The sequence below is a fragment of the Anaeroglomus insulsum genome, assembly GCF_050689095.1.
GTDB classification, from domain to species: domain Bacteria; phylum Planctomycetota; class Phycisphaerae; order Sedimentisphaerales; family Anaerohalosphaeraceae; genus Anaeroglomus; species Anaeroglomus insulsum.
On the sequence record NZ_JBOGCL010000008.1, the window covers coordinates 1 to 57,671 of the forward strand.

Below are 57,671 nucleotides of genomic sequence, written 5' to 3' on the forward strand. Positions count from 1 at the left end.
CTGTCCGTCGATAACACTGATAGAAGGGCTGTCCGGACCCTGCCAGCCCACAGCGATATGGTCGCCGCCGGCGTGTTCCTTTTGCAGGGCGCGGATGTAATACTTCTGCCCGGCAACGAGCGTTTTGGCGGATGATTTCTGAGAGGCATATTTGGTCCATTCCCGAACCCCGGTGTAAGCGGTGGAGTAAGCAATTCTGGAACTGCTGGATGGGCTGCTGTTGGGGCTAAACCACAGCTCAATGCCGTCATCTCCGGAGATGTAGAAGTAATAGGTACCGCTGGTTTTGGGTGTCAAATAGCCTTCCAGACGCGTACCATAATAATCCATGACATTGGTCGGGCCTTCAAAACTGTTAATGTATTCATATATATCCGGGCTGTTGGGATATTTGGCTGCACTGGTCAGATTGCTGACCGCTTCGCCGCTGATGCCGGTATAGACCTGTCGGGTCAGTGAGCCGGCTGCCGTAAAGTCCCAGACCGGGCCGGTCAGGAGTGACCCATCCGAAGTAATCGTATCGACACGCCAGAAATAGCGTTCTCCGAGTGTCAGTTCGCCGGGATTGAATTGGGGTATTGTGCGATACCCCATGTATTCGGCACTGGCCGGTGTTGCCCCGGTAACTGCGGTCCGGTCGGTTCCCATATAAATCTGATAACCGACTGCGTTTTCACCGCCGCTCCATTGGAGCATCGTCTGCTGGGAAGCGCTGCTATGTTCAGCGGGCTTTGGAGCATAAGCTTCGGTCAAGCCGACCATCAGGTTCTGAATCTGCTGTTGGGTCAGGACCGTATTGAAGATGCGGATGTCGTCCATGCTGCCCTGGTAATACGCATCCGATGACCAGTTGCTGCGGCCAATATAGCACTGCGTGCGGTTGACTTTGGTCGGAGCGGCAGAGGTTCCGCTTTTGACCAGAACACCGTTTTTGTAAAGCTTGACATTGCCCGAGGCGTCCAGTGTGGCAGCGAAAAACTGCCATTGATTCAATTCGATGGCATTGGTGGCCCGCACTATACCGCCGCTGGAAGAACCGTTGTATGATTCAAATACCAGATCATTGGTGGATGAATAGCGTGCCAGGAGCAGGTTATTGGCGCTCGAACCGTTGCCAAAATCAATAAAGCGTGCCCAGCTCTTGACCGCAGTCGGATAGGCCCACAGGCATACGGAAAAACCCGGGCCTGGGGTGATGACGGACTTGTTGAGCTTGATGTGATCACCCATGCCGTCAAACATCAGGGCTGAGCCCAGTGTACCGGCTGTTGAATTCAGGTCAAAGGACATGGCGTTGTCTGTGTCGTTATCCACAGTGGAATCAGGGTCTAATGAGGTGTCGTCGATATCGGTATCGGAGAGGGTGCCGGAATTCGATAAAGGGCCGCTGTCTGAGGCAAGGGAACCGGTGATATCGTCGAATCTCCAGTGTCCGATCAGGGTTGTCGTAACGTCCAATTGCACGGCACGAGTATAAGCAATGTTGTTGGTTGTGTCGGTGAATAGGATGCTGCCTGAATTCAAGCCCGCCGGCAGAGTGTCGGCTGCAGCGGCGTTGATGCTGACAGTGACCGTTGCGGACCCGCCGGCGGCAAGGGTGCCGCTGGTGGGGGACAGATCAAACCAGTCTGTGGTTTCTGTGGCAGTCCAGGTCAGGGCTGAAGACGTATTATTCTTGATCGTATAAGTCCGACTCACTGCCGAGGGAGTCTGGCCCATGGTTTTCATTGCATAAAAGGCATCCGTGGGGGCAACTGTGAAATTGGTCATATCGTAGAACAGACGAACAGAGGGGTCGCCATAAATGACATAGCGGGTAAAGTTGCTCCACAGACCCGGCGTCAGAGTCTGGCGTACGGTTCCGAGTGCCACCCCGCAGGTATCACCCCGCAGAATGCGGTCGGCAAATTTATAGGCAAAGCCGCCGTTGCTGGTGGTGTTGGTAAAGCTTTTTTCGCCGACATAGTACCACGAGTTGCGCGTGGCGGCGTGGGTCACAACGGCTCCCTGCCGCAGCAGACGGTAGGCCAGATTGTTGCTGTTTTCAGGATATGCATTCAGGCACGACCCCTGCCAGGTTACAGCAGGATAGGTATTGTTGAGGGTACTGGCATCGCTGCTGCTGATTACACTGGCGGCGAAATCCTGGTTGCCATGGGTCTGCCAGGATACCAGGCCGTATCGTTCGCTGGCCCAGGCCTTCGCAGGGGAAGTGCCTGCCAGAAGTGCTTCCGGCGGGGGAAGCGCATCATAGTTGTCTTCATAGATGCGGTACGACGGAATAACGCGGGGTTCCAGCAGATTTTTTTTAATCTCTTCGCCGAGCTGATAGCAGGGCGTGGAACTGTCCAGCGGAACCATCGGCAGCAGAACGTTCCGGCGCCAGTTGGTGTCGGTGGAGTTCTCATAGTCCATGGTTTTCTGAAGGATACTGTCCAGGTACGTTACCGACGAATCATAGTTCGGAATACGACCGACAATGACTTCCCAGTAACGGTCGCTTTCTGAATCGCTGTCCAGAAACCAGAAATTGTAATCCGTCGGAGCCCAGTCATCTTCCGAGGTGGCGTAACTGTTCTTGAACATTGCGACGTTGCCGCTGTCAGGATTGGGATTGCCAATCAGCAGCACGTACAGCAGGTCTTTGCTCAGGTAGTTGTTCTTCAGCCATGTCCGAATATTGACCGCACTGGTGCTGCCGGTGCCGCCGCCCCAGCCGTCACTGGTTACGCCGGTGTTGGTACAGGTACACAGTGTTTCGGTGACCACGTAAACCGTGAAGCCGCGATTTTGTTTATGGGTGATAAACGAGGCCAGTTTGGTGCTGTTGTTTTTGAGGGTATTGGTAGTGATAATCGCATAACCGGTCGAGTTCACACCTGCTTGAGCGGCATCCAATGAGGATTCAGAGGTGGCATAGGTGGTTAATCCAGACGAGTCGGTACCCGCTGCGGCTGCCTCATATTCAGCTAAAGCGTCCGAAAAGTTTACAGCCAGGTGCCCCACGCGATCCCGACCGCGGCGGTCGTGTTTAAGCCGCCCGATCCTGGCCGGCTGTACTTTCCGCTTGTAATCAATGTTCACCTCAGACGATTGGAGTTTGAGCAGTTCCCCGGTAACCGGATTATATCGCACCAGAGGAACTGCAATTTCGGCCAGCTGCCATTGGCGAAGCTGGCTGGACTGGACGACTCGGCATTCTTCATAGGGCCAGAACGTATTGGATTGATAGATTTCAATATCTTTTCCATCTACAATAGTTTTGTCGGCAGGCCAGACAACAATCTCGTTATTCTGCTCGTCACGTGTTGCCGCAGGGGGCATGGGGGGCACGGTCCAGCCGTTTCCCAGAGACTCATACTGAATGGAAAGAACCTGACCTGTGACAGAGGATAAATCTGCGTTCGGCGGCAGCAGTACAGTGAATAGTGTCCAGGGTATTTGAGGCTGGCCGGTCTGGCTGAGATACTGGACGTGATCGTCCTGGAAACTCGAGAACACAGGCTCACCCGCGTCATTGGCGGTTACCGTGAAGTCTGGTTGAATTTGGGCGGCTTGATGTTTATTTTGTCCGGTTCTAATAAAAATAGAGGCTGAAAAGCTTGTATTTGAGAAAAATAAAATCCCAATGAATGCCAGCTTGCACCCGATGCGAATTAAGCTCATTTTTCCTCCATAAAGTATTGCTTCCAATGGCTATGTTTTATTTGAAATAATGGAAGATAATTCATTTAAGTCTCTTTGAATACGTCTATTTCGGCTTTTTTTTACCTATAAAAAACGAACCATTTTATTCCAAAAGAAGAAATTTTCAGGCTGCCCCTGGTCGCTGCGCAGAATTGTCCAATACCATGGTAGATTTGTCCTATTATACACCAAAATAAAAACAGGAAATGGCAAGATAAAGAGAAGTTGAAGAAATTTCACGAAATCGTTTTTTTTCTTATCCCCATTTTGGGTTTCTCAGGCGGCTTTATAGTACGGGCCTGGAGAGAATTTGGTCGAATGCAAAACCAGAGTTCATCCCTTACAGGTATGCAAAGTGATTTCACGGAGTTCGACCAGAGTGGATTTCGCTGCGGGAGCAAACTCAATAAGTAGATAACCTATTAAATTGATTTTTATGAAATGATTTACTATGATTGGGACAGGTAATCTAATGTTCTGTCAATCCGAGAGAATGGGATATAACAGCAGGTGTCATCGAAAGATACAGGCCGGACAGATGATGTCTATAAACAGGTTGAAGCGGCGCACAAGCTTATTGCTGAGCACGGGGCGTTTATTCGGTCTGTTATACGATATGCGTTATCGGACTCTCACGATGTGGATGATTTTTTCAACGATTTGTTCTTGTTTTTTGTGTCCAGGCCCCTTCCCGATGATATTCAAAATTTGAAAGGTTATTTGTATAAAATTATCATCGATAAGGCAAAAGATTACAGGAGAAGAAATCTCCGATATCGGCAGGTCATTAAGGGTTACGCCCAGGATCGATCGGATATCGATAAGGCCAATATGATGGATGTTACATTAGATGATGAAAGGATTGAGCGGATTTTGAATGTGCTGGACAGACATTTATCTCAAAAAGAAGCTCAGGCGATTCGGTTGCGGTATCGTGAACAGCATACGATTGGGCAGGTAGCTGAATTGATGAATGTTAAACCACAGTCTGTTAAAAAATATGTTTCGGTGGGACTTAAAAAAATTCGAACCCTGTTAGGGGTCCAGGAAAGGGCTGGTTATGATGAGGGAGAATAGTCCATTATGTGTAGAGGCGTCGACCTATTATTATGACACCCTGTCCGGCCATCATTCAGATATTCCGGCTGCGATACAAGCCCATATTGCCGGATGTTCGGTGTGTCAGTCGGAAATCCGCAGGCTTGATGACTGTCTGCAAACGCAGGGGGATTCGAAACCAACCCGGTTGGATGTGCAGTATTTGGCAGTGCATCATCGCCTGCTGAATCAATGGGTCTGCTGTGATAAGGTCAAACCCTTTCTGCCGCTGTTGAGTGTTTCAGGGCAGGCATTGGAGATGCTGACCCCCGTGACGGCCCATCTGGAGCATTGTGATGTCTGTCGACATCAGCGTGATCGGCTTGCAGACTTGCGATTATCCGCAGAGCAGACTGAACAGGCGGTTCTTTATCTGGCTGGACAGCCGCTTGAGGCAGCGTTGCCTCAGGAGATTCAGGATGTGCTTGAAGCAATCCGAGATTCTGAAAACTCCGGCATAGCTACCCGGGTGGCATTGGATTCAGATGGACAGATTCAGGTCGAGGTTCAACAACAACCCGTCCTCAGGAAACCCCAGTACGCTTCACAGCAGGGCGGACGGAGTTCCGTTCGGCTCTGGATTCGAGCCGGTCTTGCAGCCAGCATTCTGATGGCCATTTCGATCTGTTTTCTGTCGATTCCTTCGGCCCAGGGGATTGCATTGCGACAGGTCTATCAGGCGGTCGAACAGCTTGTCAATTGCCGCATCCAGATTTTTGTGCCGGAACAGACGAAGCCTTATCAAACCATTTTGTTCTCGCGAGAGCTCCAGATTCAAATGTATCAAAATCCCGACAAAACTACGCTTTGGGATTTAGATCATAAAACCATGTTGAATTCCGGTTCCGGGGTGCAGGAGCCTGTCAAGCAGACTTCACTTCCTGCCTTGCAGGCTGGCCAAAGGGGATTTGGCTTGATGCCGTTCAACAGCCTCCAGGAACTGCCCGCATCCTATTCCTGGGTCCGGGTGGAAGGACTTGACGATATCCGCCCGGGTCAGCAGGTCTATGATCTGCAATGGGGACAGGCGGATCGGTCGACGGGGCAGGTTGTTCGTCGGTGGCGTGGATTTCTCAATGCATCTACGCTTCTGCCGGAGCGGATTGAATGGTGGGAACAACTTCCGGGCCAGCAACAACCGCAGCTCATCATGCGGATGGAGATCGATTATCCCGATACTGCGGTCCTTGCCGACGAGATTCATAAAGTCTTTCCCGAGTATAAGACTCCGGAATAAGAATCGTTCAGATTCGAACTTATGGGGACCAGTATCGGTAAGTCGATTGGGTTTGGGTTTCAGGCAGCGGTTCGACTGCCAGCGACTGTGCATCCAATGCACTGGCGTGGCCGTCAAAGAATCCGATGTTTACGGTTGTGCCCGGATGACGTCCCAGGAGAGCATCGTCTTTGTTCTGGGCAGCTATGGCTTTTCGTTGGTTGACCGAGGTCAGCCCCGGCACATAAAACCAGGGATTTCGTTGAGGATTCTCAAACCCGTACGATGGGTCAGATAAGGTTGCTTTCCAGCTTATCAGGCTGTATCCGGCATCCATCACCAGGATCACTTCAGACGGACCGCGAATCTGGGTGGGTGTAAGCGGTTTCCCGGCGAACTCTGTTGTTCGGGATGAAAGGGGGGATGTTTTACAGACCGAGGAATTGACGCCATAATTCCCACACAAAATACCATCTGCGATATCGTCTTTTGAGCTGGGACAATTCATAATCGTCATCGGCGACAGTGGGTTATTTTGACCGATGAGCTCAAACCACCACTTGCCCGCCCAGTCTTTCATCTTATCACCCACGAATTTCTCGGAGGTACTAGATCGTATCCAAAACGAATCGAAAAATCCATAGGGATAGCTGGCATATTCATTTGCATACGCATTGAGCACCATGGAAAGCTGGTGAAGATTGGAGGTACAGGACAAAGACTGGACTTTTTGCTTACAATGCCGGATTGCTGGAAGGGTGATTCCCACTAACCCGGCAATCATTGCAATCACGATCAGCAGTTCAATCAGTGTAAAAGCTTTGCGACTCATTTTGTCCAGTTTGGTTTCTCAAAAAAAGGACCTGTTTCCGATACTATATCAGATACAGGTCGGAAAATTCAAGTCTGGACAAAAAATATTAAGGGTGGCTCTAACAATTGCTTTTGAGCGGTAAAGAGAAGATTTTTGTCCGCCAAAATGAATTTTTAGAGGAACCCATAAGACCAGGGGTTATTGACAGGCTCGAATATAGCGGCTGTACCAGTGTCCGGTTATATCGCAGATGTCAGGATTCATAGGATTGTTAATACAATGAGTATAATCATATCCAATATACGGGTATCCGTAACACTCTCCCCCATTGGGGTCTTCCTGGCATCCAAATCGCTCAAAGATAATATAATAAGCCCCGCCGCAAAGCACCCCAACCTTGGGCGGACACAAGATCCGGGTTCCGGTTTGAAGTAAATCCGTGCAGGAGTATCCAACCGGGTCGCCGCCGAGAATCCGCTGTTGTGTTATCAATGAGATGGGATTGACTCGCTGGGGCAGATTTTGGGGCTGGTCGGAGACCAGCAGGGCCGTGCCGACTGTCCATTGTTTTTTGAATTCACTGATGGGGGTACGGTAATAGAATTTACGATTGGTCAGGTCGATAGACCAGACGTACTGATCGTCGATATGATCCAGGATGATGTAATGGCTGGATACGGGCAGATGCAAGACGGCTTGGCAGCGATGAGCCTGCCGAAGGGTTTCCAGGTCGGTTTCCACGGCCAGGCAGGACAGGCCCGCCTCTTCGAGGGTTTGCTTGAGCTGGAACAGACTGGTCATCTGGTTTTCAGAGGAGGCTATCCGGCTTAACTGTTCTGCGGACACGGTACGGGCGAACTTTTTGGCCACATAAGAGGCCGCTACGGAGGCACAGTTGGGATGAGCCGTGGGGGATTGAGACAGCAAAGCGAGTTTTTCTGTCAGGAGTTCATTGATTTTTGCTTTGTCGGCAGCGTGATACTGGATGGAGCGAACAAGGGGTGAAGGCTGCATCTCCACCAGTGTTCCCGTCTCGAATTCAATGGTCAGAGAATTGCTGTCGGGGATCTGAGGTGTAATCACATTCAGCTTCCAGTCATCGTAGGAACTGAGCTGAAGACCGTAAGGCTGCTTTAAAAATCGCTCGATTGTGATAATCGTCGGGACCCACGTCTGGTTGATCTGGACATAATTCCGGTAAGTTTGTCGTATTTTGGAATATTGCGGATCTTCCATCTCAAAGGTCATGACGCTGTACTGCCGGGCCGGATCAAGCAAAAACGTCATCTGAAACTGACCTGTAGTTGCCGGCGGGGTAAGCTGAAGCCTGATGGTGGTCCGTCCGTCAAGGACCTGTTCTGTGGCACTGGCGGTACATCGGGAAAGATTGGTTTGTGTGTAGAAACCATACCCCCACGGAATGATTCCGGCACTGAAGGGGCTGCTGACGAACTCGGGCGAGCTGTGTTCAATCATCGCCTGTCCGGCGGATTTGTAGTAGCGGATGGACTTGCTGCCGTCCCAGCCAAAAATGCGATGCTGATTCGCCTGGACATCAATATCTCCGGAGAGTTGGTAGGTAGAACGGATAGACTCGGTTGTGTTGGGATCCGCATGTTTGAGCAGGATTTCCCAGCGGTACTGGGTTCCATTGCTGGCAATGGTTTCCGACGATTCGAGGAGGATTTTTTCGGCATCGTGATATTCCAGGTGGCTGGCCTGAATGGTCCCGGCCGCAAGCCAGGTCTGTCGCGGATTGTCAGTCAGGGTTTTAAGAATTGCGGCCGTTTCAGTGGACGACAAAGTCCGGTCGGCCCAGAGAATGCCGTTTAGGCAAAGCATTAGAATGGCTGTATATTTAATCATAATTCACCTTTTCTAAAAAAGTTATATCCGGGGTTATAATTGATTTGGATCCGCAGAGCTGATGACGGATTCAATAAACGAATTCCATTCCTCCGGGGCGATGCTGGATTGCAATTCTTCGCTGCTGTCATAAATGTCTTCCAGTAGTCCCACGGTTTCGGTAAGCGAAGCGGAGGACGCCGGCGGCAATACCTGATGAATGAGCAGCGATTCCAGTCTGGCCGGATAGTCGTTTTGGTTGATGACCGACAGAACCACATCGCCGGGCTGGTTTGCGGTATAGACAAAACTGGCCAGCGCACCATCGTCAATAGCTTCCCATAGGCTGACGCCCAGCAGATAAATGCCTTCCGGCTGTGTATAGCCCGGCCCGAAATAATCGAACCACGTATCTCGCGGAGTAAACAGGATTTTTGCTGTACCGATGTCCGGGTTATTGGGGTCCCGTTCGGTGTTATCGATGCTGCCGAGGTTGGGATCAGAGATATCCACTTCCAGCGAGAAGAGATTTACGCTTTCGCCGTTGGTTTGCTGGGTCAGGTAAAGAGTCCTGCTGGAACCCACGAGCATGGTGATTTCCGGCAGATCGTTGGCATCCCGGACGGCATATACGAGGTTGGGTTCCTCCGGCATAGTCTGTACGGCCCGCTGCCAGTTGGGGGTTCCCCACAGCCAGTATTCGGCAAACAGCACAACGTCATCGATCCCGACCTGTCCGTCCTGATCGATGTCGGCACCATTGCACCAGGATGGCTCGGTGCAGTCCTGGGCGAGCCACTGCCGGGAAAACAGATTAAAATCCTGAAAATTAACCACTTCGTTATGGTCTAAATCCCGATTGGCAATATTTTCAAAAATGATGGATTGATTCGGATCCGGTACGGTCCAGGACAAAGAGTGTTGAAAAAAATCCACCTTGCAGGTCCCCGGTTTGTCCGCCCGGTAGTCCACCACAAACCAGTGTCCGGCACTACGCTGGGCCACATCATTATAGAAGTCAAATCCTGACATGGCGGAATCTTTCCATTCCAGAACACGAGCCTCAGGGCCGGCCGCCTCCAGATGACTGCCCGTCCAGTCTCGGGAGTTGGGGTCTTTTTCCCGACCATGCAGAGAACCGTAGCTGCGGTATGCGTTTGTGATAAAGAGTCCGCCGCTCCATAAATCATTGGCGTCGGAGTAGATCAGAATGGGATATTCTTTACCGACCATAATGTCGCGAAATGTCAATGCGGACAGATCCGCGTTGCACGGACGCACAAAAACGGCGGCTGTACTCCACCCCCACAAACATCCCAATCCAAGCAATAACATGATTCGTCTCATATCAATCCTGTCTTCCAAAAAAGGTTAAAAAAAAGAAATGAATCTGCTTGCCGGGGAGACCTGGAACACAATGTATAATATGCAATTCCCGTCAGATTCATCACTCTCCTGAGTCCTTATCCTACATTTATATAGCCGATAAAGAGGCCTAAAAAGTGGATACAAAATTAAAAATTATTTCATAGGAAAACGATTAGGATGGAGTAGGTATTTTTACCGAATCCGACTTGTTTGATGAGGATAAGTCGCGGTCATTCCAAAGGTATCTGATACTCGTCCTGAAAAAAACACAGGCAGGGGCTGGCTTAAAGAATGGTGGTAACGGGAGTGCCATTTTCAGCAATTTTTTTCAAAACCAATCCGGGAGTTTCCGGAGGATAACCCATGCCGCACAGATAATGATCTGTAAATTCTCCAGTTAAAGCTTCCCGGACACCCAGCGGGCGAGGTTCACATCGCAGCCACCCCTCAGGATTAACCTCGAATACCTCAATTCCAGCCTCGGCTAAAATCTGGGCGACACGATAGATATTAGATGGTGTGGATTCAAGATCAGCTCTTCGCCACAGATAGCACGCATATTCAAACCCAAGCACAAATTCAGTCTTCATAGAAGCAGGATCCATCCTCTCGTTGTGGCCGTCATACGCATACGTTGCCCGGTCGAATAATCCCTGTTTTCCGGCCAGGGATTTGGCTCAAAACAGATCCCTCAGGGGACCGACCCTCATCTCCCCTGAGAGAAATTCTATGATGCCCTTCTGCCGCTTAGACATAAAAATGCCGTCGCACACGCTGAAAAAGTGGATAGGTTTTTTAAGATTTTTATCGATTTTCAAAAATATATCCAGATATACAAGATATTTATATGCGAAATAGGAAATGTTTACCTTTCATACAGATATTATTTCTCCTCAAATGCACACCCAGATCAACAGCGGAAATCGCGGGTTGTCCAGAAACGTTGTTAGGTGGCTCAATATAAACAAGTTATGAGTGTATTCAATACAATGCTGATCGACCTGGCATCAAAATTGCTACACCTAATATCGTCTATCATTTATAGGGAACATATTATGGCAGAAATGGCATTGAATTTAAGTCAGATTCTAAATCAGCCGGTACGGTCGGGCGGAGATACAGTGTCTACGGAGTCATTGCGTAAATCGGCCGTTGAGAAACCCACATCTTCTCCGGAAAAAGCGGTTGCGGAGCCTGAAGCCGACTCGGGTAGCGACAGTTCAGATGCCAAGGAAGTGTCGGATTTCAAGCGAATCTTAAAGAGACGCTTGCAGAATCCCAACAATATGGACTCAAAAAGTCCTGAAAATCCACAGCAATCCTCCGCAGTGGATCTGCAGGTAGTAACATCACGTGATGGACAGGCCGGAAAATCAAACCCAATATCCGATACTCCTACTCCGACTGCCCAAGCGTCTGTACTGAATCCTGCGTTGCAGATGCGGGGGGATTATCTTGTTGAGCAATCCCAGGCCGGATCGCCTTCTAATTCTAAACAGGATTATGTACATCCAGTTCATTACACCATGGCTCCAGCTCCGGCACAAACAACCAAAGTTCTGGATTCAAATATCCCCCAAACTCATTCAAATGCTCAGATTTTGAGCCCTTCTCCCGAAACAATTATGAGAAAAGCCGGAAATTCGGAGCTGCAAAATACATTAATTGATGAGAAAAAGGGGGGTGTTTCCGTAGTCAATAAAAATAATGAAAATATAGTTCCGCATATCAAAATCGCCAAAGATGCAGTTCCGACCATCCCGACAGGTCAGCCGGACAATCAGCTAAAAATCAGCGGGGTTGTGGTGGAAAACCAAACCTCAGACAATAAAACGCTATACAATCAAGCCTTACAAAACCAGGCAGCTCAAAATCAGATCGAACAGGTACCCTCTGTATCATCACACCCTCTGGAAGCCAATGGATTAAAGAAAAACACGATACAGAACTTGTATAAGCAGCAAAGCAGTCTCATTGAGAAGGCTGATTTTGCTGGCTCTGTATCTGCGAATGAAGGGGTTGAGTCTGGTCATAACAAGACGGCAATGTTGACTAAAAATGTCGCATACGAAATCGCTCAGCCCCATCCTGCACATCAGATTGCGACTCATAATGTCGTAAATATACATTTACACTCTGAAACAGGGGATGTTCCGAGCGCCCAAGTTACGGGAAGCCAGCCGGTGCAATCTTCATCCTCAACCCTGTTCCAAAAACCTATTGAGCAGGTATTGAATGCAATTCCAACGACGATTACGGGTTCCGCTCAGCAGATACGTGTGTCGCTCAGTCCTGAAGAATTGGGTTCGGTTCGCCTTACATTTAGGCAACAAGATGAGCAAGTAGAAGGACTTATAGAAATTCAGAACAGCGAGGTCCGTAAAGACATCGAAAAGAGCATTCCTCAGATTGTTGCTGCCCTGGCAGAAAGCGGCGTGACGGTTCGTCGGATTGAGATTATTCCGATGCAGAATACCCCTCAACAGCAAAATGAGTCCTTTTCACAGGGATTCAGTGCCGCCGACCAGCAGCATCTGGCAGGTCAGGCCAATTATCATGCTCCAAGGGGATCGGGTTTGTCTTTGGGTTCCGCTTCGGTGACATCGCCGCAATCTGCAATAACTCCATCCTCAGAGAAGGATTACGATCCTAATGCCCTGAATATGTACGCGTAAGACTCAAGGGATAAAAATATTTTAAAAAAAGCTAAAGTTCGGGCCCAACTCTGCGACAATAAATAATGAAAAGCGTAGTTTGCGCTTTCAGAGATAAAAAAATGCAGATTAATCCCGATACAAAGCAGATTCTCGGTCTTTCAGAGCCGCTGTATCAAAAGGCGGCTGGAAGTCCAAAAAAGATTGATCCTCTTGCGGCGGCCAGCGTAGAATCCGGCCTGGCACATTACCTCGAAAAAGCACAGGAAATCGCTGCGGAGGAATCGATTGATTTGGAGCACATCCGCAAAGAGCTTGAGTCTGGCCTATATGATAGGCCTGAAATGATTCGAGCCGCCGCACAACACATTGTCCAATTTGGCATCTAATTTCCATCTCCCGTTTCAGTCAGTCCGTTTTGGAAACCCGATCCCTGTTGCAAAATCGGGGCAGTCTGGCCATAATCCCGCAATTGTGAATTTAGCGAACAAAATGATAATAAATATGCTAAGAAATGTCCTGATAATTGATTGCTCTCTTCAGCATGCGGCTACCCGTAAACGGTGTCTGCGTTTTTACTGCGTCCGATCGAAATCCCAACATCCCGCGGCGGGGGTAATATGATTCTGCTTTTATCGTTTTTGAGTGCGATTCTGATGGCTGGTTTTTCCATGGGGATCAAGGTGATGTTGCGGTATCGCCTGTGTGATGCCGGCTATGTTATCTTTGGTATCAATATTGCCTCTGGTCTGCTCGCCGGGGTGGCACTATTGTTTGTTCAGGAGTTCATTCCGCCGGATGCATGGATGTCATTTGGGTTTATGACGGGATTTGTTTTTGTGGGGCACTGGTTATTCAGCAAGGCGCTTCAGGAGGGAGATGCCAGTATGGTTACCCCGCTGTTGGGTCTCAAGATTCCCATGGTGGCAGTCCTGGCGGGGATATGGCTGAAAGAGGCCTTTTCAGGCGGAATCTATGCAGCTATCGTCATGTCCAGTCTGGCGATTGTATTTTTTGGTCTGGGACGGCAGCAAAAAGCCCAGGGCGGTCACGGAAGTCATCCTGTGCTGGCAATCGGACTGGCGGTGCTGGCGGCCCTGAGTTATTCTGTAAGTGATCTATTTACCCGTAAAACGGTGGAATTGATGTCGCCGGTTACGGGGTTGTTATGGCTTCAGATGGGTATGGGAATCATCGGCATGATGGTGCTGGCCTTACCTCGCTACAGGCAGTACCAGATTCGAGGCGTCGATTATTTGCTGTTTGGTGCTGCCGGGGCCATGCTTTTGGGTGGCATTGGGTTGTATATGGCGGCAATCCGTCTGGCCGGGAATGTTACCATTCCCAATATCGTGTTGTCCTGGCGAGGATTATTTGTTTTTGTGATGGGGCTGATATGGAATGCCTTTGCGTTGATTCCGATGGAGCGTCAATCCTGGAAGATTTACCTGCTGCGGCTGGCGGGGACGGGTCTTTTGCTGGCAGGTCTGATCTTTTTGTACATTTCATAAGTCCTTATTGCCCGATAACTAAAGTCATCTCACATCGCATTTGAAGACGGTGATTTTCACGTCCGATATAAAGTCTGAGGCGGTATTACCGATAATAGCAATGGAAATGATGAGCTTTTTGGGTTTTTACTGAGACTAAAAATTACCAGACCCAAAAATGCTAAAGTTTCCAAAACATCTTCCGATAATGAGTGAAGATGGAATAAGAAGTAAAAGTTTTTATCGGAAATAGAGGCTGTCAGAAAAACCTATCATTGGTAAGGAGAATCAAACATGTTAGCCATCAAAAACAACATTATGGCTGAAAACGCCGCCCGGCAGTTAGGCAAAGCATATGATGCTTTGGGCAAGTCTGTCGAACGGCTGTCTTCCGGTCTTCGCATCAACAGCGCCAAAGATGACGCTGCGGGCCTGGCGGTTCGTGAATTGATGCGGGCCGATGTGGCCGTGATCAAACAGGGGTCACGCAATGCCCAGGATGCCATCAGTATGCTTCAGACGATGGAAGGTGCAATGGCCTCAATTGATGCGGTGCTGATTCGCATGAAAGAACTGGCTGAGCAGGCCGCAACAGGGTCCTACTCTCCGCAGCAGCGCAACATCATGAACAACGAATTCCAGCAAATGATTGCCGAAATTGACCGTATTGCAGAAACGACGCAGTTCAACAGCATTAATATGCTCAACAGCGCCACCGGTTCGCAGACGATCCATTTCGGTATTGGTTCTTATATCAATATCAGTTCGGTGGATGTTCGCTCCGTTGCCCTGGGGGTGGACAGCGCCTCGGTCTCGATTGCCGGCCCCGATGGCACGGCTGCCCAGGCTGCACTGGAGCTGATTTCTACCGCCATTGAACGCAAGGACAGCGCCCGTGCCAGCTTTGGTTATATGATGAACCGTCTGGAAAGCACCGACGAGGTGTTGAACATTCAGGCCGAAAACCTGATGTCTGCCGAATCGCGTATTTCCGACGTGGATGTGGCGACGGAAATGGCGGCGCTGACCCGTAACCAGGTCCTTGCCCAGGCCGGTATCTCGATGCTGGCCCAGGCCAACACAATGCCGCAGATGGCATTGAACCTCTTAAAAGGATAATTAGAACAAGACTTCTTACCATGATAGAGGGACGGCCGGGCGGTTCAATGGCCCGGTCGTCCTCATTGTGGAAGATCGCTGTGACTCGATATATCGTGTCAATCCTTTGGAGTAATCGTATGAATCCCGCAGCCATCTACAGGCAAAACGCCGTGACCACACAAAGCCCCCTGCAAATTGTTGTATCGCTCTATGACGGTGCACTGCGGTTTATGAAGCAGGCCCGGATGGACATTCATCGAAAGGACTACTCTGCCAGGAGGGTCTCCCTGAGTCGGGCGCAGGATATCGTCTTTGAATTAAATGCTTCCCTGAATATGCAGGCTGGAGCCGACATTGCCAAAAATCTTCGGGCCCTGTACACCTTTGTCTGGACCCGATTAAATGAAGTGAATACCAAAAATGATGCGGTTCTTCTGGAACGGCTGATCGGCATCTTTGAAGACCTGGCAGGGGCATGGAGACATATCTCCGCGTAACAGACACCAACAGCAAGAACCTCTGTGGGGAAATGCGTCCAATCTGATGCGTTTCCTTTTTTTATGCGCCAATCGAAAAAAATGAAGTGTTTCCATCTCTCGGCAGGGTTTGCGATCTCACACATACTATCTGCCCGATAAAATCCGTATCGATCATACTGGTCTGCTGAGAGCGTATTTGACACCGTTCAGATCAGACCGAGTGCAGCAAATACCGTGTTTATAACGTCTGGGCAAGCCTGTCCGGCGGATTTATACTATCCCCTAAAAAAAAGAAAAAAAATATTTTACGTCCAATCACTTCTTTCACCCGCATCAGGCAAAGCAATATCGGTCCTTGCCTGATTTCACAAAAAACCCGGTTTTTGAGGCCTTAAGAGCGGTTTTGTTTCTGCGATAATGGACTGTGTTGCGTGGGATTGAGCGCAACCCGTAAAAAAAAGAGCCTGACAGGGGCAAGTAAAAACCTTTTTCTATTAAAGGAGTCACAAACATGCTGGTAATTAAGAACAACATTATGGCGGAAAATTCCGCACGGCACCTCGGCGCGAGCTATGACAAGTTGTCCAAGTCAATCGAAAGATTGTCATCGGGCCTTCGCATCAACAGCGCCAAGGATGATGCTGCCGGGTTGGCGGTCCGTGAATTGATGCGGGCAGATATTGCCGTCATCAAGCAGGGCACACGCAACGCGATGGATGCCATCAGTATGCTTCAGACGATGGAAGGTGCGATGGCGGTTATCGACAGCGCCCTGATTCGTATGAAGGAACTGGCTGAACAGGCTGCAACGGGTTCCTATTCTGAGCAGCAGCGGCAGATTATGGACAACGAGTTCAAGCAGATGATCGCTGAAATCGATCGTATTGCTACAACCACGACCTTTAACAGCATCAATATGCTCAACAGCGCTGGTGCCTCCAATGTGATTCACTTTGGTGAAAATTCCAGCATTACGGTCCGGTCTGTGGACGTTCGTTCTACGGCCCTCGGCGTGGATAGTGCCAGTGTCTCCATCAGTGGCACCGACGGCTCCAATGCCCAGAGTGCTCTGGCCCTGGTTACCACCGCAATTGAGCGCAAGGACAGTGCCCGCGCCAGCCTCGGTTATATGATGAACCGTCTGGAAAGCACCAATGAAGTGCTCAATATTCAGGCCGAAAACATGATGGCGTCCGAATCCCGTATTTCCGACGTTGACGTGGCGACGGAAATGGCGGCCCTGACTCGAACCCAGGTGCTGGCTCAGGCCGGTGTGTCCATGCTGGCCCAGGCCAACAACATGCCCCAGATGGCTCTGAGCCTGCTGCGGTAAGCGGTTTGGTTTTAGGCAGTAATTCCAGGATGACTGCGGCAAAACCGCAGTCATCCTTTTCAATCATCGGCTCCTGTTGACCCAGTCAGCAGACGAACCCGCCGGTGATGCGAAGAATCAGCTACAGGTATCAGCGGAGTGATGCAATGAATGGATTCAATACCTATCAGGAAACAGCTATCACCACCCAGAGTCGCGGGCGACTGGTGGTCATGCTCTATGACGGCGCAATCAAATTTCTGCGTCAGGCGATTCAGGACTTGCAGCGGAATGATATGGCTGCCAAAGGCAAGCATATTGGCAAAGCGCAGGATATTTTGTTTGAACTGAATACTGTTTTGAATATGGAGCAGGGCGGTCAGATTGCTCAGAATCTCCGATCGCTTTATTGCTTTATGCATCGTCATTTGTCGGAAGCCAATCTGCAAAAGGATACGCGCAAGATCCAGGATGTGATTGGTATTCTTGAGGACCTGAATCAGGCATGGAGGACCATCGCGAATTAGTCGTGACATTGAGATTATTATTCTGTGGCCGCTGTGATGCGGCTTTTTTTATTTTTGGAGGGGGTTGGGTAAACAAATTCAATGCAAAAGCCGATAACGATTGTTAAGAGCTGTTTTACGATTTGTTAAGAACTCCCTTACGAGTGATATATGAACGCCAAAGTGTTGATCGTAGATGATCAGAAGGATTTGCTGGAATTGCTCACGATGAGCTTATCCGGCGAGGGCTATATTGTACGGACAGCGCAAAATGCGGCGGAGGCGAATGCTGCCATAAAGCTGGAAAAACCGGACATTGTATTGCTTGATATACTGTTGCCTGATGTGTCCGGCATTCGCCTGACAACACAATGGAAAAATGACGCCCAGACAGCACATATTCCGATTATTTTGCTGACGGCCAAGGATTCAGAGACGGATATTATCGTGGGGCTCAGTGTCGGGGCGGATGACTATATTACCAAACCCTTCAGCTCTAAAGTGCTGGTGGCACGGATGGAGGCGGTTTTACGCAGGGCCTATCCGGAAGGTCAGAATGTCAAACAGGTTCTTGCAGCCGGACCGATTCGCATTTTTCCCTCTGGACGACAGGCCTTTGTTGAAGGTCAGCCGGTGCAGTTGACAGGGGCGGAATTCAATATTCTCCAGGCGTTAATCCAGGCCGGCGGGGCAATTCTGTCGCGGTCTGAGTTGAGCAAATATCTGCAGGACCCGTCTGAAAACGGCAACAACGAACGAGTGGTGGATGTACACATTGCAGCACTTCGACGGAAATTAGGTAAGGCACGTAATTTTGTTAAGACCGTTCACGGCCAAGGGTACCGGGCGGCGATTTAACGCATAGCTTATTTTTTCTCGGTCTGAGCCGCACGGATTTGCTGTTTGGCGGTTTCCATTTCACCGGAAAATCGATTCTGTGCGTCCTGAGCCTGTTGGATGAGCAGGTCGGCACTGGCGGGCTGGTAGGGGGCTAAATCATACGTCCAGGTATATGAATCCACAATCCGTCCCGGCCAGAGACATTCGGCAAAAAAATCGAATGGAAAGACATCATGCAAGGGGCGTTTCATCGTATTGTGGGTGTTGATGATTTCATATCCCGGTTTTTCAATACGGACGCGATACTCCCCATACCAGTTAAAATTGACCGTGACCGGTGTTGAGCCGACTTCCTCGTCATTAAGCCATACGACCGCATCCGCCGGGTTGGTTACGATGGTCAATTTCCGTTCAACACAACCGCTTGCCAGCATGATGCCAACGCATAGTATCGCACTGATTATCCATAAAGACCGCATAGGGATATTGTCCTTTCCAGTTGGAATCCATGGACAGAGCATACCACGCATGGGCCTGAAAATCAACACTATGAAATACCGGAAATGAGGGTTATGGGATGAGGTTGAGTATTCAGGAACATTCTCCGAAAGATCCTGTTTCTCCTTGAAGTGTCCCGTTTTGTTGCGGCTAAGTACAGGAATTTCAACCACTTGCTGCCTTTGCTCGCGGAATAATCATACCCGCCGGGTATAACGACAAAACGCCGAGTCTGAGATGCGGTTTGAAGTCCCAGGCTCGGCTTGGAGGAGAAAAAGCATACATCCGACGAACCGTCGGCCATGTTTAGTGTCGGGCCTGTGTCCGAAGGACGCATCAGCCCGACTGGAGGAGGAGGAAAGAGCTTACTTGCTGGCCCTGCAATAGGGCCGACATAATCATTTTTAAAGAACTTCGGGGATGATACACCATTGCGGGCTGGTCCAAAATATACGGCTATACCCTTGTTGTGGCTTCTGCCTTGATCCGAACCTACAGATGATACGTTCATTGAAACACAATATACCTTTTTGTGGGCTGACAATCTAATTATTTTTTGAATTTTGCTTCGCATCCGTTTCAGGTTTTACTTTACTGCGTTTGGGGAAACGATAACCTGTTTCCAATGCTGGATTTACGAAAGTATCTGGCGGTGTCAGTCAAGCCTAAAATGAAGTGGTTATGTCAAAAAAACGGGTTACATCGGACAGCTCTTTTCACCCCATACAATCAATAGCTGCAGTGTTTTGAATGGCATCATCAAAAAAAGTCCAAATTTTTAGGCCTATAAAGACCCTTTTTAAGATATTATCTATGAGACATTTAAGGAGAAATTGATGGGATGGGATAGCATGGTGTATCGAAAGCCAGGATCGACAGGGATGATTGTCCTGTTGGCGATGCTGTCTATTACAGCGGCAGCAGGAACGATTGACCGCAAAGCACTCGTTACGCGGCATAATGTTGTGCTGGAGAAAGTCGATGCCCTGAGTCCTTTGTCTGTGGGCAATGGCCGATTTGTTTTTAATGCTGATATCACGGGATTGCAGACATTTCCGGATGCCTACAGCAAAGGCATTCCGCTGACGACGATGGCCGAATGGGGCTGGCATAGCTTTCCAAATACGGAACAATATACCCTTGAGCAGACGTTTGTCGATGTTCCGACGGGTACAAGAACAGTGCCCTACAATATTGAATCGAAATCGCCCGCAGCTCAATGGCTCCGGGCCAATCCGCATCAGACCAGCCTGGCACGGATTGGGTTTGTTTTGAAAAAAGCAGATGGGTCTGCGGCTGCGGTATCGGATATCACCAATATCCATCAGGAATTAAACCTATGGACGGGGGTTTTGACCAGTTCTTTTGTGGTGGAAGGCAAAAAAGTCCTTGTTAAGACCGTATGTCATCCGGATATAGATAATGTGGCGTTTAAGGTTCAATCCGACCTCATTGCCGAAGGGCGGCTGGGGGTGGAGATTGCATTTGCCTATCCTTCGGCGACCTGGGGCAATGATCCGGCCGACTGGGGACAGCCTGACAAGCATAAGACCACGCTGGAAAAAAAGGCCGGCGATTCGATTCTGATAAAGCACGATCTGGACACGCTGATCTATTCGTGTTATGTGATGTTTGACCAGGGGACGGAGGTGACTCAGCGGCAGCCGCATCATTTTACCCTGACTCCCAACACCCAGGATTCTGTCTGGAATTGCAGTGTGGTGTTTTCACAGGCGGATAAAGTGAAGACTCCGCCGCCTTTTGGTGCCGTGGCTAAGGCGAGTGAATCACACTGGACGCGTTTTTGGACTTCCGGCGGGGCGATAGATTTGTCGGGCAGCAGTGATCCCCGATGGAAGGAGCTGGAGCGGCGGATTGTTTTGTCGCAATATCTGACGGCGATTCAGTCGGTCCAGAAGTATCCACCGCAAGAGACAGGGCTGACCTGTACGAGCTGGTTCGGCAAATTTCACCTGGAAATGCACTGGTGGCATACGGTGCATTTTGCCCTGTGGGATCGGATTGAATTGTTTACACCGAGCCTGCAGTATTATCGTGATATCCTGCCCAGGGCCCGTGAGATTGCCCGGCGACAGGGGTACGATGGGGCCCGGTGGCCGAAGATGGTCGGGCCGGACGGGCAAGATGCTCCGTCGGGTATCGGGCCGCTGTTAATCTGGCAGCAGCCGCATCCGATTTATTATGCGGAGTTGTGCTATCGGGCCGATCCTTCCCTAAAAACGCTCCAGCAGTACCAGGATATTGTCTTTGAGACGGCGGCGTTTATGGCGTCGTATCCGACGATGAATGCCCAGACACAATGGTTTGAACTGGGGCCGCCGCTGATTACGGCTCGGGAATATAATACGTCGGATTATGCACAAAATAAGAATCCAACGTTTGAATTGGCGTACTGGAAATGGGGGCTTGACAAAGCCATGGAATGGCGCAATCGGCTTGGCGGTGGTAGTGGACAGCCGCAATTGTGGCAGAACATTGCGGCCAATCTGGCGCCCTGGCCGGTGCATGAGGGCGTGTATGTGGAACAGGAGTTTCCGCTGGCTTCGGATGGGGGGCATCCGTGTATGCTGGGGGCCTATGGGATTCTGCCGGAAAGCCCGCGGCTGGATCGGGCGATTATGGAAAAAACCCTTGAGCATGTGCTGAGTCATTGGGACTGGAGCGATACCTGGGGCTGGGATTACCCGATGATGGCGATGACGGCGGCCCGACTGGGCCGGGGTGATCTGGCGATTCAGTCTTTGCTGCTGGATGTCCAGAAAAATACGTATCTGCCCAACGGCCATAATTTCCAGCGTGAGGGGCTGCCCTGTTATCTGCCCGGCAACGGCGGTCTGCTGACGGCGGCGGCGATGATGGCCGCGGGGTGGGATAACGGCCCGACGAAAAACGCTCCCGGTTTTCCGGATGATGGAACATGGGTGGTACGATGGGAAAATCTCAAGAAAATGCCATAGTCTGGCGGAATGAGATCAAGTTGATATTATGTAAGCATTGCTAACAGGAGTACTCATGCTGAAATGTATTGCTTTATTGTTCGTATTCACTTTATCGGCGTGTGCCGCAACCGCCCCGACGGGTCTGATGTGTGAGATGCTGGATAACCCGTCGGCCACGACGATTGCGGATGCATCGCCGGAGTTCAGTTGGGTGGTCAATTCCGAGCTGTCCGATGATATCCAGACGGCCTATCAGATCCTGGTGGCGTCGTCGCTGGACAAACTGACGCCCGAACAGGCGGATATGTGGAACAGCGGCAAGGTGTCCTCCGACGCATCGATTCAGGTGGTGTATGGCGGCACGGCTCTGGCAACCGGCAAAAGCTACTTCTGGAAGGTTCGGACCTGGAATAAACAGGATCAGCCGTCGGACTGGTCGGCGGCTCAGGAGTTTAAGACCGCATCGGCCTTTTCGAGCTATTCGACGGCTAAATATGCCCTCGTTCGCACCGAGGTGGCTCCCGTACAGGTCAAAACCCTGGCCAACGGACATTATTTCATTGATTTCGGCAAGGATGCCTTCGGGTATCTGCGATGGACGATGCCCAAAGAAAAGACCGTGCTGGCCCGCATCGGCGCCGGCGGTTCGGCTGCGGTTGAGCTGACGGCCGAAAATACGACGCCTTCGGGCCAGACCGTTGAAGTTCATTTCGGTGAAAAACTCAAGGATGGCGTTATCGACCGCAATCCCGGCGGGACGATTCGATATTATCAGGTGGATCAGACCCTGACGGCGGGTACCGCTGAATATGAGATTCATCCGCCCAAAGACAACCGTAACACCAGCGGTGCCGCGATTCTCATTCCGGCTGACATCGGCGTCATTTGCCCGTTCCGTTATATCGAGATTGTCAATTGTCCGTTTACAGTCACTGCCGACCAGCTCCGGCAAGTGGCGATTCATTATCCGTGGAATGATGCTGCCAGTGCGTTTGTCAGCGATAATGAGGCCCTCAATCAGGTCTGGGAGATTTGCAAATACAGCATCAAAGCCACCAGTTTTGCAGGGGTGTATGTCGATGGCGACCGCGAGCGGATTCCCTATGAGGCGGATGCCTACATCAACCAGTTGTGCCATTATGCCGCGGACCGCGAATTCAGCCTGGCCCGCTATTCGCATGAATATCTGCTGAGCCATCCGACCTGGCCGACGGAATGGCGGCAGCATTCCATTATGATGGCCTGGGCGGATTATATGTACACCGGCAACACCGAGTCGCTGGCGGCCCAATATGATGTGCTGAAAAATGACAAGCTGATGCTCGGTTCGGCCCGGGCCGACGGCCTGCTGGACCCAAGTACAACGGATATTGTCGATTGGCCCGCTGGTGAGCGGGATGGCTACGAGATGAAATCCATCAATACGGTGGTCAATGCATTTCATTATTTAAACCTGCTGCAGATGAAACAGATTGCCGAGGTCCTGGGCAAGACTGCTGATGCGGCGACCTTTCAGCAGAAGGCCCAGACGGTTTATCAAGCGTTCCAGACGGTCTTGTTTAATCCTTCGACGGGGCTGTATATCGACGGGGAAGGGTCGACGCATTCCTCGCTTCATGCCAATATGTGGCCGCTGGTGTTCGGACTGGTGCCGGAGGATAAAAAGGCCGGGGTTGTGGCGTTTGTCAAATCCCGCGGGATGGCGTGCAGTGTGTATGGGGCGCAGTATCTGATGGAAGCCCTGTATCTGGCCGGCGAGGAGGATTATGCCCTGAGCCTGATGACCTCGACAGCCAAGCGAAGCTGGATGAATATGATTGCCGTCGGCTCGACGATCACGCTGGAGGCCTGGGATATCCAGTATAAAAGCAATCTCGACTGGAACCATGCGTGGGGGGCGGTGCCGGGCAATATCATTCCGCGGTTTGTGATGGGGATTGAGCCGATGGAGCCCGGATTCCGCAAGGTGCGGATACAGCCCCGGCCGGGCACGCTGGGCCATGCCGACATAACCACGCCCACGATTCGCGGGGCGGTCAAGGTTGCGTTCACCAGGTCCGGCCAGAACGACTACCGTTTTACCATCGCATTGCCTGCCAATACCACCGGACGCTTTGTCCTGCCGGCCAAAAAAATGTATACGACGGTGATGCTGGACGGTGCCCCTGTCACCCCGCAGACCCAGGGAACCATGCAGTATATCGATCCTGTCGGATCGGGCGTCCATACGATTCTATGTCAATAATCCAAGGAAAGGAAACCAGGATGAGACTGCCGCTTATTGGACTGGGTTTTGTCAGTGTCTTTATGATGAGCGTTCCGGTGTGGGGACAGGGGCGTGCACCGCAAGATTCCAATGATATCCTGCCGCTGTCGGAAATCTATATGCGGGATGTGTGCATTCTGCCGGATGCTGCGACACGAACGTATTATATGGTCGGCCCCGGGCGCAACAGTGTGCGGGTCTATACCAGCAGGGATTTAAAAACCTGGCAAGGCCCGACGACGGTGTTCAGGACCCCGGAAGACATCTGGGGCGATATCCGTGTCGTGAGTATCTGGGCTCCGGAGATGCACAGGTATAAAGACAAGTATTATTTGTTTCTGACCTTTGATACGCGTAATCCATTCCCCGAACAGTGGCGTGACTGGCTGCCGCGGGTAACACGCGGGTCGCAGGTGCTGGTGTCGGAGTCCCCGATGGGACCGTTCAAGCCCTTTCAGAACCGTTCGACTTTGCCGCCGGATATGATGACGCTGGACGGGACGCTGTGGGTGGAAGACGGGGTGCCCTATATGGTGTTCTGTCACGAGTGGGTTCAGATCAAGGATGGGACGGTTGAATATATTCAGCTTAAAGAGGACCTGTCCGAAACCGTCGGAGAACCCAGGCGGCTGTTTCACGGCAGCGATGCCAAATGGAGCAAAAAGTCGGATCAGTATGGCTGTCATGTGACGGACGGGCCGTATCTTTATGCCAGCAAATCCGGCAAGCTCTTTATGATCTGGACCAGCGGCGGATATAAGGGCTATACGCTGGGCATTGCGATTTCAGATTCCGGGAAGCTGGCAGGCCCCTGGAGGCAGCAGGATGAACCCCTCTATGAAAAGGACGGTGGTCACGGGATGCTGTTTACCACCTTTGAGGGCAAACTGATGATGGTGCTGCACGCGCCGAATAATCCCCAGGCTCAGCCGCATATTTTTGAGATGGAAGATACCGGACAAACGCTGAAGATTGTCAGTGAACTGACTGGCAAGTAAGGTCTTATTTGATGGGTCGTTTAAGGGCGTCAATGCCGGAAATGACTGTGATGGCGGCCATCAGCCCGAAGGTGATCAGGGTGAACCAGTCGCCCCAGGGACGGGAGACATAGGCCCAGCCGATCAGGACCGTGCCGATGCCGAAGGACTGAAGGAACATCTTGATTTTACCCCAGACGACGGCGCCGAAATTGATTCCTCGTGATTCGGCGATATGCCGCAGGGTCTGTACGACAACCTCACGCAGCAGCAGGATGGCCGCGATAGTCCAGCGGATCAAATCTCCAGCCCATTCGGGAAAATGCAAATGAGTCAGTCGGGGCTGTCCGACGATGGCAAAACAGATAAACGCTCCGCATACCAGCACCTTATCAGCCAGCGGGTCTATGGTCCGGCCAAATTTGCTGGTGGCATTGAAACGGCGGGCAATGTGGCCATCCACAATATCGGTCAGACCCGCGATAACAAACAGAATAAAGGCTCCCAGGAGCCAATTGGCGGGTTTTTCCTGCCCGGTGCGTGGCGCATACAAAATCAGGCCGAGGATGACGGCCGTCATGCCCAGACGGGCAATGGTCAGGAGGTTGGGTACATGCCGAATAAAACCAGGTTGTCTTGTCGAATTTTCGCTCATAGCCGGTAAAGCAGTATAGTGACTTTGGGTTGGTAATTCAATGCTCCTTTTGTTTTTTTATTCGACGAACCACCAGGTCATAGTCTTGCTGCCCGATGACTTCGGCTTCGATGAATGAGCCCGGAGGGACGGAGCTGTTTTCGATGATGCAGATGCTGTCAATGTGGGGAGCCTGCCCGTAGAACCGTCCATGGACTGCGGATTTGGCTTTTTCATCGGCCAGCACGGTCAGGCGGCTTCCAATCCGCTGATGCGCGTGGGCAAAGGCAATCGCCTGCTGGACCTGCATAATCCGGTCGGCACGCTGCCGACGCACTTCTTCGGGCAGTTGCCCCGACAGATGGGCAGCGGGCGTTCCTGCCTCCGGATAAAAGGGAAAACAGCCCAGCGCGTCAAATTGAGCCCACTTGACAAAATCCAGCAATTCATCAAATTGGGCTTGTGTTTCACCCGGAAAGCCCGCAATGACCGTGGTTCGCAGGACAATATCGGGAATAGCGCTGCGAAGCTGTTCGATCAGCTTGGTGGTGCTTTGTCGGGTGTGGGCCCGATGCATGGATTTCAAAATTCCGTCATTGATGTGCTGAATTGGCATATCGACATAATGGACGATTTTGGAACTGCTGGCGATGGTTTCAATCAGTGCCGTATCGATGCCGGCTGGATATAAATACATCAGCCGAATCCATTTCAGCGAAGGGATTTTTTCCAGCTCCCGGAGGAGCCGGACCAGGCCGTCGTTTAACCCTATATCTCGTCCGTAATAATTGCTGTCCTGGGCAATCAGGCTCAGTTCCACCGCACCGTTATCGGCCAGAATACGAGCCTCATCGAGAATGATATCCAACGGTTTGGAATGAAATTTGCCGCGAATGGCCGGGATGGTGCAGAAAGAGCATCGTCGATTGCACCCCTCGCTGATTCGCAGATAGGCCCAGTGTTGGGGGGTAATACGCAGGCGAGTACGGTCATCGGGAGCACTGGAAGCGGTGGGGCCCAGGTAAAGATGTGTAGCCGGGGCGTGGTCTTCGGATTCGAGATTACGCAGGACCTGCTCGATACTGTCCCGTCCGGCCAGACCGACGATGGCATCGATGTCTTCGACTTCGTCGAGGAGGTCTTCACCGAGCCGCTGCGACAGACAGCCGGCCACGATGACTTTGCCGATCCGGCCTTTCTTTTTAAGGCGGATGGCCTTGCGAATGGCACCGAGGGCCTCTTCCCGGGCGGGGGCAATAAATCCGCAGGTATTAATGATTACAATATCCGCATTGTCCGGATTTGGTGTGAGGATGTATCCGGCCATACCAATCCGAGCCAGCATAGCCTCGGCATCAACCATGTTTTTGGGGCATCCGAGAGCCACAAAACCAACAGTTTTAGATATTTCCTCTCGTTTATGTTTTTTTGGTTTTGCCATAAGATGAATAAGGTACCATATTTGATGAGTAACGTCTATAGTGATTCTGAATATAGGATACAAGAGGTGGATGAGCGGGATATTTTTAAATTTGTTGAAACTTTTCTCGCTTGTCGAGTCGTCTATATGGCCAAATACACAAGGATGGGACGATTTATTTAAGGATAAAGCAATCCAGTGTGGAGAGAATACCATCGTTGTGCCGATTCCTTAAAACAATTGAAACCAACTTTTCCTATCCGAACCACAGAGGTATATGAGCAATCGTTTGCTAAAATGGATAAAAAGGTCAATCTCGTTCCTGCCGGAATCCAGACGGATTGGGCTGATGAGCGTATCGATTGCGCTGATGGCGGCCGGATGCGGGGAGATGTTTAATAAAAAACCAACCGAAATTGAATCGCGTGCAATTCTGAACGAGTTGGGTCGGGTTCGTGAAAATCCCAATGTGGTCAATGAGCTTCCGGATGTCTATAGTGCTCCGTCACGTCGGATGGCGGTTGCCGATGGGGTGAAGGTGTTTTATTTTGCCAAGAATACTCCTGTGGCAACTTTGGCGGAGAATGTCAAGGAACTGGGTTTTGTTGTCAGTCAGAATCCGGCGACCAATCAGTTGATTCTGCATTGTCCCGATGACGAGCAGGCCGACCGGGTCCTGGAGTATCTGCAACGCGTGGATGTGCTGCCGATTCAGGTCAATATCGATTGTATGATTCTGGAACGGTTTGGTGATGTGACCAAGGACTGGGCCTCGACTTTGTGGGTCGAGAATCTGTTTGGCGAAGGGATTACCCTGGGCGAGAAAACCAGAGGGACCAGTCCCGCTTTTCCAGGAGCTGAACTCCGGGAGGCAAAACGAGGCGATTTTGGTTTGGACTTTGGTTACTGGATTAATAAGGGAGAGAGCGGACACCGGGTCCGGCTGATTGTGGATGCCCTGGTCTCTCGTGGGTATATGAAAATCCTGATGAATCCGACGCTTGAATCGGTCAATGGAAAAGCGGCTAAAGTTGAAATTCGCGATCAAGCCCCGATTACCAAGGCCGTTACCGGGAAAGACAAGGTTCCCTATTATCTGACTGATTATCAGTGGGTTGCGGATAGTTTAACGGTGACTCCGTTTGTTTATGCCGATGGGGTTATTGGGCTTAAAACGGCTATTGTAATCGGGTCCAAATCCAAACCCGAGGGGGTGGTTCAAAATGCGATTATCACGGAGCGTTCTATTAATATCGAAGAAAACCGGATTGAACCGGGTAAAAGCCTGATTATCGGCGGTATGCGCAAAAGCGAAAACCGGTCTGTGGTGCGGGGTGTGCCGTTTCTCAAGGACCTTCCGCTCATTGGTATCTTGTTTTCCAGCAAGGATTTTGAAGAAAACGCGACAGAGATTATCTTTATCCTGACTCCATCCATTACCTCCGGCGGTATGGACTATTCCCAGATGGCTGCTTCAATCCGTGAAAAACAGCGTATGATTGAGCCGGAAGACAGCCTGACCAGCGTTCTGTCTGACCCGCTTGGGACGGATACCTATGCCCGTTATGTCTCACAGGAGGCTCATAAGGCCGAAGCCGAACGCATCCAGGCGGAGCGGCGGACCCTGGAGGCTCAGCGTGAGGCTCAGGCCCAGCGTCAGCGTGCCGAACAGGCAGTGCGCGACGCTGAAACGCTCAAGTCGCAGGCCCAGCAGGCCCTCCAGCAGGCCGAGCAGGCCAAGCAGCAGATTGAAAACGCCAAAAGCATGGCGGCTCAGGCTGCCGAACAGACCGAAGCCGAGCGGCAGCGCATTCAGCAGCTCCAGCAGGATATGGAAAAGCTCCAGCAGGAAGCTCAGAAGACGTTAGAAGAAGCCCAGAAAGCCTCCGAACAGGCCAAAGAGGCCGAACAAAAGGCCGCCCAATTGGAACAAAAAGCCAAACAGGCTCAGGAACAGCAGGAACAGGCATTACGCCAGATTGAAAAGATTCAGCAGGGCGAAATTCAGCTGCCGGTTCCTGAACAAAGTACTCCAAAGCCTCAGCCGGAACAGCCTTCCGTCTCCACCCCCGTTGACAATCCGGCAGCATCCGCAGCTGAGGAACCGCAACCGGCTGAGCCCCAAACGCCGGCTCCTGTACAGCCTGTGCCGCAGCCGGAAACGCCGGCGTCTTCAGACGCGGCGCCGGAGCCTGGGCAGCCATTGCCTCCGGCTCAGGCCGACACTCCAGCGGCACCAGCTCAGCCTGAACAACCGGCTCCGACTCAACCTACTCCGGCCCCTGCACCTCAGCAGCCGGCTTCGGATAATCATTCGCAGTCAACCTCTGGTACCTCGGCACAATGAAATACAAGACCGCATCATCTCTGGAATCGAATCGCGGCAGGACGACAGCGTTCCTGACCGTCCTGCTGTCTGCTGTCTGCGGGATGGTCCTGAGCGGCTGTGGTGATTTCTTCAACACCAAACCGACGGAACTTGAATCGCGTGTGGTGCTGGACGAACTCAGTCAGGTACGCGAAAGCCAGCATATCGCCAATCCGCTGCCGGAAGTGTATCGTCAGCCGCCGTCTCGTGTGTCGATTGCCGACGGGGTCAAGCTGTTTTATTTCGCCCGGCATTTGCCCGTCAAGCAGCTGGCTGATCTGACAACCCAGCAGCTCAAGTTAAAGATTGCCCAGAATCCGGCCACCAACCAGCTTGTTGTGTATTGTGCCGATGATGCTCAGGCGGATATGGCCGAACAGTATCTGGAGATGATTGATGTGCCGCCGGTTCAGGTCAATATTGACTGCCTGATTCTGGAGCGGTTTGGTGATGTGACCATGGACTGGGCCACGACTCTGTTTGTCCAGAATTTCCTGGGTGAAGAAATCACCCTCGGCGAGAAAATGGGCGGAAAAACGCCGGCATTTCCGGGCGCAGAGCTTCGCGAAACCAAACGCAAGGAGTTTGGTCTGGATGTCGGCTACTGGCTCAACCGCAACAAAGATGGTCATAAAGTGCGTACGGTGGTGGATTTGCTCGTTTCACGCGGCTACCTCAAAGTACTGCTCAACCCCCAGCTTGAAACTATCAATGGTCAGAAGGCGACAGTCACCATCAGGGACTTTGCACCGATTGAGAAAATGCAAACAGCCACAGGCGGATACAATGATGTGTATAATATTACCGAGTATGTGTGGGTTGAGAATACGCTGACCGTGACGCCGCATGTGTTTGCTGACGGTTCTATCGGGCTGACCACCAGCATCAAAGTCGGCTCCCGTTCCAAGCCCGAGGGGGTGGTGCAAAACCCGATTATTACCGAACGTTCCATCAATGTGGAAGAAAATCGCATTGAACGCGGCAAGAGCCTGATTATCGGCGGCATGCGGAAAAGTGAAAAACGCGATGTCATCCGCGGGGCACCGTTCTTCAAGGATTTACCCATCATCGGCGTGCTGTTTTCGAGTCGTGATTTCGAAGAAAAAGGCACTGAAATCATATTCATCTTGACTCCCAGTATCTCCAGCGGTTCGCGCGACCATAAGGAAGTGGTCGGTGAAATCCGTACCCGCTACGCCGATCCTGATATCAAGACCGGTATCAGGGAAACCCTCAAGGATCCGCTGGGCAGTACGACTTATGCCAGCATCGTGGAAAAGGAAGCGGTGCAGGCGGAAATGGATCGAGTCAATTCGGAATTGCTCCGTCAGCAGGCCGAAAATAGAGCCGCCGCCGAAAAACAGCTTGCCGACGGGGCCAGTAAGGAAGCTGCACGTCTGCGGCTGGAAGCCCAGAAGCTCCAGGCACAGGCGGAAAAAGAGATGGCCGAAGCCCAGAAAATGACCCAGCAGGCTCAGGCGGCCCAGACGGCTAAAGAGACCGAAAAGGCCAAAGCTGCTGAGCTGGAAGCGCTGCGTCAGAAAGCCCTGCTTGAGGCTCAGAATGCCCGAGCTGCCGCCGAAGCCGCTCAGAATGCCGCCCTGGCTGCCGCTGAGAAGGCGGCTGCTCAGGAGGCTCGTGCCAACAAAGCGATTGAGGAGGCTTTGAAGGCTCAGGCTGCTGCACGGCAGGCTGCCGAACAAGCCGCTGAAAAAGCCCGCAAAGCGGAAGCCGAACGCCGTGCCCGACTGGAAGCCGAACAGAAAGCCCGTGAAGAAGCCGCTAAAAAGGCAGCCGAAGAGGCTGAAAAGGCTCGCAAAGAAGCGGAATTAAAGGCCCAGCAGGAAGCTCAGGCCGCCGCTGCAGCACAGGCTCAGCAACCAACTTCTGCGCAACCGGCACCGCAACCTGCAGCACCTCAACCTCAGCCTGCTGCACCCGCTGCCTCCCAACAGCAGCCTGCCGCCACGCAACCTACACCTGCTCCAATTCCTGCTCCGGCTCCCGTTACTCCGCAAACGCCTCCGGCTCCGCCGGCGGTGCCGGCAGACCCTAATACGCCTGCCAGTTAATCGTATGCGGCATATCCTCCAGCGGACAGCCTGCACATTGCGGTTTTGGTTTGCAATGCTCCTTGCCCAGCCGTACCAGCAGGGCGTGATATTCATTGTATAGCCGGACATCCCGCGGCAGGGTGGACTCAAACAGCATTCTGACGTCCTCATATCCGGCCTGAGGTTCCAGCAGCCCGTGGCGTCCCAGAATCCGCCCCGTATAGGCATCCACCACAAATACCGGCTTATTGAAGGCATACAGCGCAATCGAATCCGCCGTTTCCGGCCCGATGCCCTTGATCGACAGCAGTTCCTCCCGCAGCCGATCCGCCGGCAGGGCCCCAAGCCGATCTAAATCCCCCTCGAATCGCTCAAACAGACGGTCCAGAAAATGTTTGAGCCGTCCGGCCTTGATATTAAAATACCCCGCCGGGCGTATCAGTTCCGCCAGTGCCCCCGCGTCCAGCGCGTGCAGCCGGGCCGGGGTTAAGACGTCTGCCTTCTTCAAATTTCCTATGGCCTTTTCGACATTGGTCCAGTTGGTATTCTGGGTCAGAATCGCCCCCACGATAATCTCAAACGGTGTCTCGCCGGGCCACCAGTGCTGGGGGCCAAATCGTTCAAACAGCCGGTCATAGATGGCCTGTATCTGTTGTCTGCTCATGGTATCGTGATTATATGAAATTTACATTCTTGTTGCGACACAATAGCAGCTCAAGCCTCCGTGCTTGAGGTGAAAATCCATGCCGCAGGCATTCCGCGTATTTCCCTTCTCATATCCTCAACGCCGCAACAGCCAGTAACACACCTCCCGCAGCGAAGGCCGCTTGCCGTACATCAAAATCCCCGTCTTGAAAATCTTGCCCGCCGCCCAGATCGCCGCCACCACCGACACCCCCAGCAGGGCGATAGTCAGCACCACATCCATCATCGGCACATCCGTTGTCGCCGACAGCCGCAGCACCATCACCAGCGGCGTCACCGGCGGGATAAACGACAGCACCCGCGCAAATAATCCATTGGGACTCTGCACGAGATTAAACCACGAAATCATCGGCAGCACGCACAGCATCACCACCGGCATCATCAGGCTCTGCGACTCTTTCAGCGTGTTGCAGATCGAGCCGATTCCCGCCATCGCTGCCCCGAACAGCACAAATCCAAGGATATAATAAATCAGCAGATAAATCACCATCATGCCGCTGACATCGACCGCTAATCCCTGCCATTGCGCCGTGCCGTAGGCCGTTCCCGCCCACAGCCCCATCACCGCCAGCCCGATTCCCGACAGCCCCAGAATCTTGCCGGCCATCATTTCGAAGGGGCTGACCGCCGACAGCATCATTTCGATAATACGCGAGCTTTTCTCCTCGATAATACTGCTCAGAATATGCTGGCCGCTGATCATAATCCCCATATAAATCATAAACATGAAAAAGAACGGGATCATCATCCGCGTGACCATATTTGCTTCGTTCTGCACCTTCTGGTTATCCGCCGTTTCGCCAATTTCGATGCGTTCAATCGGCACGCTGCGGATTTGATTGAGCAGCTTGGGGTCGATATTCTGCGTCCGGCAGCGCTGGTCGATAACCACCCCGCGTATCATATTCTCCGCCGTGAAGAAAATGTCCGTATCCGAAGGCTTGGGCTTGTAGGTAAAAAGCCGCACCTTGCCGCCGCCTGAAAAAACGCTCTCTTCCACCAGAATATAACCGTGAATCGCCCCCGAACGCAATTGCGTCTTGCCGGCCTCTTCCGCCTGATCACCGCCGTCAACGGCCCGATACACAATCTGCCGCGAGGGATTGGAGTGATTATAATCGTCAAATTGCTTTTTGATGGCTTCGGTCACCTGCCCGGATGAATCCGTAACCCCGATCACCAGCGGCGGACGCGGTCCGGCCGGCCGTTTCATCAGGCGGGTTGTGAAAAACATAATACCGATCATAATCACCGGCGTAATCAGCACGCTGATTAAAAACGTCTTGGTTTTGATCATTTCGCCGAATTCACAGGCCGCAATCGTCAGAATCTTACGCATGATTGCCTCCTGCCAGACGGATGAAAATCTCGTGCAGTGAGGCCGTCTTCACCTCAAATCGGCGGATGCGTATCTTGCCGACTATAGCAGTCAGCAAATCCTGCGGGTCGTACCCATCCTTCAGATGCACCTCCATCAGATGGTCCCGCCGCTCAACACGGTCTGTCATCGGCAGCGTATCGAGCATGCTCATATCCCCCTCGGCCTCCAGCAGCACCGAATTGGATTGATACTGGTTTCGAATCGCACCCAGCGTGCCGTCCAGCACCTTTTTGCCCTTATTAATCAAGAGAATCGAGTCGCACAGCGTCTCGGCCTCGTGCATATTGTGCGTGGAAAACAGAATCGTCTTGCCCTCGCTTCGCATCTGGACAATCAGATTCTTGAGCAATTCATAATTGAGCGGGTCCAGCCCCGAAAACGGCTCATCGAGGATCAAAAGTGATGGGGCATTGATGACCGTCACAGCAAATTGCAGCTTCTGGTGCATCCCCCGCGACAGGTCTTCGACCTTCTTATCCGCCCACCCGGCCAGTTCTACCCGCTCCAGCCATTGCGACACCTGGCTCCGGATCTGGCCGGGGGCAACCCCTTTGAGCGAAGCAAAATATCCCAGCAGCTTCCTGACCTTCATTTTCCGGTACAGGCCGCGTTCTTCCGGCATATAGCCGATCTGATTGCGCATCTGCGGGCTGGAGCCGTTGCCGAATAAGGTAATCGTCCCGTGGTCCGGCCGCAGGATATTGACAATCATCCGCAGCGTAGTGGTCTTGCCCGCCCCGTTAGGCCCCAGAAATCCGTAAATGCAGCCCGCTTCAACCGCGGCACTCAACCCATCCACCGCCCGAACCGGCCCGAACGACTTGTGCACATCCTGTAAATCAAGCGCAATCATATCCATCCTTCTAAATAATAGATATTTGTTGTCCCCATTGTAGCGATTCAAAAAGCCCTGTCAATCGCCTTGTTTGTATTTACGTTAATAGGTTAAGCAGAAATTAAGCCTTTACTTTTCCCGATAAAACGTCTATTGTTTGGGACGATTTGAAGCGATACAATATGTCCTGCACGCGAAGGCGGGTATCCAGTTGTGAAGCGTTGAGGTTCTGGATGTCTTCTTTTAAGGGCGTGACAATAGGCTGTAACCCTCTTTTAGTAAATATGTTATAGCTTGTTTTTTGACGTTTGGCCCACGTGGGTCAGGATTAGACAAGGATGTCCGATGGCAGGCCGCAAGCATAAAACAAAACGCTCCACCGGCCAACTGGTTTCGTTCCTTCCAAATTCGTATCTGGATCGAACCAGCCGGCCGGTCTATGCGCTGATGTACCTGCTGGGCTTTCTGCTGCTGTATGAAGTGGGCACGTTTTATATCCACCCGGATGTCCTGTCGCAAAGCCTGTATCAGCCGCAGCTTCGCGTCGTGGCGTTTGTCTGGGTACAAAATCTGCTCGAATATGTCGGCTTTTCCGAGCGAATGACCTGGATAGCGCCGCCCTTTGTGGTGATTATTATCCTGCTGTGGCTGCAAATCACCAGCGGGACCAAATGGCAGGTTCGCGTCAGCGATTTTGTGCCGATGACCCTCGAATGTGTCCTGCTGTCGATTCCGCTGATTGTGCTCAGTCTGGCGATGAATCGTCCGGCTGCTGCCCCGGAACAGCCCGCTGCGATGCTGTCTATGCCGCTGATTGGCTGTGCTGCACAGCCTGCCGGCCAGGGCCCGGGCCTGTGGGGGGATATTGTTACGGGGATCGGTGCAGGGATTTATGAGGAACTGGTCTTCCGGCTGTTTCTGATTTGCCTGCTGATGATTGTGTTTCAGGATTTACTGGGTCTGAAAAAAGATGTGGCGGTGATGATTTCGGTTCTGATTTCCGCGATTCTGTTCAGCGTGCATCACCATTTCTTCTATGTCAATGGCCATTTCGGACAGGGCGAGCCGTTTGTCTGGCTGACGTTTATTTTCCGGATGATGGCCGGGATTTATTTTGCGGTGATTTTTGCGGTTCGCGGGTTTGGGATTGTGGCGGGGGTTCACGCCTTTTATGACATCATCGCTGCGGTACTCAATGCCTTTCTGTTTGCCGCACGTGCATAGAGCTGTCGCCGTCTGTCGGCGCATTTAATTGGAGGTATCTGCATAGGCTAATGCCAGTGTGTTTAAATCCACGCCCAGGCAGGCCGAGGCCAGCGTCGCCGCGGATTTGGTATCTGCAGCAAGGTTCGACAACTCCTGATAATAATAATGGTCAATCCATCGCGGCACGGCAGCGGGATGAAGCGGTTCCCGGGATGCCGAAATCGGCAGTTCCGACCATAGCCGCTGCAGTTCAGCGACCGGATTGGGCGAAGAAGTACCATGGGTATCCGATTGGAACCACACAAATGTCCCCACCAACAAAGCCGCCGCACACGCGGCCGCTGCAAGCACCCACGGATAAGCAGGGCGGTGATAGGTGTCAGGCAAAGCGGCAGCATGAGCCGATTGGGGGATCAAGACGTTTTTGGGGGCAGTCCACTCGGCGGCTTCCTGTGCAAGTCGGGCGTCGAGCGTCCCCAGATGATGAGCAAACTGGCGACAGCGGGCACATCGCCTTACATGCCGCAGCAGGGAGGCTGAAACAACTTTTTGTTCATCCGCTGCCGCGGACAGCTTCCATTGATAATAATTGCACCACATAGTCATGACCCTGTTTAAGTGTTTCATTTCATCACGGATAGCGGCTCAAGCCTTCGTGCTTGAAGCCGATAGCCATGCCCGAGGCATTCTATTTTTACTTGACAGTCAATCATAGCCGTTGGATATACTCCCGTGGTTTGACGGGTTGAAATTCCACCACGGGGGCGGCCTCAACCCTGTCCGCATTTTTGCCGGTTGATTCGGTTAATTGCCCAACCAATCTTTTTCTGGCCCGAAACAGCAGTACCTTAACATAAATCCTGTGCAGCCCCATCACGTCGGCAATCTGACGCACTGACAAATCGCCCAGATATCGCAGTTCCATCACCTGCCGCTGGGCGGGGGGCAATTTTCTGACCGCCGCCCACAGGCTGTCGCGTTGTTCCTGCAGCATCGTCTGGTCAGCCTGTGAGAGGTCACAGAAATCCTCTGGAAGAGCCGCACTGGGCGAATGGGCGTTTTTGCGATAATGATTGGCTGCCAGCCGCCAGGCAATCGTGAAAATCCAGGTTGAAAATGACTGTTCGGTATCAAATTCGCTGAGATGCTGATACACCCGCAGGAACGTCTCCTGCAGCAGGTCTTCGGCATCCTGGCGATTACCGGTTCGCTGATACAAAAACCGGAACAGCCGCGGTGAATAGGTCTGTACAAGCTGCGCAAAACTGTCCGTGCAGCCGGTCTGGGCTGCACGGATCAGGTCATTACTTAGAGCTGTTTGAGAGGTTGTGTGGTATCTGGCCATAGAGGCTGGTAATACACCATCCGATTTATTTGGCAATCTTGATATTATTTGTTTGTTCAAGCTGTTTGAGCAGTGCGATCAGGTCTTTGCTGTCCCAGTTGCATTGCACGCGGACCACATCGTCGGTGCAGTTGAGGTTAACGGCGTTGATAAGCTGGTCCAGCTTGGGATTTTTATCCGCGACCGAAAGCGATACCATCGCCAGCATCCCCTGGACAAACTGCTGAATCTTGGTGGCTTCTGCGGCATTGCGGGCCTGCAGCAGAATATCGATATACGACGCATTCTCTTTTTCGCCGAACATCAGGGCGATGCGGTTGGTCTGCTGCAGAATGGCCGCTTCCTCAATCCCGTTGACGGTCTCGCCGGTCTTTTCAGCAAACAGCGACATAATTACACCATGCGACCCTTCGGCAAACTGGTTGAACATCGCATTGCCGGCGGCGTTGGCATGTTTGCCATCCAGCACATCCAGGGTCTGCTGGAGGGTGTCTTTACCCATCCCCATCACCAGGGTTGTGGGATTGTAGAAGCAGCCATATTGCCTCGGCCCGTCCGGACCTTTTTTGTCGTCTATCCAGCTGTGAATCGTATAGGAGCCGTATTCGCTTTTTTCATAATACGGATTCATTCCGACCATTGCAATCAAGGTTGCCGGATTGCAGGTCCCGCGAATAATCGCTGCGGCCTTTTGCGGGTCCTTATCCTGGCCAAACAGCGTGACTCCCTGGATGTCATTGATCGGGTGGAAGGAAAATACCTTGGCAAAGTTATCCAGCTTGCCCATGACTCCCCGGGCTGTCAGTTCATTGATCATCTCCTTACCCAGTACGCTCTGGCGGAATTGTTCAATATCCAGATGCACCGCCCAGGTCGCTTCTTTCATCACTTTGGTCTTATCCAGGGGGGCGGCAAACACCATCGATGACAGTACCAAAGATGCAATCCATAATCCAAATACTATCCGTTTCATAGCTTGTACTCCTTAAATAGTCGTTTTTTGTCTTATTGATGGGCCCGAACCTACACTATGTAATACCCATACCCCGGTCAGCGGTTACATGATTTGTTCTGAAAACCTTAATATGACCGGAACTGCGGCCTGTGAAGGCCATAAAAAAAGGCGACCCGAAGGCCGCCTTGCTTGTTGCAACGACTTGTCATTTATTGGCTTACGACTTCTCGTGGGTTTTGTCCCTCTTCAATGGCTCTGATTTTTTTGATCCGCCGCAAATGCCGACCGCCGGAAAACTCAGTCGCAAGCCAGGTCTCAACCATTTTTTGCAGCATTGCTGGCCCAAGCAAATCACCGGATAGACATAAGACATTGGCATCATTGTGTTCCCGCGATACCTTGGCCGCCAATTCATCATAGCACAGTGCAGCCCGTACGCCTTTGACCTTATTGGCTGCGATGCACATCCCGATACCCGTTCCGCAAACCAGGATTGCCCGATCAGCGGTCCCCTTTGAGACTGCCGATGCTGCATCATAAGCCCCATCCGGATAATCCATCGGGGTATCTGAATTCCCATCGCTAAAATCAATATATTCATGGCCCAGTTGAGCCAGAATAGCTTTAATCTGTTCGACGGTTTTCACGCCACGGTGGTCAGTTGCCAGCGCAATTTTCATAGTAAATCCTTAAAACGTTTTTCTATGGCCTGTTCAATCTGAGTTGCACAAGCCTGATACTGAGTTTCTCCAAATCCAATGGGGTCGGAGATCTCGCCGTCCGGATCCAGTAAAAATACCCGATCCGCGGCCTGGTTATCCAGAGCCAACACCGCATCCCGATGATGCCGGCTCATGACAAATATTAAATCCGCCTCTTGTATATCCTGACGTCGGAGCAAGCGGCTACTGTGTCGGTCCAGCGATAAACCTTTTTTACGCAATACCTTACAGGCTTCTTCGCTCGCCCGGCAACCGTCATATGCCGAGACGCCGAATGAATCTATTTTATATCCAAATGCGGGCAGTTCGTCAATATTACAGGACATTTTCTTCGATAAATAGTTTGCGGCCAGCACCTGGGCCATCGGGCTGCGGCAGGTGTTGCCCGTGCAGACAAATACGATCTGCGCTGTGGCAAGCTCTTCGACAGCCGCCCGCGTCAGAACACCTTCGCGTAAAATCTCGACCCCGGCATCGGATATTTTGACGACGGTACTGCTTTGCTGATACCGGCAAGCCTGGGGGCCTCCATCCACAATCATCTCGATTTGTCCATCGAAATACTCCAGAACCTGCTGAGCACTGGTAGCCGGGGCCATTCCCGAGGGATTAGCACTGGGGGCCACAATCGGCCAGACTGTCCGTGATAAGATAGCTAAAGCCGCTTGCTCATTCGGACAACGAATCCCTATCGAGCCATTTTCATAGAGGATATTAAAGACTTTGTCGCCCAGTTTTTGGCGTAATTCTGCCAAATTGGGTTCGTTTGGTTGGCAGACCAACGTGATCGGACCCGGCAAACCTTTGCGTACGAGGGCGTGCACCCGCAACGGCATTTGTGGAACATAACGATAGACATCCTCCGGCTTTCCGATATGCAACGAATAGCGTTTGCCTTCTGCTCTGGCCTTGATGGTGTCAAGCCGACGGATTGCCTCAGGTTCCGCCCGGCACGCCAATCCATAGACCGTCTCGGTCGGGATTGCCGCCACACCGCCGCCATCCAGCACTTTTACGGCTGCACGAACGATCGTTTCCTGCTGGGGACTATTCCACTGATAAATCTCTGTTTTCATACTGGTATCGGATTCCTGCGTCGATTTGTCGGATTGAATCAAGGCAGCCCTTGCCTGTGAATGCCTCATATTCATTCGAGTGGGTATAATAGCAAAAGATGCCCTTTTTGAATAAAGAAAAACGCCTACGGCTGGAGTTTTTTCAGGGCTGCCGCAAAGACATCATACGCCTTCTGTTCATAAAGACAGAAGACCACTTCATTTAGCGACGTTTCTCCTGAAAGATGGGCGATGACATTGGCCAGCATAATGTCGGCGCAGCGGTCCATGGGGTAGCCGAAGATGCCCGTACTGATGGCGCAAAAAGAGAGGCTGTTTAGCTTGTTCTCATTGGCGACTTTCAGGCTATTCAATGTGGCGTTTTTGAGTTTTGTGTCCTCGTCGCCTTCGCCCATACGCGGCCCGACGGCGTGGATTACATGCTTGCACTTGAGCTTGCCTGCCCCGGTGATAACCGCCTGCCCGACGGGGACCGGGGCCCTGGCAAAACTTTCAAACTGGATACTCATTCCCCCTTTTCGCACAATTGCTCCGGCAACCCCGCCGCCGTGCAACAGGTAACTGTTGGCCGCGTTGACGATGGCATCTGTGGCCTGTTCGGTAATATCTCCAACCATCAGCCGGAGTTTGCGGTTGTTTATTTGTATCTCCATGCTACAATCCCTGAGTGTTTTGCGAATTTACATCCTTTGTTTATACCATAAACCCGCAGGGGCTTTTCAGCAATCTATTTTGGTGGATTTTGTCACTGCAAGGCCCACCCCGCAAACCAGATTCTCAGATAAAACGGTTGCAATCGACGCTGGCCGCTATAGACTGTACTCTTTCATTTTGTTCCAATTGGTTAATATTACCTTTTGTTTAGTGTGGAAAATAGCAAAAACGCAGTCGTGGGATTTATAAATAATGGATGGATTTCATCCGAGTGTATTAGTGTTATTGGGTATCGGCGTCCTTGGCGGGGCGATCGGAGCCTGGTTTTTCCAGAAGATCCGCATCCCGCAAGTAGTCGGCTATATCGTATTTGGTATTTTAGTTGGGCAAAGCGGTCTGAAATGGATTGACGTCGCCCAGGTCGAACATTTTAAATCCTTTACCTGGTTCGCTCTGGGTATTATCGGTTTTTTGGTCGGCGGCGAATTGCGTGCCGATACCTTCCGCAAATACGGCAGACAGTTTATTTCGATTCTGGTGTGGGAAGGCATGATTTCCTTTGTCCTGGTGATGTCGTCATCCATGCTGGTTTTGTGGAAAGTGACCGGCAATTTTTCGGCTGCGCTGGCGGCCGGCGTCGTCTTTGGCGCCATTGCTTCGGCTACCGATCCGGCCTCTACGGTGGAAGTCCTGTGGGAATATCGTGCCAAAGGCGTCCTGACCCTGTGCATTATTGCCGTTGTAGCTCTGGATGATGCTCTGGCGATGACGCTGTACGGCGTCGGCACCAGTGTGTCGCAGATGCTGACCGGCCAGGACAGCTCCATTGCTTCCGAAATAAAAAAGGTCGCCTACGAACTTGGCGGTTCGGTTGCGGCAGGGGCCATCAGCGGCGGCTTGCTTAATCTGCTGCTGCGTTATATTCACCAGAAAAAAGAACGCCTGCTGGCTATCTCGGTTGGTTCGCTTCTGGTCCTCATCGGCGGGGCCAACACGGCCGGGCTGGATGTGATTCTGGTCACGATGACGATGGGGCTTGTGCTGGTCAATCTGGCTCCCTTACGCAGTCAGGAACTGTTTGGCCTGCTTCGCAGTTTTTCAGGCCCGATTTATGTGATGTTCTTTGTGCTGGTGGGCGCTCGGCTGGGGTTATCGAAGATGCCCGGCTGGCTGTGGCTGGTGGTCGTTCTATATGTTCTGTGCCGCAACCTCGGCAAAATGCTGGGCTGTTATATCGGTGCTCGCCGCAGCGGGGCTTGTGAAGCTGTGCAGAAATACAGCGGTCTGGGCATCTTTGCCCAGGGCGGCGTGGCTATCGGCCTTTCCATTATGGCCAGCCAGCATCTGAACCATATTCCGATTACCGACGCCCTGTCGCTGGGCGAAGTCATCATCTTTGGCGTGACGGCCACGACGATGATTGTCCAGTTCATCGGCCCCTTCTGCGTCAAGCTGAGCATCAAGCTGGCCAAAGAAATCAATCGCAACGTCACCGAAGACGATATCATGGCGACACTGACGGTAGGGGATGTATTCAATCCACACATTGAGCCGCTGCGGTCTCATGATACCATTGCCTGTGCTGTGGAAAAGTTCGCCCATTCCGAGGACAGTACCTTTCCGGTGGTCAACGCCAGCGGGGATCTGGTGGGGATGATGACCCTGTCGCACCTGCGGGATGTCCTGGTCGAGCAGGATTGCTGGAACTGGATGCTGATAGCCGATGTGATGGCGTCGGTGCGGGATACCGTGACTGAATCCACACCGCTTTCTGTGGCGATGGAACTGATGGACAAACTCGGCACCGAACAGATTCTGGTCGTGGATCCGCAAAACAAAACCCGGCTTGCCGGGATACTGGATACCCGTGTTGCCAGACAGCGTATCGACCAGCAGCTCCTTGTTCAGCAAACCGCGGCATAGTCTCTGCTTGCCGGCATATGCTCTCTCAGGTATGGTACCCCTGGGGCGAGGCAAAGCTTTCAATCGCATCCTTTTGCTGTATCCGGGCGGGGGCTAAAATACCCTATTTCTTCTTTTGGGCCACAGAGCAATCATCGTATGTTTGAAACGCAGGTGGATAGTGTTACAACTGTCCAACGAATTGGTCAAAAATCCTGTTTTCATAGCTGGCGGGGGCGTTATACTTTTTAAAAACGTCACAATCCGACAAAGAAAGGAACTCCGATGCCTGCTGAAAGATATGCTGGGTTATTCTTGGTGTGGTTAAGTCTGTCTTTATCGACGCTGTCCTGTGCCGAGGGAGGCAAGCAGGATTGGCAGCTTGGACCGTTTGTCCGGCCGGTCAGCAAACCCGTTATCAGCCCCATCAAGGACACCGTCTTTGCCTGCCCGATGGTCGGCAAAGAGATTTACTGGCAGCAGAGCGACACCTTCAACCCTGCGGCCATTGTCTATCAAAACAAGATTGTCGTGCTGTATCGGGCCGAGGATGGTACCGGCGACGGCATTGGAAAACATACCTCGCGGGTCGGGTATGCTGAATCGTCGGATGGAATTACCTTCGAGCGGCTGCCTGTGCCGGTCCTGTACCCCGATGAAGATGCATGGAAGGCCTACGAGTGGCGGGGCGGCTGCGAAGACCCCCGTGTGGTCGAAGGGCCGGACGGGACATATTATATCTACTATACGATGTGGAATCGCGACACGCCGGGGCAGGTTTCGCGTTCAGCCCGTATTGGGGTGGCTTGCTCCAAAGACCCGAAGCACTGGACCAAGTTCGGCCCGATTTTCAAAGACGCCTACGGCGGCAAATTCGTCGATAGCTGGAATAAATCCGCGTCCGTCGTGACCTTGCTTCGCGATGGGCGGCTGGTGGCCGAGAAGATTAACGGCAAATACTGGATGTACTGGGGCGAGGCGGCGATTCACGCGGCGACCTCGGACGACTTGATTCACTGGACACCAGAGGTCAATGACAAAGGCGAGCTGATTGCCCTGATTAAGCCCCGCGCCGACAAGTTTGACAGCCTGCTGACTGAGGCGGGGCCGCCGGCGGTGGTAACGGACAAGGGGATTGTCCTGATTTATAACGGTAAAAACAGCGGGGCGGATCGGTCCGTCGGCAAAGGGGCGTATGCGGCCGGGCAGCTTCTTCTGGATAAAACCGATCCGATGCGGGTGCTGGACCGGTGCGAGGAGACGTTCTTTAAGCCGGAGATGGACTATGAAAAAACCGGCCAATACACCGATGGTACTGTCTTTGTGGAGGGGCTGGTGTATTTCCAGGGCAAATGGATTTTGTATTATGGGACGGCGGATTCGTTTGTTGGGGTGGCGGTCTGCGAGAAGAAATAGTTGATGTGACAAAAAGTCAGAAATCGAAGGGCAAAGAAATTTAAGGATTCGCCTGCGGCGAGGCTGAATGATCTCAAGCACGGAGGCTTGAGCTACTAAAAGGCTGGATAAACTCAAGCACGGAGGCTTAGCTACTAAATATATAGCATATCATAAATCAGGGATACAGGGGGTATCCACATATTTTAGGGCTGTTCAAAAGGGGCGTTGTGGGGGGCGTTTTTGTGGCCGGGCGGGGCAAAAGCATTGACAGGCTATGGATTTAGAGGTACCTTATCGGCTTTGCCTTAAGATTTACCCAACGGGTAAGATTATTCCGCGACGGCCACAGGCTGTTCTATACCGTGCGTCAAGCGACCTATCCATTGCCGCGGTGATCATCTACGGTGGAAGCTGGTGGCTCAAAGCTCTTTAGCCTCGCCGAAACGGAAAATTTCAAGTGCGATCAGTATATTTGATACAGGAAGGTTTGGCCAACGTATGAAAATCTCAATGAAATGGCTGCGGGATTATATCGATATTTCCGGCTACACGGCCGAGCAGATCGGCTCGACGCTCAGCGACCGCGGGCTGCCGATCGAATCGATTACCCCGTTTGAAGATGATACCGTAATCGATGTGGAAATCACCAGCAATCGCGGCGACTGCCTGAGTCATATTGGCATTGCCCGGGAGCTGTCGGCGGCATGGGGCAGGCCATTGACACTGCCGCAGGTCGAGTATGCTGAATCCGACCGCGAGGCCAGCCAGCTTGTGGATGTGAAGATTGCCGAACCGACCCTGTGCGGACGATATACGGCCCGGGTGATCGAAGGGGTCAAGATCGGACCGTCGCCGGAGTGGGTGCAGAAACGTCTTGAGGCGGTGGGGCTTCGCAGCGTGAACAATGTGGTGGATGCGACCAATTATGCAATGATGGAACATGGTCAGCCGCCACACGCGTTCGATTATGATAAAATTGGCGGAAAGAAGATTATCGTTCGCAAGGCGGTGGCTGGAGAGCGTATCATCAGCATCGACGGCAGCAAGTGCGACCTGGCGGATTCGATGCTGGTGATCGCGGATGAAAAGCATCCGGTTGCGATTGCCGGCGTCATGGGCGGGCTTGAGACCGAAGTGAGCGATACAACGGTCAATATTCTGCTGGAAGAGGCCCGGTTTGATCCGGTGTGTATTCGTCGGACATCACGACGGCTGGCGCTGCCTTCGGAGGCCTCGTACCGGTTTGAGCGTCTGGTTGATACGGATAATATCGAATGGGCGTCCCGTCGATGTGCTCAATTGATTATGCAGTGGGCAGGCGGACAAGCAGCCCGTGGAGTTGTGGATGTCTATCCGGGCAAAGTCGAAACACCGACGGTGGGGATGCGATTTTCGCGTATGAATGCGTTGCTGGGGATTACGATTCCCCCTGAGAAGGTGATGGCGATATTCCAGGGGCTGGGTTTCAATCCCGAGATGAAGACCGACGACCTGGTGGTCTGTACGATTCCGACCTGGCGGCATGATATTTATCGCGAGGTGGATTTGATTGAAGAGGCCGCTCGCTGCTGGGGTTATGACAAGATTCCCACCGAGCGAAAGATTCATATTGAAGCTGCTCCCAAAGACAAGCGTCAGACGCTGGCCTCGCGGCTGCGGACGGTGCTGACGGGCTGCGGGTTTTATGAAACCGTGACTGTGTCGTTTGTGGAGCCGGAGCTGGCGGCAGTATTCAGCGACCTTGCGATTGAGCAGCATCTGGCGGTGCAGGATGTGAATCAGAAATCGTCTCGGATTCTGCGTTCGACGCTGATGGCATCGCTGGCCGGAGTGATGCGGTCCAATTATAATGCGGGCAATACGGCGTGCAGTCTGTTTGAGCTGGCCGATACGTATAAGCCCAATCAGGCCCATCCGGACAAACTGCCGATTCAGCGGACGCAGATTGGCCTTGTAACGGATGGTGACTTCCGGCAGTTGCGTGGGGTTATTGAGGGGATTATCGAGGCGGTCAATGCGGCCGCGAAGGTCGAGTGCAAGCCAGCCGAATACAAGTGGGCCCAGGCGGGAGCGGAGGTTCTGATGGATGGCCGGCCGGTGGGGGTGGCGGGGGTGCTCAAGGCGGACCTGGCCAAGCGGTTCGATTTGGACCGGGCGGGGCAGGTCTGTGTGGCGGAGCTGGATTTTGATATGCTGCTGGAATCGATTGGCGGTATTGTGACGGTCAAGCCGATCCCCAAGTTTCCTGCGATTTGCCGGGATTTGTCGCTGATTGTTGCTGAGCCGGTGAAATGGTCCGATATTCTGTCGACCCTTCAGACCTGCTGGCCGGCGCAATTGGAGAAAGTCGATTTTGTGACTCTGTATCGGGGTAAACCCATCCCTGCCGGACAAAAGAGTGTCACGGTGTCGCTGGTTTTCCGTGATGATGATGGGACGCTGCGTCATGACCAGGTGGATGTGTTTGAGAAGACTATCCTTGAAACACTGAATCAAAAATTAGGCGTGCAAATCCGTACCACATAAAGACTGTTTGGTATGCCCTAACTATTGATGGCCAGAAGGCTTAAAAAAGACGTCCGCAAGACGTCTTTTTTTATCCGTATTTTTTCGGATAAGAATGCAACTTTGACTCATGTAATTCTTGATTTTTTTCCGATATTCTGATATAGTGAGTTTGCGGTTTCGCCCCTGGGATGTGCGTGACTGAGTCCTCACATTGGAAGAACCGATGAAAGCTCCCCGGGAAGCCAGGTCGCAAGAGCCGAACAAGCCTGCATGACAGGATCTTCGGGAAAACGCAACGGCTGCCCACTTTAAATTAGGGGTTACTTTCAATTGGACTCAAACGGCATTACTGGAGGCAGGCCTCAACATGAAGGCTCGTTTTAACGAGCCTTTTTTATTTGCAGACAGACACGTCTTCATTCCTGCTTTTGATTTCTCGTTTGTTTTAGGCTTGAAGCCATTTTGTGCAGACGTTATAGTTTGTCTTGAACTAACGTTTTGGAATAATTTGACAAACTCCAATGGAAGGACAGTCCTATGAAGAATACAGGTCTTGTGCTTGCGGCGATGCTTTGTGTTGTGGGTGGATGTCATCGCAGCTCTTCGAAATTATCATATCATAATCCGGTGTGGGACGGGTACCTGGCCGATCCGCAAGTGATGCAGTACCAGGGTGTCTATTATGCTTACGGGACCGGGTCTGGGCTGGACGGCAGGCAATTTCCGGTATTACGTTCGGAGGACTTTGTGACCTGGACGCATGTTGGGGGGGCGCTGGAACCGGTGGCTGAGCCGGCTATGAAAGATTACTGGGCGCCGGAGGTTGTCGAGTATCGAGGCAAGTTTTATCTGTATTATGCCGGCGACGGCAAGATGCGGGTGGCGGTTGCGGACAAACCTGAGGGTCCGTTCAGGGATACCGGCAAGCTGCTGTTTCCGGATGAACCGTTTTCCATCGATGGACATCCTTTTTTTGACCCGGTGAGCAAGAGGTGGTATCTGTTTTTTGCCAAGGACTTCTTTGATCAGCGGCCCGGTACGGCCCTGGCGGTCGTCCAGCTGGGCGAGGATATGGTATCGACAGTAGGGCCTGTAAAGACTGTATTGCGTGCCTTTGCCGATTGGCAGATTTATGAGCGAAACCGGACCCTGTATGACCGCAAATGGGATGCATGGCACACGGTGGAAGGGCCGTTTGTGATTTATCGTGACGGCAGGTACTATTGCTTCTACTCCGGCGGCAACTGGCAGACGCCTGGATATGGAGTGGGTTGTGCGGTGTCAGATACTGTGATGGGGCCGTATCAAGACCTTTGGAGCAAGGACAAGGCATCGGTTTTAAGTACAATCCCGGGAAAACTTATCGGGCCTGGGCATAATTCGGTGGTTTTAGAACCAAACAAAAAGACCTATTTTATCGTATATCATTCATGGAATGACGAACGAACGGCCCGGCAGATGTGTATGGATCCGATCATTTGGACCGACCATGGCCCAAAGGCTTTCAATCCGTCTCGAGGACAGAAGGAAGTATATTTGCCTTTGGAAGTGATAGCGATAAAATAGACACTATACCTCTGTATAAACACCATTTATCGTAAAAAATTCAGTCTTTGTTAATTCCTGGTTAAAATCAGGACGAAACAGGGTGTATCTTATTGTCCTGTTCGTAACTGATTGATATAATAGCTATTTATGCTTTGGGGCGTTATGGATTATTTATACGGAGGTCATCCGATGGCCAGAGGGTGTTGCGTTTGTGTATTGGGGGTATGGATGCTGTGCCTTAGCATGGCTTTTTGTCCATCTGCTTATTCCGATTGTCCAACCGGGGATCTTTCCGGCGACTGTGTTGTGGATATGTCGGATTTACTGATTTTTGCCGATAGCTGGCTGAGTTCTTCGCAGCCGGTGCATAAGGGGCTGGTTGCCCGCTGGCGTCTGGATGAGAGTGAGGGCGAGATTGCGGCCGAAGATATCAGCGGTTATACCGGGCAACTGCACGGTGAGCCGCAATGGATGCCGGTCTGGGGACGGTATCAGGGGGCCCTGTCATTTGACGGGATAGACGACTATGTCGAGGCGGTGGGTTTTAAGGGGATTTCCGGTGGTGCCAGCCGGACATGCAGTGCGTGGATTAATACGAATAAGCCCACCGGCGAGATTATCTCCTGGGGAAATAATTCGTCCAGCGGGACCAAATGGGTTGTGCGTGTGGACGAAAGCGGCGCTTTGCGAGCCGAGGTCTATCAGGGATATATTATCGGAACGACGCTCATTCATGATGGGGAGTGGCATCATATTGCGGTTGTTCTCAATGACGACGGCAGTCCTACGGTCGGTGAAATTGCGTTGTATGTTGATGGTCGCCGGGAAGACATCCGCGTTGTGCTTGACCAGCAAGTGAATACAGCCGTGCATGGGGATATGCGGATTGGTGTGTATCATGAGGAATTGCGTTATTTCAACGGCATGATCGATGATGTTCAGATATATAATCAGCCGCTGGCCGAGGATGAAATTGCTCGCCTTTATGCGACGGGGACGGCGTCTCGTCATAATCCTGATTTTAACGCGGATACTCAGGTTAACACGGCGGATTTTGCCGAATTTGCCAAGGACTGGGGTCGGGAAGAGCCACCCCTTATCATCAGTGAGTTTGTTGCGGCCAATGATTCGGACAATCCACCGAATACGGCGGCCGGGCAGATTCTGGATGGCAATGGCGAATCGTCTGACTGGATTGAGATTTACAACCAGACCGACTGGCCGATTAACCTGGGGGGGTGGGGGTTGTCGGATAAACAGTCGAATCCTTTGAAATGGCAGTTCCCGGCCGATACGATTTTAAACGGGCGCAGCTATCTGATTGTGTTTGCATCCAGCAAGAGCAAAAATTATGTGGATCCGGCGGGGTATTTGCATACGACGTTCAGTTTGTCGGCGGCAGGGGAATATCTGGGTTTAAGTCGTCCGGATGGGACGGTTGTCCATGCCTATCAATCGGTGTTGAATGAGCAGACCGCCGAGTATGGTTTCCCGGCACAGCGGGACAATATTTCCTATGGGATGCTGGGGGGGGGCGGAGTATTATTTTTCGCTGCCGACACCCGGTCAGGAGAATCGCCAGTCATTTCTGGGATTTGTGGCGGAACCCGAATTTAGCCAGGAACGGGGATATTATGATAATGCCTTTTCGCTGACTCTGAGCTGTCCGACCAGCGGGGCAACGATACGCTATACCCTCAACGGTACCGATCCAACCTTGTCCAACGGGATTACTTATACTGCGCCGATCGCGATATCGGCAGCGACGACCCGGGGCGTTGTTGTTCGTGCCGCGGCGTTCAAGGCTGGTTATACCCCCAGTGCGATTAAGACCCGAACCTATTTGATGAGGCCCACTGATGTGATGAAAGGGTTACCTGCGGTCTGCCTGTCGGGCAGCCCCGGCGAGGTTTTTTATAATCCAAACGGTGTGATGGCCATTGTTGGGGGGGCCTGGGGCGGCAACGGATGGTATCCGATATTGTCCACAGATTACAACAACGTGATACAGCACGGCGAGAATTATGAGCGTCCGGTTTCGATGGAATATATGCGATCCGACCGGGACCATGAATTTCAGGAAGACTGCGGTCTTCGGGTCCACGGCAGTGCCTGGATGCGGCCGCGTTATACCGTGCCGCCGCAGACAGGTACCTGGTGGGGCGACAACAAATACAGTTTCCGACTGTATTTCCGAAGCCAGTATGGGGATACGGCGTTTAATCATGCGGTGCTGGATCAGTTTCCGGAGGTGGACAAGATTGATACGCTGGTGCTGCGTGCCGGCCACAACGACCAGAGTAATCCCTTTGTTCGAGATGAGATGATTCGCCGACTCCAGTATGCGATGAGTGGTTATGCCAGCCGCGGAACGTTTGTGAATTTATTTATCAATGGGGATTACAAGGGCTATTACAATCTGTGCGAGCGGATTGATGAAGACTATTGTCAGCAGTGGTTTGACAGCGACCAGAAATGGGATATTGTGGGATGGGTTGTTCCGGGGAACACGGCCAGCTATCTGGAAGCTCGGGATGGCGATATGGTAGCGTTCAATGCATTTATAAACTATGCCACCAGCAACAATCTGACCAATCCGGTTTATTATAATGAAGTCGTCCGGCAGCTGGACCTGGATGCATTTGTGGATTATAATATTGTCCAGACCTGGGGGGGCAACTGGGACTGGCCGCATAATAACTGGTCTGCGGCGGCGGAACGCTCGGCCAACCGGAAATGGCGGTTTTTTGTGTGGGATGCCGAAGGGTGCATGGATAACAATACCAGCAACGATCGCTTTGGGGAATTGTTAAACAGTAACGGAAGCCCACTATCCAAATTGTTCCGGGCCTTGTGGGCCAATGAGGATTTTAAACTGTTATTCTGTGACCGGCTGCAGAAGCATTTTCTGGAAGACGATGGCATTATGTCCAAGGCCCGGCTGAACAGTCTATTCTGGCAATTAGCCAGCGAGGTTCAGGGGGTGATTCCCTACATCAACCGGTTTATTCCGGATACCTATATTCCGGCGCGGGAAGAGATTTATTTCAATCAGTGCCGCTCCCGATCGCTGTTTACGTTTGCCGGACCGCGATTTATCATCAACGGGCAGGATGTCCTGCAGGACTCCGTTGTGGAAAACACGCAGGTAAGCATGCAGAATGCCGCTGGACAAAGCGGAGATATTTATTATACGCTTGACGGTTCGGACCCCCGGCTGCCGCTGGGACAGCGTACCACCACCACCGTCGTGCTGGTGCCGGAAAATGCGGCCAAGAAAGTGCTGGTCCCCACCGGCAATATCGGTACCAACTGGCGGACGCAGATCAATTACAGTGACAGCACCTGGACGGATGGTACACCCCCGGATACCACCAAAACCGGCGGGGTGGGGTATGAACGGAATCCGACGGAAGCCACCAGCGGCGTGCCCTACATCAGCTATAATGTGGAAAGCAAGATGTACGGCAAAAACACGTCTGTGTATATTCGTATTCCCTTTACCGTGAATGCCCAGCAACTGGCTCAATGGAATTATCTGACGCTGAAAATGCGTTATGACGATGGATTTATTGTCTATCTCAACGGGACGGAGGTGTACCGTAAGAATTTCAGTGCGTTCAACTCGCCGGCCTGGAATTCAAGGGCATCGGCAGGGCACGAAAATAATGGTCAGGAGAGTTTTTCTCTTGACAGCTATCTGGGGCTTCTGCAGGACGGGACCAATCTGCTGGCGATTCACGGATTGAATGATACGGCTTCCAGTTCGGACTTCCTGATTTCTCCGGTTCTGGAAGCGGGAACGACGATCAATTCTCAGGGGGTTTCGCCCAAAGCGGTGAAATACACAGGGCCGATTACCCTGACCAAGAGTGTCCGCATCAAGGCTCGGACCCTTAACGGCAGCACCTGGAGTGCTCTGCGCGAAGCAGTGATTGGTGTCGGGGCGATCAATGATAATCTTCGTATCTCGGAATGGATGTATAACCCCGGCGGGGATCCCAATGAAGAATTCATTGAGTTGATGAACACGGGAACTGAGGTCATTAACTTGAATCAGGTCGCTTTTACCAAGGGGATTGACTTTACGTTTGGCGATACGGTTTTAAGTCCGAATCAGCGGATTCTGCTGGTGCGAAATCAGCCTGTCTTTGAGGCCCGATACGGAACCGCTCTGCCGGTTGTCGGCCAGTATGCCGGCGCGTTAGACAATGCCGGTGAAACACTGCGGCTTTGTGATATTGCCGGGCAGACCATTCAGGAAATTGAGTACGACAATAGCTGGTATGAGATTACCGACGGAGATGGTTTTTCGCTGACGGCGGTAAATCCGGCGTATGACAAAACAGCCGTCTCGGATGCGAGTCTGGAGGCCCGATGGACGTTCAATGAGGCGGCGGGTACTACCGTATGGGATGCAGTGGGGCTTCATCCGGCGACCCTTTATAATGTGGCGGATACGACACGCCGGCTTGGACGGGAGAATAAGGCTTTAGTGTTTGACGGTGTGGATGATTATGCCGTTGCAACAGGCTATAAGGGCGTTGCGGGCGGGGCCTCACGGACCTGTTCGGCCTGGATACGAACTCCGTTAACCGCCACTGAACAAAATATTGTGACCTGGGGGGCGGGGCAGGCCGGTCAGAAGTGGATGTTCCGGGTCCAAGCTACCGGGCAGTTGGCCGTTGGGGTCTGGGGAGGGTATATTCAGGGCAGCCGTGTGGTGGCAGATGGCAAATGGCACCATGTGGCGGCTGTGCTGGATAATGACGGTTCGCCGGATGTCGGCGAAATTCGATTGTATGTGGACGGCGTGCTGGAAACTCATACGACCGTAAGTGCCCAGCAGACGATCAATACAGCCAGTACACAGGATGTCTATCTGGCCGTATTATCAGAATCCAATCTGCTGAATTACTTTGCCGGGACTCTCGATGATCTGCGTATTTATGGTCGATCCTTGAGCGATCAGGAAATTGCTTTGCTGGCTGGAAAGATATCCTGGAGTGAGAAGGAATTATGGCGACCCAGTGCAATCCGCGGCGGAACGCCGGGACGGGACGAAACCGCCCAGGAACAGGTTCCGCTGCCGGGTGCGGTGATTATCAATGAACTGCTGTCGCATTCTCATTCGGCACTGCCGGACTGGATTGAACTGTATAATACCACCAGTCAGAGCATCAACATCGGCGGCTGGTATCTTTCTGATAGTTTCAGTTCCGATGATAACCGGAAAAAATATCGTATTCCGGCAGGTGTCATCCTGACTCCGGAGAACCCTTACTATGTCGTGAGTGAAAACCAGTTCAATAATGTTTCGGATTCGGGCTGTCGGATTCCGTTTGCCCTCAGTGAAGGCGGTGAGACGCTGTATCTGCAGTCCGGCAACGGGGAAGCCCTGACGGGTTACTTCACAAAACGGGAATTTGGGGCTGCGGAGTCCGGGGTTGCGTTTGGACAATTTGTCAAGACACTGGGCGGCACAGATTTTGTGGCCATGAGCCAGAATACGCCCAACGCCCCCAATGCCTATCCGAAAGTGGGGCCAATCATCCTGACTGAGATTATGTATAATCCGGGTTCCAATCCCGGGGATCAGGATTGCGAATATCTTGAGCTGATGAACATCAGCGATACGGCGGTTCGGATGGCCAGCTTGGTCAGTACCTATATCTCTCCGGAAACCTCCTTCGAAGAATGGGTACCCTGGGCGATGACCGACGGGGTTGATTATACCTTCCCCAGTGACCTTGTGATTCAGCCGGGACAACGATTCTTGCTGGTCAATAAAATCGATGCCTTTAATGCGCGTTATCCCGGTGTTCCGTCCGGTACTGTGATTTTGCAATGGCAAAGCGGCCGACTGGCCAATGAAGGCGAGGCGGTACAGCTTTCAATGCCGGGGGATAAGGAATTTGGTAAAGACAGATATTATATCCGTGTGGATCGGGTCAGCTATAATAATAAAGGCCACTGGCCGACAGAGGCCGACGGTACGGGCAAGAGCCTGACCCACATTCGTCCGACTCAAGCGGGCGGCAATTACACGGATGACTCCACTGTCTGGGCGGCCCAGACCCCAACCCCGGGCTGGTAAAAGGGACGGACGTGCAGGAATAAACCGCACTCTGTCACCTGTGCTATGCAACCAGCATGGGTTCGGCGACTTGTCTGCGGCGTTCAGCGCCGAATAAGGCTTCGACTATAGCCAGGGCGAATTCCATGGCAGTGCCCGGGCCCTGACTGGTAATACAATGGTGGTCTATGACAACGCGTTTTGCAGCAGCGGACGCATCGGGTAGTTGTGTTTCCATCGACGGATAACAGGTTGCTTTGCGGCCTTTGAGGAGTCCGTGATGGGCCAGTACGACGGCAGGAGAGGCACAGATTGCCCCATAGAGTCTGCCGGCCTGGACCTGCTGTTTGAGCAATTCAATCAGCGGGACGCTGTCGCGGAGATGTTCGGCGCCGGGCATCCCGCCGGGCAGGATAATCGCGTCAAAGGTGGTGCCGGCACAATCCCCAATCATGGCATCGGCAACTAATTTGGTCTTGCGTGAGGCCGTGACCTGCAGGGCGGCGGATACGGATGCCACCGTGACCTGAGCGCCAGCCCGGCGAAGTACATCAATGAGGGTTACGGACTCCAGTTCTTCAATTCCATCTGCGATAGGGACTAATACTTTTGCCATACATCGACCTCCTTAATTTTGGGTTCGGGAGTCCCGATCAGAATCATGCACGGAGGGCTTGTTTTCAAGCTCAGTGGCTTTGTAAAGATAGCGAACCTCGGACATGGTCAGCGGGCGGTAACCTCCCGGGGGCAGGTTTTTCATCTGGATATTTCCGATATGGGTTCTCTTGAGTGATTTAACCTTGAATCCCACTTTGGCCAGCATCCGGCTGATTTGGCGGTTGAGGCTCTGATTGATGGTGACTTCGAGGATGGTTTCAAGATTATTTCGCTTGAGGACTTTGACGCTGGTTTTGGCCGTTTTCCCCTCGGACAGCCAGACGCCTTTTTTGAGTTTTTCGATGGGTTCGCCTTCCACTCGCCCTTTGATTGTGACCTGGTAGGTTTTGGGCAGTTCGTATTTGGGATGGGTCAAGCGGTTGGCGAGAATGGAATCATTGGTCAGCAAGATAGCGCCGGTGGTGTCGTTGTCGAGTCGTCCCACACAGAAGATGCGATGTTGACAGTCGATATAGTCAATCGCCTTTCTTCTTCCCTGCGGGTCGAAATTGGTGCAGATGACATTTTTGGGTTTGTTTAGCAGGAAATAGACCTTTTGAGGTTTATTCAGTTTGCGTCCATTGACCCGAATGTCGTCGGTTTCCGGATTGGCAAAGGCAGGCAGGGTATCGATGATCCGTCCGTTGACGGAGACGGCGCCTTCGAGGATCATTTCTTCGCAACGTCTTCTAGAGTCGATACCGGCCTGGGCGAGTATTTTTTGCAGCCGAACCATCCCTGGCGGCGGGGGTGTTTGCCTTTTTTGTATTCGTTTCATAAGATCATTTCTTAAAATAGTTTATAATCCACATCAAGAACGTCAAAGCGGCCGACAGAAGAAGGCAGCTTGTAATCGGGACAAAGACCCGCCAGTTTTTGCCTATCAGGTCAATATCGCCGGGCAGACGGAACAACCCCAATTTTGCCAGCACTATCACCATCAGGCCTAAACCACAAAGAAGCAGGCCTGAGACGAAAAGCCACTTTCCGAATTGTTCAGGGAAATCCATATCGACAAAGACTTAAAATATCATCACATTCTTTTTGGACAGGTTCAGAAGCTGTTCGTTGTGTCCCATCGTATTTTCAGATGCTGATTATATCCGGAGAGGAATAAACGGCAATCTTTTTTGATCATTTCGACGAATTGAAATGGAATCGGTTTTATTCCGGTTGATTTTGACGTTTTTTGTGTTGGCATAAGGGTTTAGGGGGTGTTTTTTCTTGACGAAAGGGGATTTGTTCAGGATACTTACTGCTCTTGTGGCTGTTGTGTTGCATAATATGGAATTATTGCTATTTCAAGGAGTTATCTTATGGCTCAAGCCAGGACTCAGAGCAATGCGATGCTGTATGCTCTCATCACATTTGTGGCCTTGTTTATTGTTGGAGTGGTCTGTGCGGTGATTTTTTATGTCAAGAGTGAGGAGTACCGTGCTCAGTTGGATTCCAGCAAGACGGATTTGCAGAAGATCGCCAGCGTACGGGAGCAGCAGAACCTCAGCAAAATTGTGGGGAAGGTGGATGAGGGGAAATCCTACCTGGGCACGATGAGTGATCGGTTTAACAAGCTGTATTCGATTATTACCGGGGTAGCACCTGCTGAGGATTTGGCCGCAGATGCCAAACTGAATGATATCGTCCTGCAGATCAACAAGATGACGGAGATGCTGGGGCAATCCGCCAGCCCGGCAGTGGGTCCTGAAGGAATCGCTCTGATTAAGCTGGTTGCGGATTTAAAAACCAAAATAGATGACACTCAGTCGATGCTTAATAATCTGACAGCTCAATATCAGCAGCTTCAGGAACAATACAATGCTGACAAGCAGGAGGCGACCTTCAAGGAACAGCAGCTTGTAGCCCAGGTGAAAAGTTATCAGCAGAATGCCAATGATATCCAGGCCAAGTATGATGATCTGCAAAAGCAGATGACCCGTTCGGCCGAGGAACAGATTCAGGCGGTCAACAAACGGCTGGAAGAAGAGCAGAATAAGCTCAAGCAAAAACAGATGGAGCTGACCGATACAGAGACCAAGCTGGCCCAGGCGAATAAGTCCTTGCGTGAGGCGCTGTCGCGGCTGGAGTCCATTCGTCCGCGGCCGGATAAAGAGGTGGCTGCCTATCAGCCGGATGCCGGGATTTTGCGGGTGGATCTGCAGAATAATATGGTCTTTCTGGATGCCGGATCAGAGGACCATGTATATCGTGGTTTGACGTTTGCCGTGTTCGATCGAAATGCCCCGATTCCAGAAAGCGGCGAGGGCAAGGCAGAGATCGAGGTCTTCCAGGTGGAACCGAAGGTTTCGGTGGCCCGGATTGTCCGCGGCAATAAGAAAAATCCGATTGTCAAGGAAGATATTGTGGCCAATCTGATCTGGGACCCCAGAAGCAACAACAAGTTTGTGGTTCTTGGCGACTTTGATTTTGATGGTGACGGCCGTGTGGATGCTGACGGCAGCCAGCGGATTCGGGAGATGATTGAGCGATGGGGCGGTGTGGTGCAAAACGAGGTAACGATTGAGACGGATTTTGTGGTTGTCGGGCTTGAACCAGTGCCTACGGCTCGTCCGGATCAGGCTGAGGCGGATCTCGATCCAAGTCTGATGGAAAAATACCAGGCTTCGCAGACCGCTCGGGGAACCTATAATGCGATGCTTCAGCGAGCCAGGGAATTGTCTGTGCCGGTATTCAACCAGAAGCGGTTCTTTTATCTGATTGGATATGATGCTCTGCTCAATACCATGCTGGGGAAATAAGCGGCAGTCAAGTCCCCCTGTGCCAAGAGATGATTCAGGCCCGGATATTCTCCGGGCCTTTTTGTTGGTCGGGATTACCAGACAAAGGCTTTTTGCATCCTGTTCAAGGTTTCTATCCCTGCTTTGGGGATAACAGGGCACATCGCAGGCCCTTTGTATGGATGGGGACAACACCTTACACAGGGTCTTTTTAACGCGAGTCTTTTTGCTTGTCATTCTGGATACAGAATATCTCCGGCTGGGCTGCCCCCAGCCCACCTCTTCTCATTCCTGATATCGCTGTATCGTCAGGCACCTTATCGGTTTCAGGGGGATACGATGTTCTCTGTCTATCCCATACCTGTCCGGTGGGACGATTGA

General features: G+C 52.0%; 44 protein-coding genes (1 of these 44 running past the window's edge). 24 read left to right on the plus strand and 20 right to left on the minus strand.

The window, feature by feature from the left end:
* A partial coding sequence (locus tag ACQ9LF_RS08240; protein WP_462488911.1) for a LamG-like jellyroll fold domain-containing protein occupies positions 1-3,501 on the minus strand: 3,501 nt, incomplete at its 3' end.
* A gap of 696 nt (positions 3,502-4,197) precedes the next feature.
* Between ACQ9LF_RS08240 and ACQ9LF_RS08245 the strand changes: the two genes are divergently transcribed.
* Together ACQ9LF_RS08245 and ACQ9LF_RS08250 are read left to right on the plus strand one after the other, a co-directional pair.
* Positions 4,198-4,764, plus strand: a complete 567-nt coding sequence (locus ACQ9LF_RS08245) for a sigma-70 family RNA polymerase sigma factor (RefSeq protein ID WP_462488912.1) — start codon at positions 4,198-4,200, stop codon at positions 4,762-4,764.
* Positions 4,748-6,022 (plus strand): hypothetical protein, encoded by a 1,275-nt coding sequence (locus ACQ9LF_RS08250; RefSeq protein WP_462488913.1) that lies wholly within the window; start codon positions 4,748-4,750, stop codon positions 6,020-6,022. The genes ACQ9LF_RS08245 and ACQ9LF_RS08250 overlap by 17 nt, the downstream gene beginning before the upstream one ends.
* 19 nt (positions 6,023-6,041) lie before the next feature.
* On the opposite strand, the gene ACQ9LF_RS08255 is transcribed toward ACQ9LF_RS08250, so the two are convergent.
* The 4 genes from ACQ9LF_RS08255 to ACQ9LF_RS08270 all read right to left on the minus strand — a co-directional run bounded on the left by ACQ9LF_RS08255 (position 6,042) and on the right by ACQ9LF_RS08270 (position 10,618).
* The gene (locus tag ACQ9LF_RS08255; protein ID WP_462488914.1) at positions 6,042-6,833 is read right to left on the minus strand and encodes a type II secretion system protein; all 792 of its coding nucleotides are present in this window, start codon (positions 6,831-6,833) and stop codon (positions 6,042-6,044) included.
* Positions 6,834-7,013: 180 nt separating this feature from the next.
* Positions 7,014-8,681 (minus strand): cysteine peptidase family C39 domain-containing protein, encoded by a 1,668-nt coding sequence (locus ACQ9LF_RS08260; RefSeq protein WP_462488915.1) that lies wholly within the window; start codon positions 8,679-8,681, stop codon positions 7,014-7,016.
* A gap of 33 nt (positions 8,682-8,714) precedes the next feature.
* On the minus strand, positions 8,715-10,007 hold the full coding sequence (locus ACQ9LF_RS08265; RefSeq protein ID WP_462488916.1) for a hypothetical protein: 1,293 nt from the start codon (positions 10,005-10,007) through the stop codon (positions 8,715-8,717).
* Positions 10,008-10,312: 305 nt separating this feature from the next.
* Positions 10,313-10,618: a hypothetical protein gene (locus tag ACQ9LF_RS08270; RefSeq protein ID WP_462488917.1), complete on the minus strand. Its 306-nt coding sequence runs from the start codon at positions 10,616-10,618 to the stop codon at positions 10,313-10,315.
* A 465-nt stretch (positions 10,619-11,083) separates the two neighbouring features.
* On the opposite strand from ACQ9LF_RS08270, the gene ACQ9LF_RS08275 reads away from it, so the two are divergent.
* The 8 genes from ACQ9LF_RS08275 (at position 11,084) to ACQ9LF_RS08310 (ending at position 18,428) form a co-directional block, all read left to right on the plus strand.
* Entirely contained in the window at positions 11,084-12,703 is a 1,620-nt protein-coding gene (locus ACQ9LF_RS08275; protein WP_462488918.1) for a flagellar hook-length control protein FliK, read from the plus strand.
* Between the two features lie 101 nt (positions 12,704-12,804).
* The gene (locus ACQ9LF_RS08280) at positions 12,805-13,071 is read left to right on the plus strand and encodes a hypothetical protein (protein ID WP_462488919.1); all 267 of its coding nucleotides are present in this window, start codon (positions 12,805-12,807) and stop codon (positions 13,069-13,071) included.
* Between the two features lie 231 nt (positions 13,072-13,302).
* Positions 13,303-14,193 carry an EamA family transporter gene (locus ACQ9LF_RS08285; RefSeq protein ID WP_462488920.1) on the plus strand — a complete coding sequence of 297 codons (891 nt, stop codon included), beginning with the start codon at positions 13,303-13,305 and terminating at the stop codon, positions 14,191-14,193.
* Positions 14,194-14,466: 273 nt separating this feature from the next.
* Positions 14,467-15,291 (plus strand): flagellin N-terminal helical domain-containing protein, encoded by an 825-nt coding sequence (locus ACQ9LF_RS08290; RefSeq protein WP_462488921.1) that lies wholly within the window; start codon positions 14,467-14,469, stop codon positions 15,289-15,291.
* A 119-nt stretch (positions 15,292-15,410) separates the two neighbouring features.
* Positions 15,411-15,770 (plus strand): flagellar export chaperone FliS, encoded by a 360-nt coding sequence (gene fliS, locus ACQ9LF_RS08295; protein ID WP_462488922.1) that lies wholly within the window; start codon positions 15,411-15,413, stop codon positions 15,768-15,770.
* Between the two features lie 493 nt (positions 15,771-16,263).
* Positions 16,264-17,085 carry a flagellin N-terminal helical domain-containing protein gene (locus ACQ9LF_RS08300; protein ID WP_462488923.1) on the plus strand — a complete coding sequence of 274 codons (822 nt, stop codon included), beginning with the start codon at positions 16,264-16,266 and terminating at the stop codon, positions 17,083-17,085.
* Between the two features lie 146 nt (positions 17,086-17,231).
* A complete protein-coding gene (gene fliS / locus ACQ9LF_RS08305) occupies positions 17,232-17,591 on the plus strand; it encodes a flagellar export chaperone FliS (RefSeq protein ID WP_462488924.1) in 360 nt (119 codons plus the stop codon).
* Positions 17,592-17,741: 150 nt separating this feature from the next.
* The gene (locus tag ACQ9LF_RS08310; protein WP_462488925.1) at positions 17,742-18,428 is read left to right on the plus strand and encodes a response regulator; all 687 of its coding nucleotides are present in this window, start codon (positions 17,742-17,744) and stop codon (positions 18,426-18,428) included.
* Between the two features lie 8 nt (positions 18,429-18,436).
* Here the strand turns inward: ACQ9LF_RS08310 and ACQ9LF_RS08315 are convergent, their stop codons facing one another.
* A complete protein-coding gene (locus tag ACQ9LF_RS08315; protein WP_462488926.1) occupies positions 18,437-18,889 on the minus strand; it encodes a PEGA domain-containing protein in 453 nt (150 codons plus the stop codon).
* Positions 18,890-19,744: 855 nt separating this feature from the next.
* Between ACQ9LF_RS08315 and ACQ9LF_RS08320 the strand changes: the two genes are divergently transcribed.
* The 3 genes from ACQ9LF_RS08320 to ACQ9LF_RS08330 are packed head-to-tail and all read left to right on the plus strand — an operon-like array spanning position 19,745 to position 25,132.
* Positions 19,745-21,886: a hypothetical protein gene (locus ACQ9LF_RS08320; RefSeq protein WP_462488927.1), complete on the plus strand. Its 2,142-nt coding sequence runs from the start codon at positions 19,745-19,747 to the stop codon at positions 21,884-21,886.
* 55 nt (positions 21,887-21,941) lie between these two features.
* Entirely contained in the window at positions 21,942-24,113 is a 2,172-nt protein-coding gene (locus ACQ9LF_RS08325; RefSeq protein WP_462488928.1) for an alpha-L-rhamnosidase-related protein, read from the plus strand.
* Positions 24,114-24,133: 20 nt separating this feature from the next.
* Entirely contained in the window at positions 24,134-25,132 is a 999-nt protein-coding gene (locus ACQ9LF_RS08330) for a glycoside hydrolase family 43 protein (protein WP_462488929.1), read from the plus strand.
* Positions 25,133-25,136: 4 nt separating this feature from the next.
* Here the strand turns inward: ACQ9LF_RS08330 and ACQ9LF_RS08335 are convergent, their stop codons facing one another.
* Complete coding sequence (locus ACQ9LF_RS08335) at positions 25,137-25,766, minus strand: CDP-alcohol phosphatidyltransferase family protein (RefSeq protein WP_462488930.1); 630 nt, start codon at positions 25,764-25,766, stop codon at positions 25,137-25,139.
* A 37-nt stretch (positions 25,767-25,803) separates the two neighbouring features.
* Positions 25,804-27,381 carry a 30S ribosomal protein S12 methylthiotransferase RimO gene (rimO, locus tag ACQ9LF_RS08340; RefSeq protein WP_462488931.1) on the minus strand — a complete coding sequence of 526 codons (1,578 nt, stop codon included), beginning with the start codon at positions 27,379-27,381 and terminating at the stop codon, positions 25,804-25,806.
* A 133-nt stretch (positions 27,382-27,514) separates the two neighbouring features.
* Between rimO and ACQ9LF_RS08345 the strand changes: the two genes are divergently transcribed.
* Complete coding sequence (locus ACQ9LF_RS08345) at positions 27,515-29,512, plus strand: type II secretion system protein GspD (RefSeq protein ID WP_462488932.1); 1,998 nt, start codon at positions 27,515-27,517, stop codon at positions 29,510-29,512.
* Complete coding sequence (locus ACQ9LF_RS08350; RefSeq protein WP_462488933.1) at positions 29,509-31,605, plus strand: type II secretion system protein GspD; 2,097 nt, start codon at positions 29,509-29,511, stop codon at positions 31,603-31,605. Before ACQ9LF_RS08345 ends, ACQ9LF_RS08350 begins: the two co-directional genes overlap by 4 nt.
* Here ACQ9LF_RS08350 and ACQ9LF_RS08355 read toward each other — a convergent pair.
* From ACQ9LF_RS08355 to ACQ9LF_RS08365, 3 genes are all read right to left on the minus strand, one after another.
* A complete protein-coding gene (locus tag ACQ9LF_RS08355) occupies positions 31,586-32,251 on the minus strand; it encodes an endonuclease III domain-containing protein (RefSeq protein WP_462488934.1) in 666 nt (221 codons plus the stop codon). The genes ACQ9LF_RS08350 and ACQ9LF_RS08355 overlap by 20 nt on opposite strands.
* Positions 32,252-32,368: 117 nt before the next feature.
* Complete coding sequence (locus ACQ9LF_RS08360) at positions 32,369-33,631, minus strand: ABC transporter permease (protein ID WP_462488935.1); 1,263 nt, start codon at positions 33,629-33,631, stop codon at positions 32,369-32,371.
* On the minus strand, positions 33,624-34,526 hold the full coding sequence (locus tag ACQ9LF_RS08365) for an ABC transporter ATP-binding protein (RefSeq protein WP_462488936.1): 903 nt from the start codon (positions 34,524-34,526) through the stop codon (positions 33,624-33,626). The genes ACQ9LF_RS08360 and ACQ9LF_RS08365 overlap by 8 nt, the downstream gene beginning before the upstream one ends.
* A 327-nt stretch (positions 34,527-34,853) precedes the next feature.
* On the opposite strand from ACQ9LF_RS08365, the gene ACQ9LF_RS08370 reads away from it, so the two are divergent.
* Positions 34,854-35,732 (plus strand): CPBP family intramembrane glutamic endopeptidase, encoded by an 879-nt coding sequence (locus ACQ9LF_RS08370; protein WP_462488937.1) that lies wholly within the window; start codon positions 34,854-34,856, stop codon positions 35,730-35,732.
* 24 nt (positions 35,733-35,756) lie between these two features.
* Here ACQ9LF_RS08370 and ACQ9LF_RS08375 read toward each other — a convergent pair whose 3' ends face one another.
* The 6 genes from ACQ9LF_RS08375 to ACQ9LF_RS08400 form a co-directional block, all read right to left on the minus strand.
* Entirely contained in the window at positions 35,757-36,314 is a 558-nt protein-coding gene (locus ACQ9LF_RS08375) for a hypothetical protein (RefSeq protein WP_462488938.1), read from the minus strand.
* Between the two features lie 109 nt (positions 36,315-36,423).
* Entirely contained in the window at positions 36,424-37,059 is a 636-nt protein-coding gene (locus ACQ9LF_RS08380; RefSeq protein WP_462488939.1) for an RNA polymerase sigma factor, read from the minus strand.
* A gap of 25 nt (positions 37,060-37,084) precedes the next feature.
* On the minus strand, positions 37,085-38,032 hold the full coding sequence (locus tag ACQ9LF_RS08385) for a hypothetical protein (RefSeq protein WP_462488940.1): 948 nt from the start codon (positions 38,030-38,032) through the stop codon (positions 37,085-37,087).
* A 191-nt stretch (positions 38,033-38,223) separates the two neighbouring features.
* Complete coding sequence (gene rpiB / locus ACQ9LF_RS08390) at positions 38,224-38,694, minus strand: ribose 5-phosphate isomerase B (protein ID WP_462488941.1); 471 nt, start codon at positions 38,692-38,694, stop codon at positions 38,224-38,226.
* The gene (locus ACQ9LF_RS08395) at positions 38,691-39,812 is read right to left on the minus strand and encodes an L-threonylcarbamoyladenylate synthase (protein WP_462488942.1); all 1,122 of its coding nucleotides are present in this window, start codon (positions 39,810-39,812) and stop codon (positions 38,691-38,693) included. The genes rpiB and ACQ9LF_RS08395 overlap by 4 nt, the downstream gene beginning before the upstream one ends.
* 125 nt (positions 39,813-39,937) lie before the next feature.
* Positions 39,938-40,465, minus strand: coding sequence for a macro domain-containing protein (locus ACQ9LF_RS08400; RefSeq protein ID WP_462488943.1), 528 nt, complete (start codon positions 40,463-40,465; stop codon positions 39,938-39,940).
* Between the two features lie 253 nt (positions 40,466-40,718).
* Between ACQ9LF_RS08400 and ACQ9LF_RS08405 the strand changes: the two genes are divergently transcribed.
* From ACQ9LF_RS08405 to ACQ9LF_RS08430, 6 genes are all read left to right on the plus strand, one after another.
* Positions 40,719-42,389, plus strand: a complete 1,671-nt coding sequence (locus tag ACQ9LF_RS08405; RefSeq protein WP_462488944.1) for a cation:proton antiporter domain-containing protein — start codon at positions 40,719-40,721, stop codon at positions 42,387-42,389.
* 264 nt (positions 42,390-42,653) lie between these two features.
* Complete coding sequence (locus ACQ9LF_RS08410) at positions 42,654-43,784, plus strand: glycoside hydrolase family 130 protein (protein ID WP_462488945.1); 1,131 nt, start codon at positions 42,654-42,656, stop codon at positions 43,782-43,784.
* A 480-nt stretch (positions 43,785-44,264) separates the two neighbouring features.
* Positions 44,265-46,292, plus strand: a complete 2,028-nt coding sequence (gene pheT / locus ACQ9LF_RS08415) for a phenylalanine--tRNA ligase subunit beta (RefSeq protein ID WP_462488946.1) — start codon at positions 44,265-44,267, stop codon at positions 46,290-46,292.
* Between the two features lie 519 nt (positions 46,293-46,811).
* Positions 46,812-47,840, plus strand: a complete 1,029-nt coding sequence (locus tag ACQ9LF_RS08420; protein WP_462488947.1) for a glycoside hydrolase family 43 protein — start codon at positions 46,812-46,814, stop codon at positions 47,838-47,840.
* A gap of 171 nt (positions 47,841-48,011) precedes the next feature.
* Positions 48,012-49,439 carry a LamG-like jellyroll fold domain-containing protein gene (locus ACQ9LF_RS08425; RefSeq protein WP_462488948.1) on the plus strand — a complete coding sequence of 476 codons (1,428 nt, stop codon included), beginning with the start codon at positions 48,012-48,014 and terminating at the stop codon, positions 49,437-49,439.
* Entirely contained in the window at positions 49,339-53,919 is a 4,581-nt protein-coding gene (locus ACQ9LF_RS08430) for a lamin tail domain-containing protein (protein ID WP_462488949.1), read from the plus strand. Before ACQ9LF_RS08425 ends, ACQ9LF_RS08430 begins: the two co-directional genes overlap by 101 nt.
* Before the next feature lie 43 nt (positions 53,920-53,962).
* On the opposite strand, the gene ACQ9LF_RS08435 is transcribed toward ACQ9LF_RS08430, so the two are convergent.
* From ACQ9LF_RS08435 to ACQ9LF_RS08445, 3 genes are read right to left on the minus strand one after another with little or no spacing between them, the layout of a single operon-like run.
* Positions 53,963-54,514: a DJ-1 family glyoxalase III gene (locus ACQ9LF_RS08435; RefSeq protein ID WP_462488950.1), complete on the minus strand. Its 552-nt coding sequence runs from the start codon at positions 54,512-54,514 to the stop codon at positions 53,963-53,965.
* Between the two features lie 12 nt (positions 54,515-54,526).
* Positions 54,527-55,333, minus strand: coding sequence for a pseudouridine synthase (locus ACQ9LF_RS08440; RefSeq protein WP_462488951.1), 807 nt, complete (start codon positions 55,331-55,333; stop codon positions 54,527-54,529).
* Between the two features lie 4 nt (positions 55,334-55,337).
* The gene (locus ACQ9LF_RS08445; RefSeq protein WP_462488952.1) at positions 55,338-55,565 is read right to left on the minus strand and encodes a DUF2905 domain-containing protein; all 228 of its coding nucleotides are present in this window, start codon (positions 55,563-55,565) and stop codon (positions 55,338-55,340) included.
* 306 nt (positions 55,566-55,871) lie between these two features.
* On the opposite strand from ACQ9LF_RS08445, the gene ACQ9LF_RS08450 reads away from it, so the two are divergent.
* Both ACQ9LF_RS08450 and ACQ9LF_RS08455 read left to right on the plus strand, forming a co-directional pair.
* Positions 55,872-57,311, plus strand: a complete 1,440-nt coding sequence (locus ACQ9LF_RS08450) for a hypothetical protein (protein ID WP_462488953.1) — start codon at positions 55,872-55,874, stop codon at positions 57,309-57,311.
* A gap of 347 nt (positions 57,312-57,658) precedes the next feature.
* Positions 57,659-57,671 carry the start of a formylglycine-generating enzyme family protein gene (locus ACQ9LF_RS08455; RefSeq protein WP_462488954.1) on the plus strand. It continues 245 nt past the right edge of the window, so 13 of the gene's 258 nt are visible here — the first part of the coding sequence; the start codon lies at positions 57,659-57,661; its stop codon lies beyond the right edge, outside the window.

Coding starts and splice junctions, on each gene's coding strand:
- ACQ9LF_RS08250 (WP_462488913.1), top strand. CDS start 4,748: ATGATGAGGGAGAATAGTCCATTATGTGTAGAGGCGTCGACCTATTAT.
- ACQ9LF_RS08255 (WP_462488914.1), bottom strand. CDS start 6,833: ATGAGTCGCAAAGCTTTTACACTGATTGAACTGCTGATCGTGATTGCA.
- ACQ9LF_RS08260 (WP_462488915.1), bottom strand. CDS start 8,681: ATGATTAAATATACAGCCATTCTAATGCTTTGCCTAAACGGCATTCTC.
- ACQ9LF_RS08265 (WP_462488916.1), bottom strand. CDS start 10,007: ATGAGACGAATCATGTTATTGCTTGGATTGGGATGTTTGTGGGGGTGG.
- ACQ9LF_RS08270 (WP_462488917.1), bottom strand. CDS start 10,618: ATGAAGACTGAATTTGTGCTTGGGTTTGAATATGCGTGCTATCTGTGG.
- ACQ9LF_RS08275 (WP_462488918.1), top strand. CDS start 11,084: ATGGCAGAAATGGCATTGAATTTAAGTCAGATTCTAAATCAGCCGGTA.
- ACQ9LF_RS08280 (WP_462488919.1), top strand. CDS start 12,805: ATGCAGATTAATCCCGATACAAAGCAGATTCTCGGTCTTTCAGAGCCG.
- ACQ9LF_RS08285 (WP_462488920.1), top strand. CDS start 13,303: ATGATTCTGCTTTTATCGTTTTTGAGTGCGATTCTGATGGCTGGTTTT.
- ACQ9LF_RS08290 (WP_462488921.1), top strand. CDS start 14,467: ATGTTAGCCATCAAAAACAACATTATGGCTGAAAACGCCGCCCGGCAG.
- fliS (WP_462488922.1), top strand. CDS start 15,411: ATGAATCCCGCAGCCATCTACAGGCAAAACGCCGTGACCACACAAAGC.
- ACQ9LF_RS08300 (WP_462488923.1), top strand. CDS start 16,264: ATGCTGGTAATTAAGAACAACATTATGGCGGAAAATTCCGCACGGCAC.
- fliS (WP_462488924.1), top strand. CDS start 17,232: ATGAATGGATTCAATACCTATCAGGAAACAGCTATCACCACCCAGAGT.
- ACQ9LF_RS08310 (WP_462488925.1), top strand. CDS start 17,742: ATGAACGCCAAAGTGTTGATCGTAGATGATCAGAAGGATTTGCTGGAA.
- ACQ9LF_RS08315 (WP_462488926.1), bottom strand. CDS start 18,889: ATGCGGTCTTTATGGATAATCAGTGCGATACTATGCGTTGGCATCATG.
- ACQ9LF_RS08320 (WP_462488927.1), top strand. CDS start 19,745: ATGGGATGGGATAGCATGGTGTATCGAAAGCCAGGATCGACAGGGATG.
- ACQ9LF_RS08325 (WP_462488928.1), top strand. CDS start 21,942: ATGCTGAAATGTATTGCTTTATTGTTCGTATTCACTTTATCGGCGTGT.
- ACQ9LF_RS08330 (WP_462488929.1), top strand. CDS start 24,134: ATGAGACTGCCGCTTATTGGACTGGGTTTTGTCAGTGTCTTTATGATG.
- ACQ9LF_RS08335 (WP_462488930.1), bottom strand. CDS start 25,766: ATGAGCGAAAATTCGACAAGACAACCTGGTTTTATTCGGCATGTACCC.
- rimO (WP_462488931.1), bottom strand. CDS start 27,381: ATGGTATTCTCTCCACACTGGATTGCTTTATCCTTAAATAAATCGTCC.
- ACQ9LF_RS08345 (WP_462488932.1), top strand. CDS start 27,515: ATGAGCGTATCGATTGCGCTGATGGCGGCCGGATGCGGGGAGATGTTT.
- ACQ9LF_RS08350 (WP_462488933.1), top strand. CDS start 29,509: ATGAAATACAAGACCGCATCATCTCTGGAATCGAATCGCGGCAGGACG.
- ACQ9LF_RS08355 (WP_462488934.1), bottom strand. CDS start 32,251: ATGAGCAGACAACAGATACAGGCCATCTATGACCGGCTGTTTGAACGA.
- ACQ9LF_RS08360 (WP_462488935.1), bottom strand. CDS start 33,631: ATGCGTAAGATTCTGACGATTGCGGCCTGTGAATTCGGCGAAATGATC.
- ACQ9LF_RS08365 (WP_462488936.1), bottom strand. CDS start 34,526: ATGATTGCGCTTGATTTACAGGATGTGCACAAGTCGTTCGGGCCGGTT.
- ACQ9LF_RS08370 (WP_462488937.1), top strand. CDS start 34,854: ATGGCAGGCCGCAAGCATAAAACAAAACGCTCCACCGGCCAACTGGTT.
- ACQ9LF_RS08375 (WP_462488938.1), bottom strand. CDS start 36,314: ATGTGGTGCAATTATTATCAATGGAAGCTGTCCGCGGCAGCGGATGAA.
- ACQ9LF_RS08380 (WP_462488939.1), bottom strand. CDS start 37,059: ATGGCCAGATACCACACAACCTCTCAAACAGCTCTAAGTAATGACCTG.
- ACQ9LF_RS08385 (WP_462488940.1), bottom strand. CDS start 38,032: ATGAAACGGATAGTATTTGGATTATGGATTGCATCTTTGGTACTGTCA.
- rpiB (WP_462488941.1), bottom strand. CDS start 38,694: ATGAAAATTGCGCTGGCAACTGACCACCGTGGCGTGAAAACCGTCGAA.
- ACQ9LF_RS08395 (WP_462488942.1), bottom strand. CDS start 39,812: ATGAAAACAGAGATTTATCAGTGGAATAGTCCCCAGCAGGAAACGATC.
- ACQ9LF_RS08400 (WP_462488943.1), bottom strand. CDS start 40,465: ATGGAGATACAAATAAACAACCGCAAACTCCGGCTGATGGTTGGAGAT.
- ACQ9LF_RS08405 (WP_462488944.1), top strand. CDS start 40,719: ATGGATGGATTTCATCCGAGTGTATTAGTGTTATTGGGTATCGGCGTC.
- ACQ9LF_RS08410 (WP_462488945.1), top strand. CDS start 42,654: ATGCCTGCTGAAAGATATGCTGGGTTATTCTTGGTGTGGTTAAGTCTG.
- pheT (WP_462488946.1), top strand. CDS start 44,265: ATGAAAATCTCAATGAAATGGCTGCGGGATTATATCGATATTTCCGGC.
- ACQ9LF_RS08420 (WP_462488947.1), top strand. CDS start 46,812: ATGAAGAATACAGGTCTTGTGCTTGCGGCGATGCTTTGTGTTGTGGGT.
- ACQ9LF_RS08425 (WP_462488948.1), top strand. CDS start 48,012: ATGGCCAGAGGGTGTTGCGTTTGTGTATTGGGGGTATGGATGCTGTGC.
- ACQ9LF_RS08430 (WP_462488949.1), top strand. CDS start 49,339: ATGGGATGCTGGGGGGGGGCGGAGTATTATTTTTCGCTGCCGACACCC.
- ACQ9LF_RS08435 (WP_462488950.1), bottom strand. CDS start 54,514: ATGGCAAAAGTATTAGTCCCTATCGCAGATGGAATTGAAGAACTGGAG.
- ACQ9LF_RS08440 (WP_462488951.1), bottom strand. CDS start 55,333: ATGAAACGAATACAAAAAAGGCAAACACCCCCGCCGCCAGGGATGGTT.
- ACQ9LF_RS08445 (WP_462488952.1), bottom strand. CDS start 55,565: ATGGATTTCCCTGAACAATTCGGAAAGTGGCTTTTCGTCTCAGGCCTG.
- ACQ9LF_RS08450 (WP_462488953.1), top strand. CDS start 55,872: ATGGCTCAAGCCAGGACTCAGAGCAATGCGATGCTGTATGCTCTCATC.